The organism is Faecalimonas sp. (assembly GCA_029264305.1).
In the GTDB taxonomy this organism is placed as follows: domain Bacteria; phylum Bacillota; class Clostridia; order Lachnospirales; family Lachnospiraceae; genus Faecalimonas.
Genome location: JARICA010000018.1, coordinates 115343 through 161010 on the forward strand (window position 1 = coordinate 115343; position 45668 = coordinate 161010).

Sequence of the window (45668 nt, forward strand, 5' to 3'; positions counted from 1 at the left end):
TTTCCCACTTCCATTTGGACCGACAATTCCAGTAATTCCATTATGAAAATCGAATACTATTTTATTTGCAAAAGATTTAAATCCTTGTACCTCAATACTTTTTAAATACATATAGCACCTATTTTAACTTTCTTTTATGCAATTCTAAAATCGCCTGATAAGCAGCCTCCTGTTCTGCTGCTTTCTTTGTCCTACCTTTACCATTTCCATAAACTTCATTCCCAATAGAAACGGAAATAAAAAAAGATTTATTATGATCTGGTCCCTCTTCTTTAAGAAGCGTATACTTGATAGATTCATTAAAATTTCCTTGCACAATCTCTTGCAAGATAGTCTTGCTATCAAAAAAGAGTTTTTTATGTTCCAAATCATTTAAAATAAAACGGTGTATAAACTCTTTTGCACTAGCAAAACCACCATCTAAATAAATTGCTCCGATTAAGGCCTCTAGTCCATCTGAAGTAAGAGAATCCCTAAATCTTCCGCCAGTAGTTTCTTCTCCTTTTCCCAATAATAAATATGATCCCAAATCCAATTCCCGCGCACAAAATGCAAGAGATGGTTCACAAACAATACTTGCTCTTGTTCTTGTCAACTCTCCTTCTGGCATCTTTGGATTCTCAAAAAATAAAAATTCACTTGATACAAGTTCTAACACAGCATCTCCTAAAAACTCTAAACGCTCATTACATTCATTTTTTTCCATATGTTTTTCATTTGCATAAGAACTATGACGCATTGCTTGCTCAAGCAAATCAAATTGCTGAAATTTGTAACCAATCTTTGTTTCTAACTCTTTTAATTTTTGTTTCATATTTCTCCCTCATAAAATGAAAAAGCCCTAATGGGCTTTTCCGTTATTTTTTAGTTAATAGTATTTTTTATTTGTTCTACAGCATCTCCCACAGTAACAATTTTTTCTGCATCTTCATTTTCAATTTCAATATCAAACGCTTCTTCAATCCCCATAATGATTTGGAATATATCTAATGAATCCGCTCCTAAATCATCTACAAAAGTTGTATCCATTGTAATTTCCTCAGCCCCTACATTTAAAACATCTTCAATAATTTCTTTGATCTTTTCAAATTCCATAATTAATCCTCTCTTTTCTTATATCTTATTCATCTTGCTTTTGAATGGTTTCCTTAATCTTATCATTAATATGCTGTTCTTTAAATGTAACACATTGAATAATAGAATTCGCCACCTCTTTTGCAGTAGAATTTCCGTGTGTTTTTACAACTAATCCATTTAACCCCAATAATGGTGCACCACCGTATTCACTTGCATCAAATTTCTTCAATGTTTCCTTTAAAGTTGGTTTCACCAGTAAAGCTCCTATTTTACTTCGAACATTTGTAAGCAAGCCTTTTTTTATTTCGCTTATTAATGTGGATCCAACACCTTCAAATAATTTTAAAATAACATTTCCAACAAAAGCCTCACAGACAATAACATCTGCTTCTCCATGAGGAATTTCTCTTGCCTCTATACTACCAATAAAATTAATATCCTCACACTCTTTCAATAGTGGGAATGTTTCTTTTACTAAAGCATTGCCTTTTTCTTCCTCTGCTCCAATATTGACAATGGCTACTTTTGGATTCTCGATACCAATGACATTCTTCATGTAAATTGAACCCATCTTGGCAAACTGAACAAGATGCGATGGTCTAGCATCTACATTTGCTCCACAATCAATTAATAGCGAAACTCCCTTTTGTGTCGGAATCAATGGTGCTAATGGTGGTCTCTCAACACCTTTAATACGACCTACAAGAACCTGTCCACCTACAAGAATTGCTCCTGAACTTCCTGCTGAAACAAAAGCATCTGCTTGTCCAGTCTTTACCATATTCATTGCTACCACAATAGAAGAATCTTTCTTTCTGCGAATTGCCATTACTGGTGGTTCTGCTGTTTCTATAATCTCCGTTGCATTTACAATAGAAATTTGTTCTTTGGGATATTCATGTTTATTTAGTTCTTCTTCTATAAGTTTTTCTTTTCCAACAAGGAAAACATGAATATCTTGTCTTTTGGTTATAACATCTAATGCTCCTTGAATAATTGCTTTCGGTGCATTGTCACCACCCATAGCATCTAACGCTACTTTTGTAATTTCAGACATGATTCTACCTCCTAATTGCTAATGCTAATTTTACTAAACATTACCTTAAAAAGCAATACCTAATTTCAATACAGAAAAAGCGTGAGTTCACATTATAAACTCACGCTTCTTAGGTATAAACACCTATTAGTCAACTGAAATAATTTCTTTTTTGTTGTATGAGCCACAAGCTTTACATACGCGATGAGGCATCATTAATTCTCCACATTTGCTACATTTAACTAAATTTGGAGCACTCATTTTCCAGTTCGCTCTTCTTTTGTCTCTTCTTGCTTTAGAAGATTTATTTTTTGGACAAATTGACATAGATTACACCTCCTTAAAATTCTTAAACACATCGCGGATAACTGACATTCTAGGGTCAAGACTCGTATCTTCACAGTCACAAGTTCCCTCATTTAGATTTTGACCACATACGTTGCAAATGCCTTTACAGTCATCGCTGCATAGAATTTTCATCGGCCATCCTATCAAAATCTCATTGTAGAGTAATTTGTCTACGTCTAAATGATATCCGTCAATATAATTCTTTTCATCTGATTCGTTTTCCTGTTCATCATTTAAATTGACAATTTTCTCAAAATCTAATCCAAACTCAGTTGGAACTTCTTCGAGACAACGGTCGCAAGGAATCTTAATAGTAATTTCTGTATTCCCTTTAATTAAAAGTTCTCTTCCTTTGATATATTTTATCATAATATGAAGAGCTTCCTTTTTTACAATAGGGAAACTACCCAATTCACTTTTAAATTCTTCCATTTCAATCAAACAATCTTGTTCAATCGTCTTATGATGTTCAGTTAAAACACCTGATAGGTTAATTAACATTGTGTTACTCCTATTCATACCTAAACTATTATATCATGTAAAACAGATTTGTCAATTCATTATTTAAAATTTTTTACTAAATTAACGCAACTGTCTCACGAGCAATTGCAAGTTCTTCATTTGTAGGTACAACTAGCACTTTTACTTTTGAATCCGGTGTAGAAATCACAACTTCTTCTCCACCTTTTGCATTTGCTTCTGTATCGACATCAATACCTAAATATCCAAGATATTCACATACTTTTGCTCGAACAATAGATACGTTTTCACCAATTCCTGCTGTAAATGCAATTGCATCCACTCCATTCATAGCAGCTGTATAACTTCCAACATATTTTGCTACACGATAGCAGAATACATCAAGTGCAATTTGTGCAGGTTTATTTCCATTTGCTGCTCCAGCCGTTAAATCACGGAAATCACTTGATAAATTGTCAGATAAACCAAACACACCTGATTTCTTGTTTAACACATTCATTAATCCTGCAATATCTAAATTTTCTTTTTTGGCAAGGAATTCAAGAATGGCTGGATCAATATCTCCTGAACGTGTCCCCATCACTAATCCTTCAAGAGGAGTAAGACCCATAGATGTATCTACTGATTTTCCATTTTTAACAGCACATACACTTGCACCATTTCCTAAGTGACATACAATCGTTTTTAGTTCTTCATATGGTTTTTCTAATAATTCTGCCACTCTCTTAGAAACAAAGCTATGACTTGTACCATGGAAACCATAACGTCTAATTTTATATTTCTCATAATATTCATATGGAAGTCCATACATATAAGCCGATTCAGGCATTGTTTGATGGAATGCTGTATCAAATACGGCAACCATAGGAGTATTTGGCATTAATTTTGCACAAGCATTAATACCAATTAAATTTGCTGGATTATGCAGCGGAGCTAAATCGTTACATTCTGCTATTGCAGAGATAACTTCATCTGTAATCACTACAGAATTTGCAAATTTTTCTCCTCCATGCACAACACGATGTCCTACCGCATTGATTTCTTCTAAACTTTTCACAACTCCTCTGTCAGCATCTGTAAGGGCATCAATAACAAATTGAATTGCCTCTGTATGTGTTGGCATAGATTTTTCTGTTGTTACTTTCTCTTTTCCTGCTGGTTGGTATGTAAGACTTCCGTCAATACCAATTCTCTCGCAAAGCCCTTTCGCAAGCACATCTTCTGTTTCAGAATTAATTAACTGAAATTTCAATGACGAACTACCGCAATTAATAACTAATACATTCATTTTCTTTTCCTCCATCCTATTTTATATCATAACCATTCCTATCAGATGATCAGATTATTCAGCCTGAGCTTGAACTGCTGTAATAGCAATTACTCCTTCGATATCTTTTGCACTACATCCACGAGACAAATCATTAACAGGTTTTGCGATTCCCTGAGTTAATGGTCCGTATGCTTCTGCTTTTGCTAATCTTTGTACAAGTTTATATCCGATATTTCCCGCATCTAGGTCAGGGAAAATAAGAACGTTTGCATGACCTGCAACAGCACTTCCTGGGGCTTTTGATTCTCCAATTTCAGGAACAATCGCAGCATCCAACTGTAATTCTCCATCTAACATTAAGTCAGGTGCAAGTTCTTTTGCAATACGTGTTGCTTCTACTACTTTATCAACATCAGCGTGTTTAGCACTACCTTTTGTAGAGTGAGAAAGCATTGCTACTTTTGGTTCTTCCCCTACAAGTAATTCAAATGATTCTGCTGATGAAAGTGCAATTGCAGCCAATTTTTCTGGGTCAGGATTTTGTTCAAGTCCTGAATCACCAAAAATAAATGTTCCATTTGCTCCCATTTCACAATCAGGCACAACCATAACAAAAAATGCTGAAACCAATTTTGTCCCAGGTTTTGTTTTCAAAATTTGTAAACATGGTCTCAATGTATCTGCTGTAGAGTGGCATGCTCCAGATACCATTCCATCCGCATCACCCATTTTTACCATCATAACTCCATAATATAAATAATTATTTAAAAGAAGTTCTTTTGCTTGTTCTTCAGTCATACCTTTTGCTTGACGAAGTTCTACTAATTTTTCGATATAAGAAGCTGTTTTTTCATCTGTTGCAGGATCTACAATAGTTGCTCCACTAACATCAAATCCTGCACCATTTTTTTCAATTTCTTCTTTGCTTCCAACCAACACCAAATTCGCAGTACCTTCTTTTAATACTGCTTCAGCTGCTTCGTATGTTCTGATATCTTCCGTTTCAGGAAGTACAATTGTTTTCTTATTGGCTTTCGCCTTTGCTTTAATTTCGTCAATAAATCCCATGATTTAAAGCCCCTTTCATTTGTTCTCATATATCTTTATTATAACGCAAACGTTTTTTGTATACAAGGTGTATAATGTCTATTTTCACGTACAATGCTATTTAAATTCCAAAAATTTTCGTTACAATTGTAAAATATACTAAAATTGTTCCTGTATCTACCAAAGTAGTAATCAATGGGGCTGCCATAATGGCTGGGTCCAATCCACATTTTTTTGCTATAAGTGGAAGCATACATCCAATTGTTTTTGCAAGCAAAACCGTACACATTAACGTAATCCCAACTGCAAAAGCAAGTAATAGATTTTGGTACATCAAAACAATTCGGATTCCATTTACTACAGCTAATAAAAACCCTACGATGCAGGCGATTCGTATTTCTTTAAATACAACTTTAAAAATGTCTTTAAATTCTATTTCATCCACAGCAAGCCCACGAATAATTAGAGTCGAACTCTGAGAGCCACAATTACCACCAGTTCCAGTTAACATCGGAACAAACGTATTTAAAACAGGCATTACCGCTAAAGCACCTTCAAAATGTCCTAAAATCAACCCTGTAACAGTTGCAGATAACATCAAAAATAACAGCCATGGAAATCTGTTTTTTGCATGTTGCCATACAGATGTTTCAAAATACGGTTCTTCATTCGGCGCAATACCTGCCATCATACTCATATCTTCTGTTGTTTCTTCTTGCAACACAGACATAGCATCGTCTACTGTTACAATTCCAACCATACACATTTCATAATCTACAACCGGAATCGCAATCAATCCATATTTGTTAATCATAGAAACAACTTCTTCTTGATCGTCATGTGTATTAACATAAAGCATATTCGTTTCCATAATCTCTTCTATCAAACGATTTTCTCCAGTTGTTAACAAATCTTTTACATCCACAACTCCTATTAATTTTCGTTTTTCTGTAACATAACAAGTATAAATAGTTTCTTTATTAATTCCAACTTGGCGAATTTTTAAAATCGCATCAGCAACCGTCATTTCCTTTCTAAGTCCGATGTATTCTACATTCATAATGCTTCCAGCACTATCTTCCGGATATTGAAGAAGTATGTTAATCTGTTTTCTTGTCTCTTCATCTGTAGCCATAAGCAATCTATCTACGACATTTGCAGGCATTTCTTCCAAAACATCAACCATATCATCAAGATACATTTCTTCCATAAATTCTTCGATTTCGGCATCCGTCAATCCATTTACTAAATCTTCCTGCATTTCACTACTCATGTATGTGAATGTTTCGGCAGCATCTTCTTTTGTCAAAAGACGAAATACAATAATTCTTTGTTTTTCACTAAACTCTTCTAGGATTTGTGCAATATCGACGGGATATAAATTTTCTAATTCTATCTTAAGTTCTTTATACTTTCTTTCGTCTAACAATTCTTGCATCTGTTCTTCCGTCATATGCCTCTCCTTCCTCTCACAAAGTGAATCTTTTTATATTATAACACGCAATTAATCATTTTAATTCTATACTGTAATACTATTTGTTGTCAATAATTGCTTTTGTACTCTTCTTTATTGTATAATACATCCTATAAAAAAGGAGGAAGATTTATGAAAATAGTAGGTTTAATTACAGAATATAATCCGTTTCACAATGGACATAAACATCATTTAAATGAGGCGTTGCGTCAGACAGGTGCCGATTATGCCATTGTTATAATGAGTGGAGATTTTGTACAACGAGGAACTCCTGCAATTCTCCCGAAACATTTGAGAACTCAAATTGCATTGGAGGCTGGTGCTGCTATTGTCATTGAACTTCCTATCTTATACGCAACAGGAAGCGCTGAACTTTTTGCAATGGGTGCCGTTTCACTATTGCATTCTTTAAATTGCATTGATTATATTTGCTTTGGTTCGGAATCTGGAGATATGAACGCTTTAAAAAAAATTGCTCATATTCTTAATGACGAACCAATCGAATATAAAGCTGCTTTGCAAAAGCATTTGAAATCTGGTAATTCTTTCCCACTTGCTCGCCAAAAAGCTTTTAGTGAAATTACTGAAGATAACACGCTTTTTTCTATTTTAAAATCGCCAAATAACATTTTAGCCATCGAATATTTAAAAGCACTATACCGTTTGAATAGCACTATAATTCCTATAACTATTAAAAGAGAGCAATCTCATTACCATGATACCGATTTAAAACCACTATACAGTTCAGCCACAGCCATAAGAAATCTTTTTTCTACAACAAGGACAAATTTTTCTCTTATAGAAGATACATTAAAACAGCAAATACCACCTAATGCAATTCCTCTTCTTAAGAGCACCTTTCAAAAAAGATATCCAATCTATACAAATGACTTTTCTTTATTATTAAAATATAAACTTTTAACCGAAACAAAAGAAACACTACTTTCTTATATGGATATAAATGAGACATTGGCAAATCGTATATATAAAAACAGAAACCATTTTTTATCTTTTGAACAATTCTGTGAAAAAATAAAAACGAAAGATTTAACACATACACGCGTAAGTCGTGCTTTGCTTCATATTTTATTACAAATAAAAAAAACAAATGAATTCACTCCTACTTATGCTCATATTTTAGGCTTTCGTCAAGACAGTACCTCGATATTGTCTCTTCTAAAGCAAAAAAGTAATGTCCCACTAATTACAAAACTGTCTTCTATTCCATTAGAAGAAAATTTGTTTTTACAACAAGACATTTTTGCCTCTGATTTATATGAATCTGTTGTCGCAGATAAATTTCAAGTACCTTTCATCAACGAACACAAAAAGGAGATTATACGTTATTAAAGCGTATAATCTCCTTTTTCTAATTCAATCATCTCATTTTCTTTGTACAAGTCACTGCCAATGCTCCTGGTCCTATATGGCAAGCAACACTTAATGAAAGTGGCTTCATTTCCACTTCAGCATTTGGAAATCTGTTTTCAATTTCTACTTTCCACTGTTCAGCTTCTTCTTTTGAAGATGTATACGCTCCTTGGATATATACTTCGTCCCCAGAAAATCTTTCTTTCCAATCTTTTTCGATGGCTTCTAACATTGTCTTTTTCGCTTGTTTCCAACCTCTTACTTTTGCAAATGCATCTAATTTTCCACCTTGAATTTGCAATACAGGTTTCAAATTCAATACGGTTCCAATTGCCATTGCAGCAGGTGTAATTCTCCCACCTTTTTTTAAATACTTTAAGGTATCTACTGTTATATAAATACTCGATTCTTTTTTTTCTTTTTCAAGTATTTCTTTGATTTCTTTTGCATTTTTTCCTTGTTCAGCTAATTTTATTGCATCTTCCACAGACTTAGATTGAGTAACAGAAATACGTTGATTATCAATAACTTGTACTTTATCCTCATAATCTCTAGCAAGTGCAGTTGCCGTTTCGCACGAACTACTCAACCCACTCGACATCGGAATATAAACGATTTCATTATATTCTTTTAATAACTCATCCCATAAATCCAGGACATCTGCAGGTGAAGGTTGCGAAGTAGAAATATCCGCATCATTTGTTAATTTATCATAAAATTCTTCTTGAGTTAATGTAATATCTTCAAAATATAATTTTTCATTTATGTAAAAAGGCATTGGTAACACATAAATTCCCAGCTTTTTTGCACATTCTTGTGTAATTCCACTGTTACTGTCTGTCACAATCGCTGTTTTTCCCATATTCCATTCTCCGTTCTGTTTATTTTACTATTATCATTTCTGATACACTATCTCTTTTGGCCACAATAATATTCACATCATCGCCGTTATACTTATTATTTCCAAGTGTCACTTCCAATTTTACCGTTTCATAGGCAAGACTTTCATAGTTATTCTCTTTACTTAAATGTCCAAGCATAACACATTGCAAATCATCATGTAGTATATCACAAAGGAGGCGTCCTGACAATTCATTTGACAAATGCCCTTGTTCCCCTAAAACTCTTCTCTTCAATGAATATGGATAAGGTCCTACTTCAACCATATGAATATCATGATTTGCTTCTAAAACAAGAGCATTCACACCTTTCAAGCACTCCACAATATAATTATCATAGATTCCTAAATCCGTTGCTATAGCAATAGATTTTTTGTCTTTCTCAATACGATACCCCGTTGGTTCTATTGCATCATGCGAAATAGCAAAGGGCTTTATCTTTAATTCTCCTAAAGCAAAGGTTTTATCCGATTGTATTTCGTGAAACAGACCCACAGGCATTTTCCCCAAACTTTTATAATTCTCTATACCTAATATCGTTCCCTTTGTTGCATAAATTGGTATTTCATATTTTCTACTAAGTACTCCTAACCCTTGAATATGATCTGAATGTTCATGGGTAATTAAAATACCATCTAATTTTTCTCCTGGAATTCCTATTTTTTCTAGACCTTCTTCAATCTTTTTTTTGCTTATCCCTGCATCAATAAGTATATTCGTATGCTCGCTTCCTACATATATACAATTGCCACTACTTCCACTAGCAATACTACACAATTTCATATTTTTATCTCCCATTGATTGCTTGTTCTATTTGCTTCCTTGTATTTTCTATTGTTCCACTATTATCTATTATTTTATGGCAGTATTTTCTAAATACGTCTTCGGGTGCTTGTGCTTTCATAACCAAATCAATTTTTTCATCATCCATAAGACGAAAAGCCTTCAATCTCTTTCTTCTCACTTTCTCGTCGGCATAAATATACCATAATTCATCACAAATCTCTTCATAATGATCTTCTAACAAAAGAGCCGACTCAATTAAAAAATATTTGCATTTCTCTTTTTTAGCTTCCTCAATTTTTCTCTTAACTTCTTCCTTGACTACTGGATGCACAATTTCATTTAGTTTTTGTAATTTTTCTGCATCGTCAAACACAATCATCCCTAGTATTTTTCTATCAATTTCTCCTTCTTTTGTCAAAATTGTTTTACCAAATACTCTAACGATTTTTTGATAACACTCTTCACCTTTCTTTTGTAATTGATGTGCTATAATATCTGTCTGGCAGATAACAGCTCCATATGCTTCTTCCATCAAATTTAAAACACAACTTTTTCCTACACCGATTCCACCTGTAATCCCAATTACTCTCATCTATTTTGCCTCATACCAACTATTTCCTGTATGCATGTCAATATCAAGTGGGACACGCAAACAAACAGCCTGTTCCATTTCTTTTTTTAATATTTCTTTTACTTGTTCTACTTCGTCTTTATGGGCCTCAATCAAAAGTTCATCGTGTACTTGTAAAACAAGTTTTGATTTTAGTTGATTTTTTTTCAGTTCACGATTCACTCCTATCATAGCTATTTTCATAATATCTGCTGCCGTTCCCTGAATAGGAGCATTCATGGCAACTCTCTCTCCAAAAGATCTTTGCATGAAATTGCTTGATTGTAATTCTGGAACAGGTCTTCTTCGTCCAAACAAAGTAACAACATACCCCTCTTGTTTTGCATGATTCACAGCATCATCTAGAAATGTTTTGATTCCAGGATAAGTTTTAAAATAATTATCAATATATTCTGCTGCTTCTTTTCTTGTTATACTTAGATCTTGACTTAATCCAAAAGAACTAATTCCATATACAATACCGAAATTTACTGCTTTTGCATTTCTTCGTTCCAAATCCGTTACTTCTTCAAACGGAATATGAAAGACTTGAGATGCAGTTATGCGATGAATATCTCTCGCCTCTTTATAGGCGTTGATAAGAGATTCATCCTCTGAGCAATGAGCCAAAATACGAAGTTCAATTTGAGAATAATCTGCATCTACAAACACATAATCTTCTTCTGGAACAAACACCTTTCGAATCAATCGTCCAAGTTCCATTCTAATAGGGATATTTTGTAGATTAGGTTCCGTACTACTTATTCTTCCCGTTGCAGTAACTGTTTGATTAAATTTCCCATGAATTCTCCCATCTTTTTGAATGTAATTCGCTAATCCGTCCGCATATGTTGATTTTAATTTAGCTAATTGACGATATTCTAATATTTTAGAAACAATCGGATAATCAGGTGCCAGTTTTTCTAAAACATCTGCTGCTGTCGAATATCCCGTTTTTGTTTTCTTTCCATTAGGAAGTTCTAAATGTTCAAACAACACTATCCCCAATTGTTTTGGGGAATTAATATTAAATGTTTCCCCGGCAATTTTATATATATCTTCTTCTAACTCACTGATTTTTTCACCGAGTTGTTGTCCATAACTTTTCAATTCTTCTGCCTTTACTTTTACCCCTGCTTGTTCCATACTAAAAAGTGTAAACACTAAAGGCATTTCAATATCAGTAAATAAATGCGACATTTTTTTCTCTTCTAACAATTGGAAAAGTGAGAAAACAGATTTATATGCCGTATATGCTGCATAACAACTTTTCTTTTCTTCTTCTAATTTCTCATCAACATAAATATTCAATTGTTCTCTTGCTACATCTTCAAATTCATAATCACTCTTTAACGGATTCAGTAGATAAGAAGCAATGATTGGATCAAATGCGGCTTTTTCATTTGCAAAGACAATCCATTTCAACGCTTCTTTCATCTGACAAATAGAAATTGTTTTTACTGTAGATGTAAGTTCTGTTAATTTTTTTTGCAAATATGAAAATGAAAGCTCATCTCCAATATACATCGAATATATATCTTCATCGCTAAACGCTATTCCGATATGACTAATTTCAGCTACAGACGCAAAAAGAGGTAAAACATTTTCTGTATTTTTCCCAAAAACAACTCCTACCACTTCTTGCATTGAAGCTCTTAAAAATATTTTCTCTGCTTCTTCTTTGGTACGAATAATCTTAAAAGAATCTTCTATATTATTTTTTAGAGATGAGACATTAAAACGCGATAACAAATTTTTAAATTCCAACTTTTGAAAGTAAATATATGCTTCTTCTGTATATAAATCACCTAACTTGGCATCGTTAAAATCATAAGTTATAGGAACATTTACATTAATCGTAACTAACTCTTTACACATCTGTGCTATAGCATATTGTTCACCTAAAGCTTTTCTTGCTCTTGGGGGGGTCACTTCACTTAAGCATTTATATGCTTCTTCAATGGAGTGAAATTGTGTAATAATCTTTATTGCCGTTTTTTCTCCAATACTTTCAACACCCGGAATATTATCAGAAGAATCCCCCATTAGTGCTTTCAAATCGATAAATTCTTTCGGAGTCACAGAATATTTTTCACAAACATCTTCCGCATGATAATTTTCTATTTCAGTTTTTCCTTTCTTCGTTTTGGGAATACGAATTTTCACTTTTTCTGTTGCAAGCTGCAATAAATCTCTATCTCCCGAAATAATAGATACTTCCATTCCTTTTCTTTCTGCTAATACAGAAATTGTTCCTAGTAAATCATCTGCTTCATATCCTTCTTGTTCGATTAATTTAATCCCCATTGCACGAAGAACCTCTTTTATCACTGGTACTTGCTGACGCAGTTCATTTGCCATGGGTTTTCTTGTTCCTTTATATTCCTTATACATTTGATGTCTAAATGTAGGTGCATGCACATCGAATGCAACAGTTAAATATTCTGGCTTTTCCTCTTCTAATATTTTAAATAGAATATTCAAAAATCCATAAATCGCATTCGTATGAAGCCCTTCTGAATTCGTCAAATCAGGCACTCCATAAAACGCTCTGTTTAAAATGCTATGTCCATCTATCAATACAATTTTTTTGCTCATATTCTTTCTCCATTTATATTTTCCTGCTACATATTATATATTACATTTAGAAAAAGCGACAGTATCAAAGATACTATCGCTTTTCATTCTACTGCCGATGACCGGACTCGAACCGGTACATAGTCACCTACGTCAGATTTTGAGTCTGATGCGTCTGCCAATTCCGCCACATCGGCATATACTCGACTTTCTTGAGCCGAGTATTATAATATCATGTAATCAACTTAATTGCAAGTGTTTTTTTCTATTTTTTTATTTTTTTAAATTATACTCCTAATGCTGCTTTTGCAATTTTCCCTAAATCTGTTTCATTTGCTGTATAAGTTTTATCATTTTCTTTTTCTACGGAAACATCAAAAGTTTCTTCTTCGCCGTATTCACAATTAGAAATACGTTCCTCTAAATCTTTATATATAATTTCTGCCATTTGTTTTGTAATTTCTTCTTTTGAAGGAATTTTACCATCTTTTGCAAATTTTTCCTGAAAATCTTTTAAGAATTTTTCTTGCATTTTTGCTAGTTCTTGATCATAGTTCTCAAAACATTTCATTGGTTTAACCGTTACCGTTACTTTAAATCCATTATCTGTTTCTTTTGCATCTTTCACTGTATACTTAGCTGATTTTAACATCTTTTTGTATGCTTCACGGAACTTATTATTCAATTCATCTGGCAAAGACAATTGTTCATATCCTTTCATAAATGAATCTATTCCTTCTTTGTATAATTTCTGTGCATCTTCTTTCGATGTTTTTGTCATCTTCATATACTGCTCATATTCACCTTTAAATTGGACATCCAAACAAGAAGCTACATATTCTTTTGCATCAAACTTCGTTCCACAAGCAGTAAGCAAACACATTACCAATACCATTAAAACTGCTACAACACTTTTCTTCTTCATAACTAGTACACCTCACATTTTTTATTTGATATTATCATAATTTTATTCAAATTTCTATACTTTTTTTGATATTTATAACAAAAATCAAAGCAATTGCATACACGAATACAATTGCTTTGATTTTGTATATCTTCATTATTCAATAACTGCTATTCTCATCATATTACTTACTCCATCCCTTGCTTTTTTCATTACAGGAGAAGGGATCCCTGCTGTCAGCACAACAATATCTCCTGTTTCTACTAATCGTTTTGCATTTACCAAATCAATGGCATCATTACAAATATCTTCCGTTGTATGATATTCGATAGATTTAACTGGAAGAACCCCCCAATTAATTTGCATTTTACGAAGTGTAGATTCATTTGGAGTAACACCTATAATATCCGCTTTAGGTTTAAATTTAGAAACAACTCTTGCTGTCGCTCCCGACAGTGTTGGCGTAATAATGCATTTTGCATTTAAATTCATTGCTGTTGCAACAGAAGAATAGCCTATTGCACTAGAAATTCCTTGTCTTCTGTGCTCTTGTGCTTTTTCCAGTAAAATATCATAATCTAAATGCTCTTCTGTATTTTCAACGATATGCACCATCATTTCTAATGCTTCTACCGGATATTTTCCTTGGGCAGTCTCTCCCGATAACATAACCGCATCTGTTCCATCATATACCGCATTGGCAACATCTGTTACTTCTGCTCTAGTTGGTCTTGGATTTCTCATCATCGAATCTAACATTTGTGTAGCAGTAATAACTGGTTTGAAATTATCATTACATTTTTTGATTAACATTTTTTGTAAGTATGGAACTTCTTCAGCCGGAATTTCTACACCCAAATCCCCTCTTGCCACCATAATTCCATCGGCACAATGAATAATCTCATCAATATTACGAATTCCTTCAGCATTCTCAATTTTGGCAATAACTGGCAAAAAAGGAGCTCCGCATTCTTTTAATAATGCCTTGATTTCAAGTACCCCTTCTACAGAACGAACAAATGACGCCGCAATAAAGTCAACACCTTGTTCAACCCCAAAAATAATATCTTCTCTATCTTTTTGTGTTAAAGCCGGAAGACGTACTGGTACATTCGGTACATTAACTCCCTTCTTAGAACCAAGTTCTCCACCATTTAACACTTTACATGTGATTTCTGTATCACTTATCCCTTTTACTTCTAGTTCGATCAGTCCATCATCAATCAAAATTCTCTTTCCTAATTCGATATCTTCTACTAGACCTTCATAACTTACGGAAACGCGTTTCTCATCTCCTTCAATTTCATCTGTTGTAAGAGTGAAAATTTCTCCTTCTTTTAGAAAAACTTTCTTATCATTTTTTAGAATTCCCGTACGAATTTCTGGCCCTTTTGTATCTAAAAGAATAGCTACCGGCTTTCCTAATTCTTCACGGATTCCTTTTAACATATCCATTCTATTTTTTTGTTCTTCGTGGTCCCCATGAGAGAAATTAAAACGTGCAATGTTCATGCCCTTTTCTACAAGTTTCTTCATTAGTTCACGATCATTTGTGTTTGGTCCCATTGTACATACAATTTTAGTTTTTCTCATTTTTTTATCCTTTCTTTTCCCTTTATATAATAAATAGAGCACCTATACTCTGGTTTTGCTATTTTATATGCTCATGAGTAAACAAGTGTTCTTGACAATACTCATATGCCCCATTACATTTTGAACAATATCTAAATTCTAAATTAGGATCATCAATCTCTGTCCGTCCACAAACAGCACAACGATGTTTAGCACCTACTGATTGTGCTTCCGGATTCACATTAGCATTACGTATATCCCTTTGAAATTGTCTTCTACGATGTATCTGTTTTGGTGAATGTATTTTAAAATTTCTTGACAAAAAATAAAAAATCACAAAATTCAAAACAGAAACAGCTGCAGCTATTGCATTTGACTTTGTAATAAGTCCCATAATTCCCACACTATAGGCTGGTAAAAACGCTTGTAAAATCGTATAACCAAACAATACACCATCCAAAATAGCTAACCACTTCACCTTAACTGGCAAAATAAAGAATACTAAAAATTCCATTTCTGGATACATGGCAGCAAAAGCAAAAAATAAAGACAAATTCAAATACCCTGTTCCAAGTGGAAATGAAATTCCAGTAATCAGATACGCAATTATAGCTGCAATTACATGAAACAATACTCCTGTAAAAAAGTATAAATTAAATCTGAAAGCTCCCCATGATGCTTCTAAATGTTGACCAATCATATAATATAAATATAGTGCAAACACCATAAAAATAGGACTTGATGAAGGAGGTTGCATTAGAAAAGTGACAATTCTCCAAATTTGTCCGTGCAAAATCGCACCAGCATCCATGGACAAATGCTGATAATAGAATCCTGGATTTACAAGTGAAATAACGAATCCAACACCATATAAAACAATTATATAGTACATAAGATTATGTATTGCATATCGCCCCAATTTTCGTTCTAATTTTTGAATCCAATTCATAAAACTATATTCCTCCATATTTTACTTAACATGAGATTTATTCTACCTTTTACTAACTAATTTGTCAATTCAATCCAAAGAGTTTACATGTTTTTAACATTTTCAGTATTAATTTTCCAATTGTGTTTTTTTTATGATTGTCGTATAATGTAGTGTATTGTAAAAAATATGATTTTTTATATTAATAGGAAACAATAGATACTTATATATAGTAAGGAGTAGTTAAATATGCAAAAACCACTACATAGATTAGGAATCGATATCGGTTCTACAACAGTGAAAATCGCCATTATAAACACCGAAAATGAAGTTTTGTTTTCCGATTACAAACGCCATTTTGCTAATATTCAAGAAACACTTTCTGATTTACTTGATAAAGCTGTAAAAAATCTTGGTACAATAACCGTTTTTCCAGTAATAACTGGTTCAGGTGGTCTTACATTGGCAAAACATTTAGAAGTTCCTTTTGTACAAGAAGTAATTGCTGTTTCTACTGCTCTTCAAGATTATGCCCCACAAACAGACGTAGCCATTGAACTTGGTGGAGAAGACGCAAAAATTATCTATTTTGAGGATGGAAATGTAGAGCAACGTATGAATGGTATATGCGCCGGTGGTACAGGTTCATTTATCGATCAAATGGCATCTCTTTTACAAACAGACGCAATTGGATTAAATGAATATGCAAAACAATACAAAGCTCTATACTCGATTGCTGCTCGTTGTGGTGTATTTGCAAAATCAGATATTCAGCCTTTGATTAATGAAGGAGCCACAAAAGAGGATCTTTCTGCTTCTATTTTTCAAGCTGTTGTTAATCAAACCATTAGCGGTCTTGCTTGCGGAAAACCTATTCGTGGTCATGTTGCTTTTTTAGGTGGTCCACTTCATTTCCTTTCAGAATTGCGTGAAGCATTTGTACGGACATTAAAACTCGATACGGAACATATTATTGCACCAGATCATTCTCATTTATTCGCTGCAATCGGCTCTGCATTGAACGCAAAAAGTAACCCAATTCCACTTACTGCTTTGCAGACACGTCTTGCCAATCGAATTGAAATGGAATTTGAAGTAGAACGTATGGAACCACTTTTTTCAAACAAAGAGGAATATCATTCTTTTGAAGCACGTCATTCAAAACACAAAGTACCTGTAAAGGATTTGTCCACTTATAAAGGAAACTGTTTTTTAGGTATTGATGCTGGTTCTACTACAACAAAAGCTGCTCTTGTAGGCGAAGATGGAACACTATTATATTCTTTCTATCATAATAATGAAGGGGATCCTCTCGGCACAACTATAAGAGCTATTAAGGATATTTACAATAAACTTCCTAAAAATGCGAATATTGTTCATTCATGTTCTACAGGATACGGAGAAGCATTAATCAAAGCCGCTCTTTTGCTTGATGAAGGTGAAGTAGAAACTGTCTCTCATTATTATGCAGCTTCATATTTCAATCCTGATGTAGATTGTATACTTGATATTGGTGGGCAGGATATGAAATGTATTAAAATCAAAAACCAAACTGTAGACAGTGTACAATTAAACGAGGCATGCTCTTCTGGATGTGGTTCATTTATTGAAACATTTGCTAAATCTTTAAATTATTCTGTAGAAGATTTTGCACAAGAAGCTCTTTTTGCGGAAAATCCAATTGATTTAGGAACACGTTGTACTGTATTTATGAATTCTAAAGTAAAGCAGGCGCAAAAAGAAGGCGCTTCTGTAGCAGATATTTCTGCCGGACTTGCTTATTCCGTAATCAAAAACGCACTTTATAAAGTTATCAAAGTATCTGATGCTTCCGAACTCGGAAAAAATATTGTTGTCCAAGGCGGAACTTTTTATAACAATGCAGTGCTAAGAAGTTTTGAAACGATTGCTAATTGTGAAGCTATTCGTCCCGATATTGCAGGAATTATGGGCGCTTTTGGCGCGGCTCTCATCGCTAGAGAACGCTATGAAGACAATAAAAATACAACAATGCTTTCTATCGAAGAAATCAATGCATTAGAATATAGCACAAGTTTAACTAAATGTAGAGGATGTACAAATAATTGTCGACTTACTATAAATAGATTTAGTGGCGGACGTAATTTCATTACCGGAAACCGATGTGAACGTGGTCTTGGAAAATCAAAAACAAAAAAAGAAATACCAAATTTATTTGATTACAAAAATAAACGCTATTTTGATTACACACCACTTTCCGAACAAGATGCTACAAGAGGTACTGTCGGACTTCCACGTGTTTTGAATATGTATGAAAACTATCCATTTTGGTTTACATTCTTTAATGCATTAAAATTCAGAGTAATTTTGTCTCCTGCTTCTACAAGAAAAATATATGAATTAGGAATCGAATCAATCCCTAGCGAATCTGAATGTTATCCTGCAAAATTAGCACATGGTCATGTTGAATGGCTCATTCAAGAAGGTATTTCCTTTATTTTTTATCCATGTATACCATATGAACGGCAAGAATTCAAAGATGCAAACAACCATTACAATTGTCCTATTGTCACTTCATATGCAGAAAATATTAAAAATAACATGGATGAAATTACAAGTGGTAAGGTTGATTTTATGAATCCATTTTTATCTTTCAAAAGCGAAGAAACTCTTTCGACACGTCTTGTTGAAGAATTTAGTGAAAAGTTTTCTATTAATGGGACCGAAATAAAACAAGCTGTTCATTTTGCATGGGAAGAATTGAAAAGATGTCGTGAAGATATTAGAAGAAAAGGAGAAGAAACCATTGCCTACCTTGATCGAACAGGCAAGAGAGGCATCGTTCTTGCTGGTCGTCCTTATCATATTGACCCAGAAGTTAATCACGGTATTCCAGAATTAATTAATTCATATGATATCGCTGTTTTAACCGAAGACTCCATTTCGCATTTGCATCCTGTAGAACGACCTCTTCGTGTTATGGATCAATGGATGTACCATTCTAGATTGTATGCTGCAGCAAACTATGTTAAGACAAAAGATAATCTAGATTTAATTCAATTAAATTCGTTCGGTTGTGGGCTAGATGCAGTAACAACAGATGAAGTTTCAGATATTTTAACACAATCAGGAAAGATATATACTTCTTTGAAAATCGATGAAGTAAATAATCTTGGAGCAGCACGAATTCGAATTCGTTCTCTTCTTTCTGCCATTCGTGTACGAGAGAAAAAGCAAATAGAACACAATATCCAAAGTTCTGCAATTACAAAGGTTCCATTTACGAAAGAAATGAAAAAAACGTACACTATTTTGTGTCCACAAATGTCACCTATTCATTTTGAACTTGTTGAACCTGCTTTTCGTTCTTGTGGCTATCATATTGAAGTTTTAGGAAATAACAGTAAATCTGCAATTAATACTGGTTTAAAATATGTAAACAATGATGCTTGCTATCCTTCACTTCTTGTGGTAGGGCAAATTATGGAAGCAATTCTTTCAGGTAAATATGACACAGATAAAATTGCTGTTATTATTTCTCAAACTGGCGGTGGATGTCGTGCTTCCAACTATATCGGATTTATACGGCGTGCATTAGAAAAAGCAGGTTATTCTCAAATTCCTGTTATTTCTTTGAATTTAAGTGGTTTAGAAGAAAATCCAGGATTTAAAATAACTCTTCCACTTGCATTAAAAGGAATGTACGCTGTTGTATTTGGTGATATTTTTATGCGTGCTGTATATCGCATGAGACCATACGAAGAAATAGAAGGGAGTACAAATGCTCTGCACAAAAAATGGAAACAAAAATGTATTACATTTTTAACACAAAAACATCCTAGTCGACACACATTCAAAAAAATGTGCAAAGAAATCATAAATGATTTTGATACTCTTCCAATTAAAAATATTAAAAAAGTGCGTGTAGGAATTGTAGGAGAAATTCTAGTGAAATTTCATCCAACTGCAAATAATCATTTAGTAGAATTGCTTGAGCAAGAAGGAGCTGAAGTTGTTGTACCTGATTTACTAGACTTTTTCCTTTATTGTTTTTACAATAATAATTTTAAAGTTTCTCATTTAGGTATAAAGAAATCATCCGCATGGAAAGCAAACCTTGGAATCAAAGCACTAGAGTGGTTCCGCGCTCCTGCCAAAAAGGCATTTGCTGAAAGTAAACATTTCAGTGCACCTGCAGATATTACTAATTTAGCAAATATGGCAAAAGAAATTGTTTCACTTGGAAATCAGACAGGTGAAGGTTGGTTCCTAACCGGAGAAATGTTAGAACTTATTGAAAATAAGATTTACAACATAGTTTGTGCACAGCCCTTTGCTTGCTTACCAAACCATGTTGTAGGTAAAGGAGTAATCAAAGAATTGAGACATCGTCACCCTCTTGCGAACATTGTTGCAATTGACTATGATCCAGGAGCTAGTGAAGTAAACCAATTAAATCGAATTAAATTAATGCTTTCTACAGCAAATAAAAATTTAGAAAGAGAAAATTCTCTTATTTAATGGTTTAATTATCCAACCAAACAAAAATATTTAGACATAATAAAATCCCTCTCCAAATGTTAAAGATATTGAGGTGACCCCTTAAAGTTAGACTTTAATAGCAAGGCAGCTTTTAGCTGTCTTGCTATTTTTATGCAGCCAGAAGGTAAAGTTTTATATGCTTTTTAGCCACAAAAATACCGACCTTCCAATCGTTAGATTTTTGGTCTAACTTTTGGGGGTCGGTACATATTTCATCTACTATTGGGATATGTTTTAATTTTATATTCGTGTTTTTTTACTTACTATTTAATTTATTTAATTAATAAGGATTTTCCTGTCATTTCTTTTGGTTGTTCCATTCCCATCAATTCAATAAGAGTTGGAGCAATATCTGCAAGACATCCTCCTTCTCTCAACTTGTATGAAGGATCTGCATTTACCAAAATAAATGGAACCTCGTTTGTTGTATGAGCAGTAAATGGTTCTCCTGATTCATAATCTACCAACTGCTCTGCATTTCCATGATCTGCACAAATAAACATTTGTCCATTCACTTCCTTCAATGCTTCTACTGTTCTTCCGACACATTCATCAACAGTCTCGATAGCTTTAATAGCTGCCGATTCTACTCCTGTATGTCCAACCATATCAGGATTTGCGAAGTTAATAATGATAACATCATATTTATCCGACTTAATAGCTTCCACCAATTTATCACACACTTCATATGCACTCATTTCAGGTTGTAAATCATATGTTGCAACTTTAGGGGATTTTACTAAGATTCTATCTTCTCCTTTATTTGGTTCTTCTACCCCTCCATTAAAGAAAAATGTAACATGAGCATATTTTTCTGTCTCTGCAATTCTTGCTTGTGTCATATTATTGTTAGCTAAAAATTCTCCAAACGTATTTGTGATTTCTGTTTTATGAAAAGCAACTAATTTATTTGGGATTGTTACGTCATATTCTGTAAAGCATACATATGTTGTTTTAATACGTTCTCCTCTATTGAACCCTTCAAAATTATCATCACAAAAAGCTCTTGTAATTTCTCTTGCTCTATCCGGTCTAAAATTAAAGAAAATAATCGAGTCGTTATCTTTTATTGTCGCAACTGGTTTTCCATCTTTTACAACAACTGTAGGAAGAACAAATTCATCTGTTTTATCAGCATCATAAGAGTTTTGTACCGCACACACTGCACATTCTGCTGTTTCTCCTTCACCTTTTACCATTGCGTTATAGGCTAATTCTACACGATCCCAACGATTATCTCTATCCATCGCATAATAGCGTCCCATAACAGAAGCTATTTCACCTACTCCTATTTCTTGCATTTTGTTTGCTAATTCTTGTACATATTCTTTTCCTGATGCAGGTGGCGTATCACGTCCATCTAAGAAACAATGTACATAAACTTTTTCAATTCCTCTTTTTTTAGCAAGTTCCAACAATCCATAAATATGTGAATTATGGCTGTGAACTCCACCATCAGATACTAGTCCGAATAAATGAAGAGCTGAATCATGCTCTTTTACATTATTACATGCTGCAAGCAATGCTTCATTTTCAAAGAAATCACCATCTTGAATTGATTTTGTAATTTTTGTTAAATCTTGATATACAATACGTCCTGCACCCATATTCAAGTGCCCTACTTCAGAATTCCCCATTTGTCCATCTGGAAGTCCTACAAACATTCCACTTGCATTTCCTTTGACAAACGGATAATCTTCCATTAATTTATCCATAACAGGTGTTTTTCCTTCATAAACGGCATTTGCTTCGTGCTTGTCATTTAAACCATATCCGTCAAGAATCATTAAAACTGTTGGTTTTTTACTCATTTCTTTATCTCCTTTATGTTAATTGATTAACGTTTTCTTTACTTGAATTATTTTACATGATTTCTTTAATGGTTTCAAGGTTTTACCTTTAAATCGCTTCTAAAAAATCAAATACTTTTCCCTCAGCAGTATGTAAAAAGTGCATAAGCATATATGCACACATAATGGATACGTTCTCTTCTTCCAATATTCTTCTTGCTTCTTTTCTATCTGCCAATACAATTTCGATTTCTTCATTTTCTTCTTGGCCTTCTTTAGATGGTTTTCCTTTTGCATATCCATATACCGTTCCACAAGATTCATCTGTCATTCCTACTGTGGTAAAAAAAGGTTTCGTAAACATATCTTTTACATCAATTGGTGACAAAATTAGCCCTGTTTCTTCCTTTAATTCACGAATTCCTGCTGTTTTGAAATCTTCCCCTTCATCCACTAATCCAGCTGGGAATTCATAAATATAGTCATCGATCGGACAACGATATTGACGAATAAGAACAACTTTTTCACACTTATTATCTTGATCATAATATAGGCTATATATGATCACCCCATCCGCTTTATTTCTTTTCGTTGTAATTTTTAGCTCATTAATGTTTTTGGCTCGAGAAGCTACGTAATATGTACTTTTTTTGTTCTCCTCACTCTTCATTTCTAACGTATACATATTCAAAAACCGATTATCTGTGACTTGATTTATTTTTTCAATTCTCCTCATTTTTAACCCCCGCTTAGCATTCACAAAAAAGGAGCTAGGATTTCTCCTGCCCCTTTTCGTAATAAGAAATTATTTCCAGTTTACAATTTTTCCGAAATCTGCTTTTAAGGAAGCTCCTCCTACAAGTCCACCATCAATATCTGGCTGTGCAAATAATTCAGGAGCACTATCTGCAGATACAGAACCACCATATTGAATACGAATCTCTTCTGCTGTTGTTGCATCATAGATTTCTCCAATACACTGACGAATTGCAGCGCAAACTTCTTGAGCCTGTTCTGTAGTCGCTACTTTTCCTGTTCCAATCGCCCAAATTGGCTCATAAGCGATTACTGCTGTCTTAGCCTGCTCTGCTGTTACATCTAAGAAAGCAATTTTAATTTGTTGACGAATAAAATCAATAGTAACTCCCTGTTCTCTCTGTGATAATGTCTCACCACAGCAGATAATTGGTGTAATTCCATGCTCAAATGCTTTTTTTACTTTTTTATTTACAGTTTCATCTGTTTCTGCAAAATATTCTCTTCTCTCAGAGTGCCCAATAATAACGTATTTCACCCCAACATCTGTAAGCATATTTGGTGCAATTTCTCCTGTATATGCCCCGTTCTCTTCGAAATACATATTTTCTGCACCAATACAAATATTTGTGCCTTTTACAGTTTCAATTGCTGGAATAATACTAATTGCAGGTACACAAAATACAACATCCGCTTCTTCTGTTGCTACTAATGGTTTTAATTCATTTAATAAAGTAACTGTTTCGCTAGGAGTTTTATTCATTTTCCAGTTACCAGCAATAATCTTTCTTCTTGCCATTTTATTATCTCCCTTATTTTTATATTCTCGAGACATTTTTATCTCGTTCACATTTGTTCTGTTTAACTTATTTGTCGTTTGCTGCTGCTACTCCTGGTAATTCTTTTCCTTCTAAGAATTCAAGGGAAGCTCCACCACCTGTAGAAATATGTGTCATTTTATCTCCATATCCCAATTGATTTACTGCCGCAGCAGAATCTCCACCACCGATAATTGTTACGGCATCTGTTTCTGCAAGAGCTTTTGCAACTGCTTCTGTACCATTTGCAAATTTAGGCATTTCAAAACATCCCATAGGTCCATTCCACACAACTGTTTTTGCATCTTTAACAGCATCAGCAAAAAGAACTTCTGTTTTTGGTCCAATATCCATACCTTCCCAACCTTCAGGGATTTCTCCACTATTTACAATCTGTACATTTGCATCGTTAGAAAAATCATCTCCGATACGATGATCAACTGGAAGAAGTAATTTCACTCCTTTTTCTTCTGCTTTTTTAAGCATATTTAAAGCGTATTCCATATAATCATCTTCGCAAAGAGAAAGACCGATCTTTCCACCTCTTGCTTTAGAGAATGTATATGCCATACCACCACCAATGATAAGTGTATCTACTTTATCAAGTAAATTTTCGATAACCGAAATTTTACTTGATACTTTTGCTCCACCTAAAATAGCAACAAATGGTCTTTCTGGATTATTTACTGCATTTCCTAAGAAATCAATTTCTTTTTGCATTAAATATCCAACTACTGCTGTATCAACAAATTGAGTTACTCCAACATTTGAACAGTGTGCTCTGTGCGCTGTACCAAAAGCATCATTTACAAATACGTCACATAAAGAAGCAAGTTCTTTGCTAAATTCTTCTCCATTTTTTGTTTCTTCTGCTCTATAACGTGTATTTTCAAGAAGAATAACATCACCTTCGTTCATTGCATCTACTGCTGCTTTAGCATTTTCTCCTACAACAGTTGCATCTGCTGCAAATTTAACTTCCTGTCCTAATAATTCAGATAATCTTACGGCAACAGGTGCTAAAGATAATTCTGGTTTTGGTTCTCCCTTTGGTTTTCCAAGATGTGAGCAAAGAATAATTTTTCCACCATCTGCAACTAATTTTTTGATTGTAGGAAGTGCTGCTACAAGACGATTTTCGTCCGTGATTTTTCCATCGATTAAAGGAACATTAAAGTCACATCTTACAAGAACTCTTTTTCCTTTTACATTAATATCATCCACTGATTTTTTGTTAAGCATAGATTTTGCCTCCTTATTTGTATAAATAAAGGGACCCAGTCCTATAAGACCGGACCCCTTTTGGAATCTTTATCTCTAATTTAAGATTAAGCTAATTCAGAGAAGTATTTGATTGTTCTTACCATTTGGCTTGTGTAAGAATTTTCATTGTCATACCAAGATACAACTTGAACTTCTGTTGTTCCGTTGTCTAATGGAAGAGCCATTGTCTGTGTAGCATCGAATAAAGAACCATATCTCATTCCTACGATATCACTTGATACGATTTCATCTTCATTGTATCCGTATGATTCGTTTGCTGCTGCTTTCATTGCTGCATTGATTTCGTCAACTGTTACATTTCCTTCAACAACTGCTGTTAAAATTGTTGTAGAACCTGTTGGAGTTGGAACACGTTGTGCAGATCCAATTAATTTTCCATTTAATTCTGGGATAACTAATCCAATTGCTTTTGCTGCACCTGTGCTGTTTGGTACAATATTAACTGCTGCTGCACGAGAACGTCTTAAATCACCTTTTCTCTGTGGTCCATCAAGTGTCATCTGATCACCTGTGTATGCATGAATTGTACACATAATTCCGGATTTGATTGTTGCTAATTTATTCAATGCATCAGCCATTGGTGCTAAGCAGTTTGTTGTACAAGATGCTGCAGAAATAACTGTATCTTCCGGTTTTAATGTGTCATGGTTTACATTGTAAACGATTGTTGGAAGATCATTTCCTGCTGGAGCAGAGATAACAACTTTTCTTGCACCTGCTTTAATATGTGCTTCTGCTTTATCTTTTGATGTATAGAATCCTGTACACTCTAATACAACATCAACACCAATTTCTCCCCAAGGAAGTTCTTCAGCGTTTGCTTTTGCGTAAATTTTAATTTCTTTTCCATCTACAGTAATTGAATCTTCTCCTGCTGTTACTTTATCTGCTAAAGCATATTTTCCTTGAGATGAATCGTATTTTAATAAGTGAGCTAACATTTTTGGAGATGTTAAGTCGTTGATTGCAACTACTTCATATCCTTCTGCTCCGAACATTTGTCTGAATGCAAGACGTCCAATACGTCCAAATCCATTAATCGCTACTTTTACTGCCATGATTAATTCCTCCTAAAGTTTAATTATAAAATCACTGTTCAACAGTATATAAATGTGAGATTCTTCTTTCTTTGTTAAAGAATCATCAACCTTTTAACATTGTACTAAATTCAAAACAAAATTTCAAGGTTATTTTGTATTTTTATCCAACTTGTATAAAAATTGGTTTTCTTCCTTTAAATTCTGTATAATATTTAAAACCACATTCTTCTAAAAGCTCTTTTGCTCGATCAAATTGATAAGCAATATGTTTGGGTTCATGTGCATCTGAGCCAACAGTAATAATTTCGCCACCCAATTCTTTATATCTTTTTAAAATTTGTGGATGCGGATGGGCAAATGCTAATCCATACTTAAGTCCTGCCGTATTCAGTTCTATTCCTTTTCCTTGAGAAATTAAAGAATATAATATTTGATCTATTATTTCTTTATATTCTTGATAGAAATATATCTTTTCTTTCCCATACCGAACAACATAATCCATATGTCCAAGAACGTCAAAATCCATATCCTTTTCTACACATTCAAGAATCTGTTCAAATCCTCTTTGGTAAATTTCCCTATCCGTTCTAAAGTTTTCTATTTTAAAATGTGGATCTTTTCCATCAATCAAATGAACAGAACCAATAACAAAATCAAATGTATATTTACTCACAAAATCATTAATAAATGTTTTCAAATGAGGTTGTAAACCCATCTCAACACCTATTCGTACGTCGATCTGCGAGGAATATTTCTCGCGAAGTCTTTTCATCATTGAGAAATATTTCTCTGGGGGAAAAACAAATTGTGTCCCTTCTTCACTGTAATCTTGATCCATATGGTCAGTAATACATATCCGACTTAATCCTTTACATATTGCTTCTTCAATCATATCTTGAGGTATTGTACAAGCATCTGTAGAAAAATTGGTATGCATATGAAAATCTGATTGCATTTTTAAACTCCTATGATTGTTCCGCCACCCACCACATAGTCCTCATCATAAAAAACAACTGCTTGTCCTGGTGTAATAGCGCGTTGTGCTTCATCAAATGTACATAGTAATTCATCTTTTGCGATTTTCTTAATTACACACCACGCTCCTTTGTGATTGTAACGAATTTTCGCAAATACTCGCATATCGTCCTCTAAATCTGAAACGGACATAAAATTCAACTGGTTCGCGCGTAGAGTATATGACATAGAGTCTTCATTTGAACCAATAACAATTTCATTTGTTTCTGGACAGATTTCTAATACAAATGCCGGATATCCTAACGATAAGCCAAGTCCCTTTCTCTGCCCAACCGTATAATGAATAAGTCCCTTATGCTTTCCGAGAATATTCCCATTCACATCAACAAAATTTCCCGTTTCTATTTTTTCACCAGTTGTCTCTTCGATAAACGACGCATAATCACCATCTGGTACAAAGCAAATATCCTGACTATCTGGTTTATTCGCTACCTGCAATTGAATTTTTTCCGCAATCTGTCTCACTTCATCTTTTGTATATTCCCCTACTGGCATCAACGTGCGAGATAACTGATCCTGTGTTAAATTATATAAAGCATATGTTTGGTCTTTTGCCAATGTTGCAGAACGTTTTAATGTGTATCGTCCATTTTCTAATTGAGCAATTCTTGCATAATGTCCTGTAGCAATATAATCCGCTCCAATATCCATACTTCTTTTCAAAAGAGACTCCCATTTCACATAACGATTGCAGGCAATACACGGATTCGGCGTTCTTCCTCGTCTATATTCATCAACAAAGTAATCAATAACTTCTTTTTTAAATTCTTTTTTAAAATTCATTACATAATAAGGGATTTCTAAATCATTTGCCACTCTACGTGCATCATCTACAGCACTAAGTCCACAACATCCACCATTTTCTTCTTGAATAGCCCTATCTTCATCTTGCCATATCTGCATTGTGACACCGATCACATCGTACCCCTGTTCTTTCAATAAATAAGCTGCAACCGATGAATCTACGCCTCCTGATAATCCAACAACTACCTTTTTCCTTTCCATTATAACTCCTTATTAATATTCTTCTTCCTCTTCTTCATCTTCATGAATATCTGATTTTGGTTTTTCTAACCCTTCAATTTTAATTCCATGTTTTTCTGCATAATCCCAAAGCGCTGCATGAATAGCCTCTTCTGCCAACAATGAACAATGTACTTTCACTGGTGGAAGTCCATCAAGTGCTTCCATAACCGCCTTATTTGTTATTTTTAAAGCTTCATAAATTGTTTTTCCTTTTACTAACTCTGTAGCCATACTACTTGTTGCAACAGCAGCTCCGCATCCAAATGTTTTAAATTTTACATCTTTTATAACTTGATTTTCATCAATGTCCAGATACATTCTCATAATATCTCCACATTTTGCGTTACCTACTGTTCCTACTCCACTTGCATCTTCAATTTCTCCTACATTTCTTGGATTTTGAAAATGATCCATTACTTTTTCTGTATACATATTAATTTCCTTCTTTCTCTCTTATTTATTATGTTTTTTTGCAAAATCTTCATATAGTGGTGACATACTTCTTAATTTATTTACAATTTCTTTTAAGTTATCAACCACATAATCAATATCATCTTTTGTTGTTTCTTCACTTAAAGTCATACGAACTGATCCATGTGCTATTTCATGTGGTAAACCGATTGCTAATAAAACATGAGATGGATCGAGAGATCCTGATGTACAAGCTGAACCACTTGATGCACAAATCCCTTTCATATCCAACATAATCAGCAAGGATTCTCCTTCAATAAAACGAAAACTAAAGTTTACATTATTAGGAAGTCTTTTTTTTGCATCCCCATTCAATTTTGCATACGGAATTTCAGATGAAATTCTCTCAATCATATAGTTTCTTAATTCGATTTCTTTATCTGTACGTTCTTTCATCGTTTTTGCAGCACGTTTTACAGCTGTTCCAAAACCTACAATTCCCGGAACATTTTCTGTTCCTGCTCGACGTTTTCTTTCTTGTGCACCGCCATGGATAAACGAACGAATTTTTACTCCTTTTCTAATATAAAGGAATCCGATTCCCTTTGGTCCATTCAATTTATGTCCACTAGCGCTTAACATATCAATATGACATTCATCTACATTAATAGGAATTTGTCCAAACGCTTGCACAGCATCTGTATGGAAAAGAATACCATTTTCTTTCGCTATCTCTCCGATTTCTTTTATCGGCTGAATTGTTCCAATTTCATTATTAGCAAACATAACAGAAATCAAAACGGTTGTTGGACGAATTGCTTTTTTCAATTCATCTACCTTCACAATACCATTTTCATCTACATCTAAGTAAGTAACTTCAAATCCTTGCTTTTCCAAATATTCTGCTGTATGCAAAACTGCATGATGTTCAATTTTTGTTGTAATAATGTGATTTCCCTTGTCTTTATAAGCCTCCATTGTTGCTTTCAACGCCCAATTATCTGCTTCCGAACCACCTGCTGTAAAATAAATTTCATTTGCCTCTGCTCCAAGTAGATTTGCAATAATTTCGCGTTGCTTTGTAATCACATTTTTATTTTTGGCAGCAAAACTATATACACTTGATGGATTTCCATAATTTTCTGTAAAATATGGCACCATCGCCTCCACAACTTCAGGCGCCGTTTTTGTTGTTGCTGCATTATCTAAATAAATAAATCTTTCCATTTTCTAACCTCCTATTTATTTGTTGCAATTTCTATTTTCATACTTATTTGTAGGATTCATCGCTTTACTTTCTTCTACAAGTTTGTCTAGTTTGATTTCATCAACGGTTTGATTTATGCTTTCATTAATCCTTTTCCAAACATATTTTGTTACACAACCACCAGCCGCCTCACAACTTTCCTCAGAAGAAAATCCTGAACATTCAACAGGTTCTAACTTTCCTTCTAAAGCTCTTAGGATATCTCCAACAGAAATATCCGTTTTTTCCTTTGCAAGAACATAACCTCCACCAGCTCCTCGAATACTTTTCACAAGCCCAGCTTTTTTCAGAAGTGCCATCAGTTGTTCTAAGTATCTTTCTGATATTCCTTGTCGCATAGAAATGCTACTAATAGAAACAGGTTCGACTTCACTATATTGTGCTAGATCTATTAAAGCTCTCAAACCATACCTTCCTTTTGTTGATAATTTCAAGTTTTCACCTTCTTTATCTCTCTTTTAAATTCCTAGCATTTTACTAGGAATTCTTTTTTAGGATAGCACTCCTTTTTTGTTCTGTCAAGATTATTTCTTGAATATATTTAAACCAAACTATATAGGAGTTATTCTATGTCTAATACATCTAAAAAAAACACTATCATAAAAGGAACTTTTATTTTAACCATTACTGGATTTCTTAGTCGATTTATCGGATTTTTTTATCGGATTTTTTTAAGTCGTACTTTCAGCGAAGAAGGTGTAGGACTATACCAACTAATCTTTCCTATTTTTGCCCTCTGTTTTTCTCTCACTGCAGCAGGAATTGAGATTGCCATTTCACGTATTGTCGCACAAAAGCAATCTCTAAAAAAGCAATCAGAAGCTCTTCAAACTTTATATGTAGGATTAACTGTATCTTTATTTATTTCCTTTTTCACAATGCTTTTTCTTCAAAAACACGCTTTTTTCATCGCAAAAAACTTTTTGCACGATTCTAGATGTACTATTTTACTAATTACTCTTTCCTACATTTTTCCATTTTCATCTATACATAGTTGCGTTTGCGGATATTATCTTGGTTTCAAAAGAACTCGTGTCCCAGCCATTTCTCAATTGATAGAGCAATGTTCTCGAGTTGCTTTTGTATATTTTATTTGTTTCGCAAGAACAAAACATAATATGACTCCTTCTATTTCTATTGCCGTTTTAGGATTAATATGTGGAGAAATATGTTCTTCCTTTTATTGTATTTTTTATTTTCATCATAATACAACCAATACGAAAGTTCGCCATTTTCATTCCCCATTCTACTTTTCTTTTTTTGAACTTTCTCGTCTCTCCATTCCTCTTACTGCAAATAGAATTCTTTTAAATCTTTTACAAAGTATTGAAGCTATATCCATCCCTGCGCGTTTGATTACATATGGATTAACAAACACTGATGCACTAGCCACTTATGGGGTATTAACAGGAATGGCTCTCCCATGTATTCTTTTTCCTTCTGCCATTACAACGTCCATTTCTACTATGTTACTTCCAACGATTGCAGAAATACAAACTCAAAATGACAAAACACGTCTACGTATGCTTATCAAAAAAATCGGAGTTTACACGTTTACCCTCGGATTCTTTTGTACTTTTAGCTTTCTCTTACTTGGAAAACTACTAGGAAACACTCTTTTTCATAGTGTACTTGCTACAAAATTTATTTTAACGTTGGCTTGGATTTGTCCTTTCCTATATACGAACAACACTTTAATTAGTTCATTAAATGGATTAGGGAAAACAACCACAACATTTTTCATCAATGTAATCGGACTTCTTATCAGAATAGTAGGTATTTTAATATTAATTCCCATTTATAGTATTCTTGGGTACTTATGGGGCTTAATTATTAGTCAATGTGCGATTACCATTCTATCCATCCTCTTTCTCAAAAGATATTTATCTTGACAACATAAAGTTAGGCCGCATATACTGCGACCTAACTTTATATTGTACGTACAAACATTTTCATCAATATTGGATTTACATATACTTCCATTATAACACCAAGAACGATCATGCTAAAAAGAAATACCGTTTTACTATAATTCCATTTTGACATTGGGTATATATATAAATACCAAATCACCAGTGCATATCCTAAAACATAAAAAAGAAATTGTGGCATAGTTCCTATAACAAAAAGCATAATTCCTTTCATTCCCAAACGAAAAATTGAAGTTACAATTAAAATTCCTCCAGAAAATCCTATCCAAAAAAGGAAAAGCGAAATCATTGTTTTTCGTATTTTTGTCTGTCCTAGTAAAAAAAGGAAAATTAATGGAGTTAGTCGTATTCGCAAAACGTAACAAATGTATTCCTTTGAAATAATTTCAATAGATGGATACTGGCTCAAAAAATACTCGCTGAAAATCCCTGATGTGTTAAAAATCTGATTTGAAATAAAATTGGCATATAAGATACCTCCAAAAAAACCCGCCACACAAAATATGACTATCTGAGTCTTGCTCTGATGTATATTCACTTAGATTCCTCCATTCTTTTAGATATTTCATTATATGCCTTGTCTCTCTTTTTATTCTTTTTTCTTCCAATTCTCATACGCCAATAGAGAGGAGATTGTTTTTGCATCCTGGATTTCTCCACTGAAAATTTTTTCTTTTATCTCTTCTATTGTATACGCTTCCACATCAATAAATTCATCTTCATCCAAATGTTGCTCTGCAGATTGTAATTCTTCTGCCACATATACTTCTATTTTTTCATTGGTAAATGCAACCCATGTACACAATGTAAGAAGATGGCTGATTTTTCCAGCAACATATCCTGTTTCTTCTTCTAACTCACGCAAAGCACATAATACTGGTTTTTCACTTTCGTCATCTAATTTTCCTGCCGGAATTTCCAACGTTTCTCGATCTAAAGCATTACGGTATTGACGTACTAATAAAATCTTCCCATCCTTCCTAATAGGAACAATAGCTGTCGCTCCGTTATGATGTATGTAATCCCAATGGGTTCTATTGCCATTAGGAAGTTGAATTTCATCTGTATATACTTTTAATATTGCTCCTTCATATTTTAATGTTCTATTTATTCGTTTCAATTTTTCCATCATCTTATCTCCCGTCATCCATATTTTATATAAGTAAAAACCCTTGTCAAATGACAAGGGTTCTATTTTTCTTATTTTGCATAATCTGTAACTCGTGATTCTCGAATTACATTAACTTTAATTTGTCCTGGATATTCTAATTCAAACTCAATTTGTTTAGAAATATCTCTAGCTAAAAGTACCATATCTGCATCTGATACTTGTTCTGGAACTACCATAATACGAATCTCTCTACCTGCTTGAATAGCAAAAGATTTATCAACACCTTTAAATTGATTTGCGATGTCTTCTAATTGTTTTAATCTGTTTGTGTATGTTTCTAATGTTTCTCTTCTTGCACCTGGTCTTGCTGCAGAAATAGTATCTGCCGCCTGCACAATACATGCGATCAATGTTTCAGGTTCTACATCTCCATGGTGTGATTCTACAGCATTGATTACAATTGCTGATTCTTTATATTTTCTACATAAATCAACACCAATCTGAATATGCGATCCCTCTACATCATGGTCAATAGATTTACCTATATCGTGTAAAAGTCCTGCACGTTTCGCCATTCTTACATCTAATCCAATTTCTCCTGCAAGAAGTCCTGATAATTGAGCAACTTCAATAGAGTGTTTCAATGCATTTTGACCATAACTTGTTCTGAATTTCATTCTTCCTAAAAGTCGAATCAATTCTGGATGAATACCATGTACACCTACCTCTAGTGCAGCATTCTCTCCTTCTTCACGAATCATTGTTTCTACATCTTTTTGTGCTTTTTCAACCATTTCTTCAATTCTTGCTGGATGAATTCGTCCGTCAAGAATTAATTTTTCCAAAGCAATTCTCGCTACTTCTCTTCGAATTGGATCGAATCCTGATAAGACAACTGCTTCTGGAGTATCATCTATAATTAACTCAACTCCTGTTAATGTTTCTAAAGTACGAATATTTCGACCTTCTCTACCAATAATTCTTCCCTTCATCTCATCACTTGGAAGTTGCACAACAGAAATTGTCGTTTCTGCAACATGGTCTGCTGCACATTTTTGAATAGCAGTAACAACATAATCTCTCGCTTTTTTCCCTGCTTCTTCTTTTGCCTGCGTTTCTAATTCTTTAATCATCTTCGCAGTATCATGTTTTACATCTTCTTCTACAGTTTTTAACAGATATTCTTTTGCTTGTTCAGAGGTAAGTCCTGAGATTCTTTCTAGTTCCTGTACACGTTGTTTGCTAAGTTCTTCTGCCTTCATTTCTCGTTGCTTAATTTCTTCTTCTCTCGCAACAAAATTTGCCTCACGCTGTTCAATCACATCCACTTTCTTATCGAGTGCTTCTTCTTTAGAAAGCACACGCTTTTCATAGCGTTGTAATTCTGCTCTGCGTTCCTTTGTCTCTTTTTCAAGTTCATTTTTCGTCCTAATAGACTCTTCTTTTACTTCTAAGAGAGCTTCTTTCTTAGTTGTTTCAGCTGTTTTCAATGCGTCATCTATTATCTCTCTTGCTCTGCTTTCTGCATTACCAATCTTAGAATCTGCATTCTTTTTCAGATTAGACACAGTAACAAAGCGAGTAACGATTGCCGTTATAACAAGCGTAATAACTACAGCAACAATTATACTAACAATTGGCACAGGAGCACCTCCTTATTTAATTTTCATTGTACAAATACAACACTTAAATTTTATACTGTTTCGCCAAATCTGTCAAGCATTCCAGTCAGAATTTTGTATTACCTGACGGATACATTCATAAGAAAAACCCTTTCTTGACAAGTATCCATATATTTTTATTTTTTCACTATCCGTTGCACTTTCGATATCTAAATGTCTCTTTTCAATTAGTTTCCTAATTGCCTCTAGCTCTTCATCCTCATCATAACATTCTTCCATCGCATAGTTAATTATTTCTTTATCAATTCCTTTTTGACGTAATTGCGCATAAATTTCTTTTTTACTTTTACTCTTTTGCTTACTTAAAATATAACGCTTTGCGTAACCAGTATCTTCTATATAACCAAACCCCTTAACATAAGCAATTGCCTGGTCAATCATCTCATCGGTATAATATCCTTGTTTTAATTTTGTTCTCAACTGCTCCTCTGTTCTATCCATTTGATTCAACAAATGAAGGGCTCTCAATTTCACACGCTTTAAGATTATTTCTTGTTTTATTTTTACAAATAGTTCTTCTGAAACTTCTTCCCCTTGAGCTATGTGAAAACGCGAAAGTTCGCCTTTGTATAATACAAAAACGAACTTTCCATCAAGATACACTTTCCATTTTATCTTCGTAAGAGGCTCCACTCTAGTAACAATCATCCTATTCTTCCTCTTTGTCTATATTATTACTTTCCACACCAAGTCCATAGTGTTCTCGAACTTTCGCTTCTAATTCATCCATAATCTCAGGATGTGCATGTAAATAAGTCTTTGCATTTTCACGCCCTTGACCAATTTTTTCTCCATTATAAGCATACCAAGAACCACTTTTACTAACTAAATCTATTCCTGTAGCCAAATCTAAAATATCTCCTTCTTTAGAAATCCCCTTTCCAAACATAATGTCAAATTCAGCTTCTTTAAATGGAGGTGCAATTTTATTTTTTACAATCTTTATTCTTGTACGGTTTCCAACCATTTCTCCACTTTGTTTTAGCGTTTCAATTCGTCTTACATCCATGCGTACAGAAGCATAAAATTTCAATGCACGACCTCCTGTTGTTGTCTCAGGATTACCAAACATAACACCAACTTTTTCACGTAATTGGTTAATAAAAATAACGACACAATTAGATTTACTGATAACAGGAGTCAATTTTCGCAATGCTTGAGACATCAGTCTAGCTTGAAGTCCCACATGACTATCTCCCATATCACCCTCGATTTCTTGCTTTGGAACTAACGCAGCTACTGAATCGATAACAACTATGTCCATAGCACCTGAGCGTACCATAGTTTCAGCAATCTCAAGAGCTTGATCACCACTATCTGGTTGTGAAATATATAATTCATCAATATCAACACCTATATTCTTGGCATACACAGGATCTAAAGCATGCTCAGCATCAATAAATCCTGCTATTCCTCCTCTTTTCTGTACTTCTGCTATCATATGTAAAGTAACAGTTGTTTTACCACTTGATTCGGGTCCATATACTTCAATAACACGTCCTTTAGGAACTCCTCCTAATCCTAATGCAATGTCAAGACTTAGCGAACCTGTTGGAACAGTTTCCACAGACACATTCGCTCCAGCATCGCCTAGTTTCATTACTGTTCCTTTACCAAAATCTTTTTCTAATTTAGATATCGCTGCATCTAATGCTTTTAATTTATCCTCTGTCGCCATAATAATCTCCTTTTCCACGAACTTATGTTCGTTTTTCTAATGATATAGTAGTATACTTTTTTCTAAATGTCAATACTTTCTTAGTAGTATCACCTTCTTTATTCAATTTACTTAAAAAGGGAATTTACGAGTGAATACTCATTTCAAATGATTTATTAGAACTATTTTTAGAATAACATATTCAACTTATTTTCTCAAGAAAAATATCTCTGCAACAATTTACAGAGATATTTTTGATCATTTCATTTGGCTGACACGATCTTCTACCTTTTTATTGAAATTTTCTACTTTTCTACTATATGTTGTTTTCATATATTCTGAATGCAACATAAAATCTGCCGTAGACAAATTATTCGCAATTGGTATATCATACACAACCGCAATACGAAGTAACGCTTTGACATCAGGATCATGAGGTTGCGCCTCCAAAGGATCCCAAAGAAAAATCATAAAATCAATCTTTCCTTCTACGATTTTCGCACCAATTTGCTGATCTCCACCGAGTGGCCCACTATTATACCCTTTCACCCGAAGGCCTGTTCTCTCTGCAATTAATCTTGATGTTGTTCCCGTCCCACAAAGAGTATGCTCTTTTAAAATATCTTTATTCCGTTCACACCATTCAACAAGTTCTTTTTTCTTTCCATCATGAGCAACTAGCGCTATATTTTTTCTTTCTCCAATTTCAAACATAACATAATCATCTTGAATCATTTCTTTTCCTCCTGTCTTTAATCTCTTTTTTCCATCTGGCAAAATCTTGACGAAGCCAACAACGCTATTATACTTACCATTAGTATACTGTAAATAAATATAATCGGAAAGAGTAATTTAGCACTAATAAAAAGGGATACTAAACCTCCAAGAATTCCTCCAATACTAAGTATTGCTGACTGAAAAAGCATACAAAAAATATTTCTCAAATTCACTCCAGCCGAAGCACTTAAAATAGATTCTACCAATATACGTATATAAAGCTTATTTGCTTGCAATACAACATAAATTAATATTGCTAATATGATTTCAAAAACAGGAATTTTCCATGCGATACCTATTATAATCGCTAATATACTCCCATCGACGAACGAACGAATATGCTCTATCATTGTTGCATACCACATTTTTTTAATCGGTGTATCTGGTATTAAATATAAATACGGAGTTTTTAATTCCTTTTCCCATTTCCCTGTATATCCTGTTGTACAAAATATAATATACGCCATAATAAGAAGCAACATCATTTGTGGTGATAATCCATCTTTTATCCCAATGACTTTTATAAATAAAAGCGCAATAATTGTTACTAAACATGTCATGCCTCCAAAAATAAAAAATTTTTCTTTTTTATATTCTAGCAACTGTCTATAAAAAATCGTTTTTGCTCCTGATACTTTGTAATCTAGTTTTACCGATTTTTTGAAATTTTTCTTTCGTCCAACAGTCATAACCATTTCACCATTTTTGCTTTTTTTACGAAATTCAGCATAATCATCTGCAAATTTTGCAGCTTCTTCATAGTATTCTCCTGTACATTTCATTTTATAAGCAATAAAAAACATACCTACAACTGACAGAACATACAAAATGCTACAAACAACATTTAAAGTTGTCGCACCTAAAAATACCATGCGATAGACTGAAATATTCCATCCCAAAATCGGAATCAGTTGTATAACTGGATAATCTATAAATTCTACAAGCGTTTCTGATGACATTCCATTTTTTCTAAAATAGAAAATAGCTACACAAACAATTCCTAAAAGAAATACATAAAGACTTCTGCAAATCCAAGTAGTTGTCTTAAAAGACATTGTTTCATTAGCATAGAGAAAAATCACAAGACTCATCTCTAAAATCAATTCCAAAATCAACATTCCAAAAGAGGTTAACATTGCTTTTAAAAAATTTACTTGAAAAACAACCAGTTCTCCATAAAAAATCAAAAGTGTAACAACAATACTAAATATATAATTTTTCATTGCTCCCATAAGAAGAATCATTTTGGGAGAAATCGGTGCAACAAAAACAAAATGTGCATGACTCTGCTTAAACAAAATCCCCTTTTTCTTTGCATAAGTAATAAAATTACTAAAAAATATAAATGTTGTCCATATTGTCAATATAGCGACTAACGATCCCTTTTCTGTGAAAATTCCAGAGTCTCGCCATACAAATACTCCCATACCAAAAATAATCACATATACCATCATAACACCTAGGAACAAATATGTAGTAGGTCTTTTAATAGCCTTTTTTATAAAATTAACCAAACTTCTTTTTGAAACATACAATAGTGCTCTCATTATTTATCACCATCCGTTAATTCAAAGAATACATCATCAATATTCTTATCTCCTAATTGTTCTTTCGTATATGTACCAACAATTTTCCCTTTTTCCATAATATACATTACATCCCACAATTCCTTTACCATGTCTAGCATATGTGTGCTTATCAAAACTGTAGCATTTCTTTTTTTCAATTCAACTATCACTTGTTTTAATTCTTTAATTGCTTTCGGGTCAAGTCCAACCATCGGTTCATCAAATAAAATCACTTGAGGTTGAAGTGTTAATGCACAACAAATACTAACTTTTTGCATCATTCCTTTTGATAATTCGTTTCCTAATTTATCTTGCTTATCTAAAAGTTCAAATCGTTCTAACAAAATATTTATTTCTTTATCAGAAATTGTACTCATATATGCCTTTTTTACAAATTCAATATGTTCTCTAATTGTCAACGCCTCAAACATGGATGGAATTTCTGGAACATATGCAAATATTTTTTTCGCCTCTATAGTTTTTGCAGCATATCCTTGAATTTCAATGCTCCCATCGTATTTTAAAAGTCCTGCAATACTTTTAATAATCGTTGATTTGCCTGCACCATTAGGTCCAAGTAAAATCCCAACTTTTCCATCCGGAACAGTAAAACTCACATGATCAACAGCCAAATTTTTTCCATACATCTTTTTTAAGTTTTGTACTTCAAGCATTTTAATCCCCCTACAAATTCTCAACAATAAAAAGTCAAGCGTATTTCTTATTTTTCATAATAATACACTTGACTTTTTTTATTGTCAATTTATTTATTGCTTTTCTATAATTTCACCTTGCTTTTTATAAATACAATTACACGGAATATAACCTCTTACCATAGATAACGGATAAATATTTGTATGCTCCCCAATAATTGTTCCCGGATTTAACACAGAGCCACAGCCCACTTCCACCTCATCAGCTAATATCGCTCCAAATTTTTTCAAACCAGTTTCTATTTCTTTTCCATTGTTCTTTACTATTACAAGCGTTTTATCCGATTTTACATTAGAAGTAATTGCTCCTGCCCCCATATGAGATTTATAGCCTAAAATAGAATCTCCAACATAATTATAATGTGGCACTTGTACTTTATTAAATAAAATCACATTTTTTAATTCTGTAGAATTTCCAACAACTGCACTTTCACCTACAATTGCATTTCCACGAATAAAAGCACAGTGTCGTATTTCCGCATATTTTCCTATAATTGCAGGTCCCTGAATAAAAGCTGTTGGTGCTACCATAGCGCTTTTAGCAATCCAAACATTTTCCCCGCATCTATCATACTCTTCCTCACTTAATGATTTTCCCAACTCTATAATAAATTCACTGATTTTTGGAAGAACTTCCCATGGATATGTTACGTTACTGAACAACTCTTTCGCAATTGTCTCATCTAAATTGAATAAAGTTTTTACCATCAATTTTTCCATAATTTATTTTCCCTTCTTATAAAACTGTGCAGCAGCATCATAACAACTTCTTAATTTATACTGATTATTTAATCCTAACACTCCCTGCGTTCTGCTCTTAATAAAATTTTCAAGTTTTACCATATATTCTTCAGGGGTAATCGTACCTTCTGCCACATATGTCAACCCTTTTTCCCAACTCGCAGTTAATTCAGGGTTCAGCAAAGAGCGAATAGAATTTTCCACTATATCAAAAATCATCTCTCCTAGTAATGTAGGAATAATAATTTGTGTTTTCTTATTCAAGGACAAATATTTAATACCTAATAGTTTTTTTAAAATTTCTGCCCTTGTCGCACTTGTACCAATTCCACTCCCTTTAATCTGGGCACGCAATTCTTCATCTTCTATTAATTGTCCTGCATTCTCCATTGCCAAAATGATTGATCCCGAATTATATCTTTTTGGTGGAGATGTTTCACCCTCTTTTATCGCTAACGCATTCACCGGAAGAACATCTCCTTTTTTTAAATGTTGAATAGCAGAAAATAACCCCGCATCAGATGTATTTTCCTCTGACTCTGTTTCCTTTTTCACCTGTAAAACTCCTGTTACTTTCAAATACCCCTCTTCTGCAAGCACTTTAAAATTAGAAAAGAATTGTTCTTCTTTCATTTGAGTTACAATACTCATTTTTTGATAGACTGCTGGTGGATAAAATATACTGAGAAACCTTCTTACAATCGTATCATAAACTTGTTTTGCAATTGCAGATACTGATTGCAAAGCTATTAGCCCCTGGCCTGTCGGTATAATGGCATAATGATCTGTAATCTGTTTGTCATTTACATAACGAGTTTTTTCTAGTCCTTTATGACTTCCAAAACGCAAAATATCACTTAAATATGGTTTTGCCATCTCATACTTTGATAGACCATTCAAATTTTTTGAAATTTCTTTTGCAACTGCTGTGGATAATACTCTTGCGTCTGTTCTTGGATAGGTAACTAGTTTTTTTTCATACAATTCTTGCACAATTCGAAGTGTTTCATCTGGACTAATTTTAAATTTTTTGGCACATTCATTTTGCAATTCAGCCAAATTATATAAAAGTGGTGGATTTTTCTTTTCCTTTTTCTTTGCTATAGATACAACTCGTGCCGTCAAAGGATTTTCATCATTTAAATATTCGATTAATTCTTCTGCTTTTTCTCTTATTTTAAACCCATTTTCCTTATATAAGTCAAACGACTCAAAATATTTTGAACCTTTTATTGCCTTCCATTCCCCTTCAAAATTAACTTCCCCTAATTTCAGAGTACTCAACACACGATAAAATGGTGTCTTAACAAAACTCCGAATTTCTCGTTCTCTTCTCACCACCATACCCAAAACACAAGTCATTACTCTTCCAACCGAAATTACTGTAAATTTTGTATGACGGTAGTTCGATATACTATTTCCATATTTTAATGTTAAAAGACGAGAAAAATTAATCCCCATAAGATAATCTTCTTTTGCACGCAAATATGCCGAAGCCGAAAGATTATCATACATTGATAAATCTTTTGCCTCTTTGATTCCTCTTAAAATTTCTTCTTCTGTCTGCGAATCAATCCATACCCTTTTCCTAAGTTTTTGTTTTACATTCTCACCACACATTTGCTCTACAAGCCGATAAATATATTCTCCCTCTCGTCCAGAGTCTGTGCAAACATAAATAGTATCTACATCATCCCTCGTCAAAATTCTTTTAACCGTTTCGAACTGTTTTTTTACTGCAGGGATTACTTCATATAAAAACTTTTCGGGTAAAAATGGTAGTGTTTCTAATCTCCATCGTTTTAAATTTTCATCGTATACTTCTGGATAACTCATTGTAACCAAATGACCTATACACCAAGTTACAACTGCTTCTTCTGATTCCAAATATCCATCTTTTTTCTTTACATTTAATTTTAACGCCTTAGCAAACTCTTGTGCTACGCTTGGCTTTTCTGCTATATATACTGATTTTCTCATAAAATTACTCTACACTAAATTTAAACACTGTAATCGTCCTATAATTTTCTCCAGCAAGACAAATCGGACTTACAAAATTTTCTTTATTAATTGCATCTGGAAAATATTGTGTTTCAAAACAAACACCATGACGTACGTCATACATAACCCCATTTTTCCCAATCTCATTTTCGACAAAGTTTCCTGTATACAACTGCATCCCTGGTAAATCGGTATAAACTTCCATAACGATCCCACTTTCATTTGAGGACATTTCAGCCACTTTATCAAACTTTCCTTCATTTTCTAATACCCAGTTATGATCATATCCTCTTCCAAAAATAAGTGGTTCATATTGTTCTTCAATATCTCTTCCTAATGGTTTTTTTGTACGAAAATCCATAGGAGTTCCTTCTACTTCAACAATTTCTCCTGTTGGAATAGATTGTATATCTGTTTTTGTAAAATATTTTGCTGCAATTCCAACTTCCTGTTCCATAGCACTACCTGAATCATGCCCATTTAAATTGAAATAACTGTGATTTGTCATATTAATAATTGTGTCCTCGCTTGGAACACTATAATATTCTATTTTTATTTCATTATTCTCTGTCAATGTGTATTTCACTTCCATGTCTAGTGCACCCGGGAAACCTTGATCCCCTCCTTTACTATGAAGAGTAAACGTAACACTTTCATAATTTTTAGAACGCACTTCCCACATTCTTTTATTATAAAAATCTGTTCCGCTGTGAAGATTATTTCCGTAATCGTTTTTTTCTAAGTGATATGTCTTTCCATCAATCATAAACTTAGCCCCACCTATACGATTTGCACATCTCCCTACGCTAGCACCAAAAAATAATGTTCCATTTTCATATCCTGTCACATCATCATAGCCAAGTACAACATCTAAGTATTCATCGTTTCTATCTGGTGCCATTACACTTACTAAAGTTGCGCCAAAATCTGTAACAGAAATACTCATTCCAGACTTATTTGTAATTGTATATAAAGTTGCTTCTTTTCCCTTTGAAGTCACACCAAAACTTCTTGAAATAATACCCATTATTCATCTCTCCTTTGTCATTAACTATTTTGCTTGAATATATCCCTGTGCTGTTAATGTTTCCGCACAAAGAATTGCTCCCCCTGCTGCTCCTCTAATTGTATTATGAGAAAGCCCTACAAATTTAAAATCAAAAAGAGTATCCTCTCTCAATCTTCCAACAGAAATTCCCATGCCATTCTCATAATTGACATCTTTTTTCACCTCTGGGCGATTTTCTTCTTCTAAATATTGTATAAACTGTTTCGGAGCACTCGGAAGATGTAATTTCTGTGGTGTTCCTTCATATTCCAACAATTTCTCAATTAATTGTTCTTTTGTTGGTTTTTTTGCAAATTTTACAAATACTGCCGAAGTATGTCCGTTTAAAACCGGCACACGAATGCACTGCGTTGTAATTACTGGTGACTCTGCTTTCACAATTTCTCCATCAATTACTTCGCCCCAAATTTTTAACGGTTCTTGTTCACTTTTTTCTTCTTCTCCAGAAATAAATGGAATAATATTTTCAATCATTTCTGGCCATTCTTTAAATGTTTTTCCCGCACCAGAAATCGCTTGATATGTTGTAGCAACCACTTCTTTAGGCTCAAACATTTTCCATGCAGTAAGAACTGGAGCATAACTTTGTATAGAACAATTTGGTTTTACCGCCACAAACCCTCGTGTTGTTCCTAATCTTTTTTTCTGCGCTTCAATCACCTCAAAATGTTCTGCATTGATTTCTGGAATAACCATTGGTACATCCTTTGTCCAACGATGTGCACTATTATTTGAAACCACTGGAGTCTCAGCTTTTGCATAAGCATCTTCTATATTACGAATTTCTTCTTTATTCATATCAACAGCACTAAAAACAAAATCAACCTGTGCCGAAATTTCATCTACTTCATGAACATTCATTACTCTAAGACTTTTTATCTTCGTTGGAATAGGTGTATCCATTTTCCAACGATTTCCAACTGCTTCTTCATAACTCTTTCCTGCTGATTTAGGACTTGCTGCCACTACTGTTACTTCATACCATGGATGATTTTCCAACAAAGAAATGAATCGTTGCCCAACCATACCTGTCGCTCCAAGAATTCCAACTCTTAATTTTTCTTTCATTTTCCATTCCTCATTTCTTACTATCTTTTGTTTTAACTATTTTTTCTCTCCTGCATAGAATACACACAGCCACAATAATCCTGTCGATAAAGCCCATATTCTTTTGAAAGTTCAATAGAACGCTTGTATCCATTTTTCTTCTTAAAATCAGACTGTAAATATTCAACACCATATTCTCTTCCTAATGCATTTCCAATTTCATTTAATTTCTCTGCATTTTTCATTGGACTGATACTAAGCGTCGTCGTAAAGTAATCAAATTCTCCTTCTTTAGCAAGTCTAGCTGCTTCTTCTAGTCGAAGTGCGTAACACTTAAAACAACGTTCTTTTCCTTCTTTTAAATGTTCTAATCCTTTTGCCATTTCATAAAATTTCTCTTTCTCATAATTTCCCGCAATAAATGACACAGGATATTTCATTTCCATTTCTTCTATGAGTGTTTGTTGCTCTAAAATGCGTTTTGTATATTCACTTTCCGGAAAAATATTCGGATTATAATAAAATACTGTAATTTCAAAATATTTTGATAAGTATTCCAACACATAACTACTACATGGTGCACAGCAACTATGCAATAATAGTCTTGGGATTTTATTTTCTTTTTCTAACTTTACTAGTAATTTTTCCAATTCTTTTTGATAGTTCATTGTTTTTCTCCATAAATACTTTATTTTATAAATTATACCCTTTCTCCACACTTCAATCAAGCACTCATTTCTAATTCTCACATAAATTACTATATACGAAAAACGGAGGCTTTTATGGAAAAGATATTAGAAATCAAAAATTTAAGCTATACTTACCATACCTTAAGTGGTGAAACACAAGCATTAAAAAATATTACTTTTTCAATGGAAAAAGGAGAGTTTCTATCTATTGTAGGACCTTCTGGCTGTGGCAAATCAACCTTACTTTCCATTATCTGCGGTCTATTAACGCCTGATTTCCCAGCCGTTTTATTTCAAGGGAAACCTCTAAAAGAAAATACTGATAAAATTGGCTATATGCTTCAACATGATCATC

General features: G+C 33.6%; 43 protein-coding genes and 1 tRNA gene (1 of these 44 cut by a window edge). 4 read left to right on the forward strand and 40 right to left on the reverse strand.

What is annotated here, in order from left to right:
• The 9 genes from smc to mgtE all read right to left on the reverse strand — a co-directional run.
• Nucleotides 1-111: the start of a chromosome segregation protein SMC gene (gene smc, locus ACY2U7_RS06085; protein ID WP_461816064.1), read on the reverse strand. 3450 nt of this gene lie to the left of the window's left edge; 111 of the gene's 3561 nt are visible here — the first part of the coding sequence; its start codon is at nt 109-111; the stop codon falls past the left edge of the window.
• Nucleotides 112-118: 7 nt separating this feature from the next.
• Nucleotides 119-814, reverse strand: coding sequence for a ribonuclease III (gene rnc, locus ACY2U7_RS06090; RefSeq protein ID WP_461812816.1), 696 nt, complete (start codon nt 812-814; stop codon nt 119-121).
• Between the two features lie 50 nt (nt 815-864).
• Complete coding sequence (gene acpP / locus ACY2U7_RS06095; protein WP_461812817.1) at nt 865-1095, reverse strand: acyl carrier protein; 231 nt, start codon at nt 1093-1095, stop codon at nt 865-867.
• 25 nt (nt 1096-1120) lie between these two features.
• Nucleotides 1121-2134, reverse strand: coding sequence for a phosphate acyltransferase PlsX (gene plsX / locus ACY2U7_RS06100; protein ID WP_461812818.1), 1014 nt, complete (start codon nt 2132-2134; stop codon nt 1121-1123).
• Nucleotides 2135-2260: 126 nt separating this feature from the next.
• Entirely contained in the window at nt 2261-2440 is a 180-nt protein-coding gene (gene rpmF / locus ACY2U7_RS06105; RefSeq protein ID WP_004068723.1) for a 50S ribosomal protein L32, read from the reverse strand.
• A gap of 3 nt (nt 2441-2443) precedes the next feature.
• Nucleotides 2444-2962: a YceD family protein gene (locus tag ACY2U7_RS06110; RefSeq protein ID WP_461812819.1), complete on the reverse strand. Its 519-nt coding sequence runs from the start codon at nt 2960-2962 to the stop codon at nt 2444-2446.
• Nucleotides 2963-3038: 76 nt separating this feature from the next.
• A complete protein-coding gene (locus ACY2U7_RS06115; RefSeq protein WP_461812820.1) occupies nt 3039-4229 on the reverse strand; it encodes an acetate kinase in 1191 nt (396 codons plus the stop codon).
• 54 nt (nt 4230-4283) lie between these two features.
• Nucleotides 4284-5279 (reverse strand): phosphate acetyltransferase, encoded by a 996-nt coding sequence (gene pta / locus ACY2U7_RS06120; protein WP_461816065.1) that lies wholly within the window; start codon nt 5277-5279, stop codon nt 4284-4286.
• Nucleotides 5280-5379: 100 nt separating this feature from the next.
• Nucleotides 5380-6711, reverse strand: a complete 1332-nt coding sequence (gene mgtE / locus ACY2U7_RS06125) for a magnesium transporter (protein WP_461812822.1) — start codon at nt 6709-6711, stop codon at nt 5380-5382.
• A 153-nt stretch (nt 6712-6864) separates the two neighbouring features.
• Between mgtE and ACY2U7_RS06130 the strand changes: the two genes are divergently transcribed.
• The gene (locus ACY2U7_RS06130) at nt 6865-8082 is read left to right on the forward strand and encodes a nucleotidyltransferase (RefSeq protein WP_461812823.1); all 1218 of its coding nucleotides are present in this window, start codon (nt 6865-6867) and stop codon (nt 8080-8082) included.
• A 28-nt stretch (nt 8083-8110) separates the two neighbouring features.
• On the opposite strand, the gene ACY2U7_RS06135 is transcribed toward ACY2U7_RS06130, so the two are convergent.
• The 8 genes from ACY2U7_RS06135 to ACY2U7_RS06170 form a co-directional block, all read right to left on the reverse strand.
• The gene (locus ACY2U7_RS06135; protein WP_461812824.1) at nt 8111-8965 is read right to left on the reverse strand and encodes a DegV family protein; all 855 of its coding nucleotides are present in this window, start codon (nt 8963-8965) and stop codon (nt 8111-8113) included.
• Between the two features lie 19 nt (nt 8966-8984).
• Nucleotides 8985-9785, reverse strand: a complete 801-nt coding sequence (locus ACY2U7_RS06140) for an MBL fold metallo-hydrolase (protein WP_461812825.1) — start codon at nt 9783-9785, stop codon at nt 8985-8987.
• Between the two features lie 4 nt (nt 9786-9789).
• Nucleotides 9790-10380: a dephospho-CoA kinase gene (gene coaE, locus ACY2U7_RS06145; protein WP_461816066.1), complete on the reverse strand. Its 591-nt coding sequence runs from the start codon at nt 10378-10380 to the stop codon at nt 9790-9792.
• On the reverse strand, nt 10381-12996 hold the full coding sequence (gene polA / locus ACY2U7_RS06150) for a DNA polymerase I (protein ID WP_461816067.1): 2616 nt from the start codon (nt 12994-12996) through the stop codon (nt 10381-10383).
• A gap of 92 nt (nt 12997-13088) precedes the next feature.
• A tRNA-Leu gene (locus ACY2U7_RS06155) sits at nt 13089-13172 on the reverse strand.
• 89 nt (nt 13173-13261) lie between these two features.
• On the reverse strand, nt 13262-13900 hold the full coding sequence (locus tag ACY2U7_RS06160) for a hypothetical protein (RefSeq protein WP_461812856.1): 639 nt from the start codon (nt 13898-13900) through the stop codon (nt 13262-13264).
• Nucleotides 13901-14035: 135 nt separating this feature from the next.
• The gene (pyk, locus tag ACY2U7_RS06165; protein WP_461812828.1) at nt 14036-15472 is read right to left on the reverse strand and encodes a pyruvate kinase; all 1437 of its coding nucleotides are present in this window, start codon (nt 15470-15472) and stop codon (nt 14036-14038) included.
• A 58-nt stretch (nt 15473-15530) separates the two neighbouring features.
• On the reverse strand, nt 15531-16400 hold the full coding sequence (locus tag ACY2U7_RS06170) for a hypothetical protein (RefSeq protein WP_461816068.1): 870 nt from the start codon (nt 16398-16400) through the stop codon (nt 15531-15533).
• A gap of 228 nt (nt 16401-16628) precedes the next feature.
• Here ACY2U7_RS06170 and ACY2U7_RS06175 point away from each other — a divergent pair, with 228 nt between their 5' ends.
• Nucleotides 16629-20879 carry an acyl-CoA dehydratase activase-related protein gene (locus ACY2U7_RS06175; protein ID WP_461816069.1) on the forward strand — a complete coding sequence of 1417 codons (4251 nt, stop codon included), beginning with the start codon at nt 16629-16631 and terminating at the stop codon, nt 20877-20879.
• A gap of 293 nt (nt 20880-21172) precedes the next feature.
• On the opposite strand, the gene gpmI is transcribed toward ACY2U7_RS06175, so the two are convergent.
• The 10 genes from gpmI to ACY2U7_RS06225 form a co-directional block, all read right to left on the reverse strand.
• Nucleotides 21173-22711, reverse strand: a complete 1539-nt coding sequence (gpmI, locus tag ACY2U7_RS06180) for a 2,3-bisphosphoglycerate-independent phosphoglycerate mutase (protein ID WP_461812831.1) — start codon at nt 22709-22711, stop codon at nt 21173-21175.
• An 88-nt stretch (nt 22712-22799) separates the two neighbouring features.
• Nucleotides 22800-23426: an NUDIX hydrolase gene (locus ACY2U7_RS06185; RefSeq protein WP_461816070.1), complete on the reverse strand. Its 627-nt coding sequence runs from the start codon at nt 23424-23426 to the stop codon at nt 22800-22802.
• A gap of 69 nt (nt 23427-23495) precedes the next feature.
• Complete coding sequence (gene tpiA, locus ACY2U7_RS06190) at nt 23496-24245, reverse strand: triose-phosphate isomerase (protein WP_461812833.1); 750 nt, start codon at nt 24243-24245, stop codon at nt 23496-23498.
• Between the two features lie 67 nt (nt 24246-24312).
• A complete protein-coding gene (locus tag ACY2U7_RS06195; RefSeq protein ID WP_461812834.1) occupies nt 24313-25506 on the reverse strand; it encodes a phosphoglycerate kinase in 1194 nt (397 codons plus the stop codon).
• Between the two features lie 86 nt (nt 25507-25592).
• Entirely contained in the window at nt 25593-26606 is a 1014-nt protein-coding gene (gene gap, locus ACY2U7_RS06200) for a type I glyceraldehyde-3-phosphate dehydrogenase (protein ID WP_461812835.1), read from the reverse strand.
• Between the two features lie 142 nt (nt 26607-26748).
• A complete protein-coding gene (locus ACY2U7_RS06205) occupies nt 26749-27543 on the reverse strand; it encodes a histidinol-phosphatase HisJ family protein (RefSeq protein WP_461816071.1) in 795 nt (264 codons plus the stop codon).
• 2 nt (nt 27544-27545) lie between these two features.
• Nucleotides 27546-28628: a tRNA 2-thiouridine(34) synthase MnmA gene (gene mnmA, locus ACY2U7_RS06210; protein WP_461812837.1), complete on the reverse strand. Its 1083-nt coding sequence runs from the start codon at nt 28626-28628 to the stop codon at nt 27546-27548.
• A gap of 12 nt (nt 28629-28640) precedes the next feature.
• Nucleotides 28641-29081: a Fe-S cluster assembly scaffold protein NifU gene (nifU, locus tag ACY2U7_RS06215; RefSeq protein ID WP_461812838.1), complete on the reverse strand. Its 441-nt coding sequence runs from the start codon at nt 29079-29081 to the stop codon at nt 28641-28643.
• Between the two features lie 21 nt (nt 29082-29102).
• Complete coding sequence (gene nifS / locus ACY2U7_RS06220) at nt 29103-30287, reverse strand: cysteine desulfurase NifS (RefSeq protein WP_461812839.1); 1185 nt, start codon at nt 30285-30287, stop codon at nt 29103-29105.
• Nucleotides 30288-30302: 15 nt separating this feature from the next.
• Complete coding sequence (locus ACY2U7_RS06225) at nt 30303-30761, reverse strand: RrF2 family transcriptional regulator (RefSeq protein ID WP_461816072.1); 459 nt, start codon at nt 30759-30761, stop codon at nt 30303-30305.
• 135 nt (nt 30762-30896) lie between these two features.
• Between ACY2U7_RS06225 and ACY2U7_RS06230 the strand changes: the two genes are divergently transcribed.
• Nucleotides 30897-32219, forward strand: coding sequence for an oligosaccharide flippase family protein (locus ACY2U7_RS06230; RefSeq protein ID WP_461816073.1), 1323 nt, complete (start codon nt 30897-30899; stop codon nt 32217-32219).
• Between the two features lie 37 nt (nt 32220-32256).
• Here the strand turns inward: ACY2U7_RS06230 and ACY2U7_RS06235 are convergent, their stop codons facing one another.
• The 13 genes from ACY2U7_RS06235 to ACY2U7_RS06295 all read right to left on the reverse strand — a co-directional run bounded on the left by ACY2U7_RS06235 (nt 32257) and on the right by ACY2U7_RS06295 (nt 45292).
• Nucleotides 32257-32796: a stage II sporulation protein M gene (locus tag ACY2U7_RS06235; RefSeq protein ID WP_461812842.1), complete on the reverse strand. Its 540-nt coding sequence runs from the start codon at nt 32794-32796 to the stop codon at nt 32257-32259.
• Between the two features lie 51 nt (nt 32797-32847).
• Entirely contained in the window at nt 32848-33390 is a 543-nt protein-coding gene (locus ACY2U7_RS06240; protein WP_461816074.1) for an NUDIX hydrolase, read from the reverse strand.
• Nucleotides 33391-33458: 68 nt separating this feature from the next.
• Nucleotides 33459-35012 carry a ribonuclease Y gene (gene rny, locus ACY2U7_RS06245; protein WP_461812844.1) on the reverse strand — a complete coding sequence of 518 codons (1554 nt, stop codon included), beginning with the start codon at nt 35010-35012 and terminating at the stop codon, nt 33459-33461.
• 72 nt (nt 35013-35084) lie between these two features.
• Nucleotides 35085-35699, reverse strand: a complete 615-nt coding sequence (locus tag ACY2U7_RS06250) for a regulatory protein RecX (protein ID WP_461812845.1) — start codon at nt 35697-35699, stop codon at nt 35085-35087.
• A gap of 1 nt (nt 35700) precedes the next feature.
• On the reverse strand, nt 35701-36729 hold the full coding sequence (gene recA / locus ACY2U7_RS06255) for a recombinase RecA (RefSeq protein WP_461812846.1): 1029 nt from the start codon (nt 36727-36729) through the stop codon (nt 35701-35703).
• Nucleotides 36730-36966: 237 nt separating this feature from the next.
• Nucleotides 36967-37443, reverse strand: a complete 477-nt coding sequence (locus tag ACY2U7_RS06260; RefSeq protein WP_461812847.1) for a methylglyoxal synthase — start codon at nt 37441-37443, stop codon at nt 36967-36969.
• Nucleotides 37444-37460: 17 nt separating this feature from the next.
• A complete protein-coding gene (locus ACY2U7_RS06265) occupies nt 37461-39032 on the reverse strand; it encodes a putative ABC exporter domain-containing protein (RefSeq protein ID WP_461816075.1) in 1572 nt (523 codons plus the stop codon).
• Nucleotides 39032-39727 carry an ABC transporter ATP-binding protein gene (locus ACY2U7_RS06270; RefSeq protein ID WP_461812849.1) on the reverse strand — a complete coding sequence of 232 codons (696 nt, stop codon included), beginning with the start codon at nt 39725-39727 and terminating at the stop codon, nt 39032-39034. The genes ACY2U7_RS06265 and ACY2U7_RS06270 overlap by 1 nt, the downstream gene beginning before the upstream one ends.
• A gap of 93 nt (nt 39728-39820) precedes the next feature.
• A complete protein-coding gene (locus ACY2U7_RS06275; RefSeq protein ID WP_461812850.1) occupies nt 39821-40486 on the reverse strand; it encodes an acyltransferase in 666 nt (221 codons plus the stop codon).
• 3 nt (nt 40487-40489) lie between these two features.
• Nucleotides 40490-42487, reverse strand: a complete 1998-nt coding sequence (locus ACY2U7_RS06280; RefSeq protein ID WP_461812851.1) for a DNA topoisomerase — start codon at nt 42485-42487, stop codon at nt 40490-40492.
• 4 nt (nt 42488-42491) lie between these two features.
• Nucleotides 42492-43535 carry an aldose epimerase family protein gene (locus ACY2U7_RS06285; protein WP_461812852.1) on the reverse strand — a complete coding sequence of 348 codons (1044 nt, stop codon included), beginning with the start codon at nt 43533-43535 and terminating at the stop codon, nt 42492-42494.
• Nucleotides 43536-43559: 24 nt separating this feature from the next.
• Nucleotides 43560-44645, reverse strand: coding sequence for an aspartate-semialdehyde dehydrogenase (gene asd / locus ACY2U7_RS06290; RefSeq protein WP_461816076.1), 1086 nt, complete (start codon nt 44643-44645; stop codon nt 43560-43562).
• A 32-nt stretch (nt 44646-44677) separates the two neighbouring features.
• On the reverse strand, nt 44678-45292 hold the full coding sequence (locus ACY2U7_RS06295; RefSeq protein WP_461812854.1) for an epoxyqueuosine reductase QueH: 615 nt from the start codon (nt 45290-45292) through the stop codon (nt 44678-44680).
• Nucleotides 45293-45406: 114 nt separating this feature from the next.
• Here ACY2U7_RS06295 and ACY2U7_RS06300 point away from each other — a divergent pair.
• Nucleotides 45407-45668 (forward strand): ATP-binding cassette domain-containing protein (locus ACY2U7_RS06300; RefSeq protein WP_461816077.1); only part of this gene is annotated, 262 nt, incomplete at its 3' end.

What these genes read in the sequence shown, in the direction of transcription:
- rnc (WP_461812816.1), bottom strand. Translation starts at nt 814, where the DNA reads ATGAAACAAAAATTAAAAGAGTTAGAAACAAAGATTGGTTACAAATTT.
- acpP (WP_461812817.1), bottom strand. Translation starts at nt 1,095, where the DNA reads ATGGAATTTGAAAAGATCAAAGAAATTATTGAAGATGTTTTAAATGTA.
- plsX (WP_461812818.1), bottom strand. Translation starts at nt 2,134, where the DNA reads ATGTCTGAAATTACAAAAGTAGCGTTAGATGCTATGGGTGGTGACAAT.
- rpmF (WP_004068723.1), bottom strand. Translation starts at nt 2,440, where the DNA reads ATGTCAATTTGTCCAAAAAATAAATCTTCTAAAGCAAGAAGAGACAAA.
- ACY2U7_RS06110 (WP_461812819.1), bottom strand. Translation starts at nt 2,962, where the DNA reads ATGTTAATTAACCTATCAGGTGTTTTAACTGAACATCATAAGACGATT.
- ACY2U7_RS06115 (WP_461812820.1), bottom strand. Translation starts at nt 4,229, where the DNA reads ATGAATGTATTAGTTATTAATTGCGGTAGTTCGTCATTGAAATTTCAG.
- pta (WP_461816065.1), bottom strand. Translation starts at nt 5,279, where the DNA reads ATGGGATTTATTGACGAAATTAAAGCAAAGGCGAAAGCCAATAAGAAA.
- mgtE (WP_461812822.1), bottom strand. Translation starts at nt 6,711, where the DNA reads ATGACGGAAGAACAGATGCAAGAATTGTTAGACGAAAGAAAGTATAAA.
- ACY2U7_RS06130 (WP_461812823.1), top strand. Translation starts at nt 6,865, where the DNA reads ATGAAAATAGTAGGTTTAATTACAGAATATAATCCGTTTCACAATGGA.
- ACY2U7_RS06135 (WP_461812824.1), bottom strand. Translation starts at nt 8,965, where the DNA reads ATGGGAAAAACAGCGATTGTGACAGACAGTAACAGTGGAATTACACAA.
- ACY2U7_RS06140 (WP_461812825.1), bottom strand. Translation starts at nt 9,785, where the DNA reads ATGAAATTGTGTAGTATTGCTAGTGGAAGTAGTGGCAATTGTATATAT.
- coaE (WP_461816066.1), bottom strand. Translation starts at nt 10,380, where the DNA reads ATGAGAGTAATTGGGATTACAGGTGGAATCGGTGTAGGAAAAAGTTGT.
- polA (WP_461816067.1), bottom strand. Translation starts at nt 12,996, where the DNA reads ATGAGCAAAAAAATTGTATTGATAGATGGACATAGCATTTTAAACAGA.
- ACY2U7_RS06160 (WP_461812856.1), bottom strand. Translation starts at nt 13,900, where the DNA reads ATGAAGAAGAAAAGTGTTGTAGCAGTTTTAATGGTATTGGTAATGTGT.
- pyk (WP_461812828.1), bottom strand. Translation starts at nt 15,472, where the DNA reads ATGAGAAAAACTAAAATTGTATGTACAATGGGACCAAACACAAATGAT.
- ACY2U7_RS06170 (WP_461816068.1), bottom strand. Translation starts at nt 16,400, where the DNA reads ATGAATTGGATTCAAAAATTAGAACGAAAATTGGGGCGATATGCAATA.
- ACY2U7_RS06175 (WP_461816069.1), top strand. Translation starts at nt 16,629, where the DNA reads ATGCAAAAACCACTACATAGATTAGGAATCGATATCGGTTCTACAACA.
- gpmI (WP_461812831.1), bottom strand. Translation starts at nt 22,711, where the DNA reads ATGAGTAAAAAACCAACAGTTTTAATGATTCTTGACGGATATGGTTTA.
- ACY2U7_RS06185 (WP_461816070.1), bottom strand. Translation starts at nt 23,426, where the DNA reads ATGAGGAGAATTGAAAAAATAAATCAAGTCACAGATAATCGGTTTTTG.
- tpiA (WP_461812833.1), bottom strand. Translation starts at nt 24,245, where the DNA reads ATGGCAAGAAGAAAGATTATTGCTGGTAACTGGAAAATGAATAAAACT.
- ACY2U7_RS06195 (WP_461812834.1), bottom strand. Translation starts at nt 25,506, where the DNA reads ATGCTTAACAAAAAATCAGTGGATGATATTAATGTAAAAGGAAAAAGA.
- gap (WP_461812835.1), bottom strand. Translation starts at nt 26,606, where the DNA reads ATGGCAGTAAAAGTAGCGATTAATGGATTTGGACGTATTGGACGTCTT.
- ACY2U7_RS06205 (WP_461816071.1), bottom strand. Translation starts at nt 27,543, where the DNA reads ATGCAATCAGATTTTCATATGCATACCAATTTTTCTACAGATGCTTGT.
- mnmA (WP_461812837.1), bottom strand. Translation starts at nt 28,628, where the DNA reads ATGGAAAGGAAAAAGGTAGTTGTTGGATTATCAGGAGGCGTAGATTCA.
- nifU (WP_461812838.1), bottom strand. Translation starts at nt 29,081, where the DNA reads ATGTATACAGAAAAAGTAATGGATCATTTTCAAAATCCAAGAAATGTA.
- nifS (WP_461812839.1), bottom strand. Translation starts at nt 30,287, where the DNA reads ATGGAAAGATTTATTTATTTAGATAATGCAGCAACAACAAAAACGGCG.
- ACY2U7_RS06230 (WP_461816073.1), top strand. Translation starts at nt 30,897, where the DNA reads ATGTCTAATACATCTAAAAAAAACACTATCATAAAAGGAACTTTTATT.
- ACY2U7_RS06240 (WP_461816074.1), bottom strand. Translation starts at nt 33,390, where the DNA reads ATGATGGAAAAATTGAAACGAATAAATAGAACATTAAAATATGAAGGA.
- ACY2U7_RS06250 (WP_461812845.1), bottom strand. Translation starts at nt 35,699, where the DNA reads ATGATTGTTACTAGAGTGGAGCCTCTTACGAAGATAAAATGGAAAGTG.
- recA (WP_461812846.1), bottom strand. Translation starts at nt 36,729, where the DNA reads ATGGCGACAGAGGATAAATTAAAAGCATTAGATGCAGCGATATCTAAA.
- ACY2U7_RS06260 (WP_461812847.1), bottom strand. Translation starts at nt 37,443, where the DNA reads ATGATTCAAGATGATTATGTTATGTTTGAAATTGGAGAAAGAAAAAAT.
- ACY2U7_RS06265 (WP_461816075.1), bottom strand. Translation starts at nt 39,032, where the DNA reads ATGAGAGCACTATTGTATGTTTCAAAAAGAAGTTTGGTTAATTTTATA.
- ACY2U7_RS06270 (WP_461812849.1), bottom strand. Translation starts at nt 39,727, where the DNA reads ATGCTTGAAGTACAAAACTTAAAAAAGATGTATGGAAAAAATTTGGCT.
- ACY2U7_RS06275 (WP_461812850.1), bottom strand. Translation starts at nt 40,486, where the DNA reads ATGGAAAAATTGATGGTAAAAACTTTATTCAATTTAGATGAGACAATT.
- ACY2U7_RS06280 (WP_461812851.1), bottom strand. Translation starts at nt 42,487, where the DNA reads ATGAGAAAATCAGTATATATAGCAGAAAAGCCAAGCGTAGCACAAGAG.
- ACY2U7_RS06285 (WP_461812852.1), bottom strand. Translation starts at nt 43,535, where the DNA reads ATGGGTATTATTTCAAGAAGTTTTGGTGTGACTTCAAAGGGAAAAGAA.
- asd (WP_461816076.1), bottom strand. Translation starts at nt 44,645, where the DNA reads ATGAAAGAAAAATTAAGAGTTGGAATTCTTGGAGCGACAGGTATGGTT.
- ACY2U7_RS06295 (WP_461812854.1), bottom strand. Translation starts at nt 45,292, where the DNA reads ATGAACTATCAAAAAGAATTGGAAAAATTACTAGTAAAGTTAGAAAAA.